Origin of the sequence: Streptomyces sp. NPDC020490, from assembly GCF_044335305.1 — a bacterium.
Classification (GTDB): Bacteria; Actinomycetota; Actinomycetes; order Streptomycetales; family Streptomycetaceae; genus Streptomyces.
Genome location: NZ_JBIRUY010000019.1, coordinates 109,456 through 156,998, shown reverse-complemented (window position 1 = coordinate 156,998; position 47,543 = coordinate 109,456). Strand labels below are relative to the sequence as shown.

The following is a 47,543-nucleotide window of genomic DNA, read 5'->3' as shown; positions in this document are numbered from 1 at the left end:
AGAGGGTGTTCAGATCTTGCGTCACAACATGATCTTGAACACCCTCTGTTCACGCCTGATCGTCAGCCCAGGACATAGGACTTACTCGTCTAGGGGTCGTCCTCCCCAGGGCGCGGGACCCGTCGGGCGCGCGGCGGAGGACCCCCTCGGGGTGCCCTGCCGCCTCCCGGCCCGCTCAGGGTGCACCCTGCCGCGACGTGAGGATCAAGTGGGAGAGTGTCCGGGGCACGACCGACGCAAGTGTCCGGGGCACAACGGACGCAGGGGAGGGAACCGGCGTGGGCGGGACGAGACCGGCGGCACGTACGGTGACACGGCGCACCACGACCGACCGGCGCGGGGCCGTCGTGGCCGCCCTGATGCTCGCGATGGCGCTGCCGGCGCTGGACTCCACCATCGTCTCGACGGCCGTCCCGCAGATCGTCGGCGACCTCGGCGGCTTCGCCGTCTTCTCCTGGCTGTTCTCGGGCTACCTGCTGGCCGTCACGGTGACCCTGCCGGTGTACGGAAAGCTGTCGGACACCTTCGGCCGGAAACCGGTGCTGGTCGCCGGCGCGGCGGTGTTCCTGCTGGGTTCGCTGCTGTGCGGCGCGGCCTGGAACATGGGCACGCTGATCGCCTTCCGGATCGTCCAGGGGCTCGGCGGCGGCGCCCTGCAGGGCACGGTGCAGACACTCGCCGCCGACCTGTACCCGCTCGAGGAACGCCCCAGGATCCAGGCCAGGCTCTCCACGGTCTGGGCGGTGTCCGCGGTCGCGGGCCCCGCCCTGGGCGGAGTGCTGGCCGCCTACGCGGACTGGCGCTGGATCTTCCTCGTCAACCTCCCGATCGGCGCGGTCGCGCTGTGGCTGATCGCCCACCACCTGCACGAACCGGAACGGGAACCGGCCGCCACGCGGGCCCGCGTCGACTGGGCGGGCGCGCTGGCGGTGTTCGCGTGCGGGGGCGTGCTGCTGACGGCGCTGGTGCAGGGCGGGGTGGCCTGGCCGTGGCTGTCGGCCCCGTCGTACGCCCTGTTCGCCGCGGGGCTCGCGCTGGCCGGGCTCGTGGTGTGGGTGGAGCGCCGGGCGGCCGAGCCGATCATCCCCGGCTGGGTGTGGCGCCGCCGCACGATCGCCGCGGTCAACCTCGCGCTGGGCGCGCTGGGACTGCTGATGGTGGCGCCGACGGTGTTCCTGCCGACGTACGCCCAGGCGGTCCTGGGGCTCGCCCCGGTGACCGCCGGTTTCGTGCTGTCGGTGTGGACGCTGAGCTGGCCGGTGTCGGCCGCCCTGAGCCAGCACGTGTACCGGCGCATCGGATTCCGCAACACCGCCATGCTCGGCATCGGGGCGGCGGCCGCCATCCTGTTCGCGTTCCCGTTCCTGCCCTATCCGGGCGCGGCCTGGCAGCCGACGCTGCTGATGCTGCTGCTCGGCGCCTCGCTCGGCCTGTTCCAGCTCCCGCTGCTCGTGGGCGTGCAGTCGACGGTGGTCTGGTCGGAGCGCGGCACCACGACGGCTTCGGTGCTGTTCTGCCGCCAGACCGGCCAGACCGTCGGCGCGTCCGTCTTCGGCGCGGTGGCCAACGGGGTGCTGGCCTCCCGCCTGGGCAGCGCGGGCGACCTGGACACGGTGACACGGGCCCTCGACACCGGGGCCGCGCCGGAGGCCACGCGCCGGGCGGTCGCCGACGCGGTGCACGCGGTGTACCTCGGCGCGTCCTGCGCCGCCGCCGTGGCCTTCCTGGTCCTGCTCCTGCTGGCCCCGCGCCGCTTCCCGGTCCTGAAGGACTGAAGGGCGGGGTTCGCGGTGGGCGGGGTTCGCGGTGGGCGGGGTTCGCGGTGGGCGGCCTTCGGGGGGCGCGCGATGCGTGGACAGCGCCCCCGGTTCGCCGCTCACACCCCGGCACGCGCACCGGTCACACCCCGGCACCCGCACCGGTCGCTCCCCCGGCGTGCACGGGTCACTCTCCCGGCGCCGACCCCGTGAGCGCCGTGAGACTGGCCCGCACGTGGTCCATCTGCGCCCGCACATCGTCCCACCGCTCCCCGTGCTCGCGCAGCACCCGCTCCGTCTCCAGGGCGATCCGCTCCTCGTGCACGCGCGCCTCGGCGATGATCTCGGCGGCACGCGCGTGTGCCTCCTCCTGGCAGCGGCCTGCGGTCTCCTCCGCGCCCGCGAGCGCCTGCTCCGCCTCGGACAGCACCGCCTGCGCCGCCGCCATCCGCTCGGCCTCCCGCGCCTCCAGGGCGGCCACCCGTCCGGCCTCCTCCCGCTCGGCACGGACCAGGCGTTCGGCGTTCTCCTTCGCCTGTTCGGCGAGCATCGCAGAGGTACGCCGGCCCATCTCACGCAGCGCGGCCAGCGCCTCGCCACGGCCGGCCTTCACCTCGCGCCGGGCGGCGACCCGGATCTCGTCGGCCTCGGCGCGCGCCGCGTGGAGACACTGCCGGGCGCATTCCTCGGCGTCGGCGCGCACGGCGTCGGCGTGCGCCTGCGCGGCGTCCCGCACTCCGTCCGCGTGCGCCTGCGCCTCCTCCACCAGGCGCTGCGCCTCCCGTCGCGCGTCCTCCCGCACGGCGGTGGCCTCCTCCTGCCCGAGCTCGAACAGGCGCCGCGCGCGCTCCCCGAGCGCCTCGTACGTCTGCGGCGCGAGCTGTGCCACCGTCTCCCGCAGCCGCGCCGCCTCCGCCTCCATCTCCTTGGCGAGCACGGTCAGACGGGCGGCCCGCTCCCAGGCGGCGTCCCGGTCACGGGAAAGAGCGGCGGCGTACGCGTCGACCTGGTCGGGACGGTAGCCGCGCCCCCGTACGGCCACGAACCCGTGGAACGAGACCGGTGCGCTGCTCATCCTGCAACCCCTCTCCGCCGAACGGATGCGGCATGATGATTCGCGCACATCTTGATGTACCGGATGTAAGGGCTCATAACGCGACACTCCGCGCGCCGGTCCCGTCACGCGCCCGGGTTGCGGGCCCGCTCGCACGTACGGGACACGGGCACCCGCGCGAGCACGGGCACGGGCACGCACGCGAGCACGGGCACGGGCGCGCCGCGAACGGGGCGCGGTCACGTCCCTTCCAGTCACGGGCAGGCGCGCGGGGCGCGGGGCGCGGCTACAGGCGCGAGGCGCGGCCGCGGGCGCGGGTCCCGCCGGGCGCTGTCGGCCGGGGCGGTCGGCCGGGGCATGCGAAAGGGCCGGGACCGGTCTCCACGACCGGGCCCGGCCCCACAGGCAGGCGGAGGTTCAGCGCGTCACAGCAAGCCGTCCCACATCTGCTCCAGCAGCACCGACCACCAGCTCTCCGGCGACCCGAGCGCCGCCGGGTCGAGCGAGGCCAGCTGGGCCTGGAAGTCGACGGTCCAGCGGCCCGCCTGCTCCTGGTTCAGCCCGAACCGAAGCCGCCACATCCGTCCGAGCAGCGCCAGGCACCGCTGGAACTCGAGCAGCCCCGTGTTCACGAACTGCGGCGGCACCGGCGCCCCGCCGGGCCCCGCCTCCACCGGCACGGCCACGATGTTCGCCGTCCCGTACTGCACACAGATCGCCCTGCCGAAGTCGCTGCCCATCACCAGGTACGAGCCCGCGTCCGCGGCCGGCCGCACGCCGCGCTCCTGCGCCAGCTCGGCCAGCGTCGGCACCGGCCGCCCCGGCTGGGCCTGCGCCCAGAAGAACGGGTTCATGTCCATCGGCAGCCCCGCCACCACCAGCGAGTGCGCCACGACCGGCGGCACCCCCTGCCGGGACACGGCCGCCTGCTCGAACCGGAAGATCCCCGGCCCGAAGGCGCCGGCCAGCTCCTGCGCGACGCCCTCCGGAGGAATCGGCGGCACCGCCTGCACCGGCGGCAACGGCGCACGCACCGGCGCCGGCCGCGCCGGCCCGTCCGCCACCTGGTGCAACTCGCCCTGGTGCGCCAGCAACTGCCGCATGCCCTGCTGCCGGCTCGCGTGGTCCGTCCCGTACGGCGCGATGCTCGTGATCCGCGCCTGCGGCCACTGCTCCCGGATCATCCGCGCGCAGTACGCGCCCGGCAGCTCGCACGACTCCAGCTCCGTGTGCAGCTCCAGCACCTGGTCCGGCGGCACGTTCATCGCACGCAGCTCGTGGAAGATCTGCCACTCCGGGTGCGGCGTCCCCGGCGCCGACCGCCTGATCAGCTGCTGCTCGGAACCGTCCTGCGCGCGGTAGCGCAGCACGGCCTGATAACCGGGACCGACCGTCGGCTGAGCCTGCTGCTGCGGATAGCCGTAGGCGGGCGGCGACTGCTGCCCGGGCGGCGACATGGGCGACTGCGCCGGCATGGGCGACTGGGGCGACATGGGCGGCTGCACCGACATGGGCGACTGCGGCGACATGGGCGGCTGGGGAGCGCCCGACGCCATAACGGGCGCACCCGGCGCACCCGGAGCGCCAGGAACACCGGGTGCGCCGGGGGCGGACGGCGGCGGGGGCACGCCGGGGCCGCCCGCCGGGGGCGCGGCGAACATGGTCTGCGCCTGGTGAACGGAGCCCGGGGCGCCCGCAGGGGCGCCCGGCGGCTGCGGCGCGCCCGGGGCACCGGGCATACCGGGGGCGCTCGGGGCACCGGGTGCGCCGGGCGGGTTCTGCGTGCCCGGGGCGCCAGGAGCAGCGGGTGCGCCGGGGGCACCGGGCACACCCGGGGCGCCCGGCGGCTGCGGCGTGCCCAGGGCGCCGAGCTGACTCGGGTCGGCGAGCATCGTCGCGGCGTGGTGCACCCCGCCCGGAGGCGTACCGCCGGGCGCGTTCGGCGCACCGGGCGGACGGGGGGCGCCCGGCGGCTGCGGCGCGCCGGGGCCCTCGGGCCCCTCCGGGCCGAGCGCCGACATCAGCTGAGTCGGCACGTACCCGCCCGCGGGGCCGCCCGGCGCGCCGGGGGCCTGCGGCGGCGCAGGCGTGCCGCCCGGCCGCGCGCCGGGCGTGCCGGGAGCGCCGGGCACGCCCGGCGGAGGCGGCGGATTAGCGCCCCCGCGCGCACGACGCGGCGGCGGGGCCGCCTTGCTCGTGGCGGCCTCGGCGATGTCCCCGGCGTTCGACGCGAGCGGCCGGGCCGGCCCGGCCGGCGGCTGCGGCGCACCCGGGACACCGCCGGGCGGCGTCCCCTGCGGACCGCCCGGAGGAGACGGCGGAGGCGGAGGCGGCGGAGTACCCGGGGCCGCCGGAGCACCGGACGGTGCCTGCGGGTAGCCGTACGACGGCGCGGGCGGCGGTGTCGCGCCCGACGCTCCAGCGCCCGGAGGGGGCGTGCCCGGCACGGGCGGAGGCGGCGGCGTGCTGCCCGGCGCAGCCGGGAACGCGGGCGCCCCCGGCGCACCACCCTGCGGGCCACGCGCGCCTGGCACGCCGTGCCCTGCCGACGCGTTCGGATCACCGAGCGCCGGCGTCACCGCCGTCGGCGGCAACTGGCTGCCGCCCGAAATCATTGCCGTCCGGGCATTCGACGGCGTGTCGTCGGACAGCTCGCTCAGCTGCGGCGCGAACACCGTCGCGGGCAGCGGCACCGAGCGGTCCTCGCCCGCATCGGCGTTGGTGTCGGTCCCGGCCCAGGGAGTCGCCCCCTCGGGCACCTCCGGCGCGCCGGGAGCCCCGTGCGCCCCTGCGCGAGCCCCAGCGCCGGTCCGCGCCGCGCTGTCAGCGCTCGCCCCGGCCTCCGGCCACTCCGCACGCCCCCCGCCCGGAACCCCGGCCTGCGTCTCAGCGAGCCCCGCACCCGCCGAAGCACCATCAGCAGCCGCACCCGCACTCGCCGCGCCCGCCCCGGCATCAGCCCCGGCACCCGCGCCGGTCCGCCGATCCGGAATCCCCAGCTTGTCCGCCGCCTCCTGCAACCACTCCGGCGGACTCAGCAAGAACGACGTCTGATTCAGATCCACCCGCGCCGGAGCACCCGGCACCGGCGCATCGGCGACATCGGGACGGCCGTACTCCTCCTCGTACCGGCGGATCACCTCACCCACCGGCAGCGCGGGCCACAGCGTCGCCTCACCACTGTCCCGCGCGATGACCAGCCGCTGCCCGCCCCCGTCCGAACGCGGCCCCTCCGCACGGTCCTCGCCCCACACCACGAACCCGAGCTCGAACTCCCGCACCCGCACCTCACGATGCTGATACGAGGGCACATCGCCGTTGATCCACTCCTCGCCGCGCTCCTGCGCCTGCGCGAACGTCACCATGGCCCGAACCTCACTCCCCCACCGACGACACCGGCACCGCACGCGCGAAGCCGCCGTCCACCATCAGGTTCGCCACGGTCTCCAACTCCGGCGGAGAACCCGCCAGCCGCGACAGGAACACGTCGAAGTCCTCACCGCACGGCAGCAGCAACCGCTCCACCCGCTCCGCCGGCGACCACGACGGATCCACATCACGCACGTCGTCGTACGCGCAGAACCACACCGAACCGACCCGCTCGCCCTTCACCTTCACCGCGAGCAGACCACCCTGCACGAACCCGACGCTCAGATAGTCCTTCGTCAGATGATCACGCAGACACTTGTTGACGTACACCAGATCGTTGACCGCCGCCTCGTCCCGCACCGTGAAGAACGGCTGGTCGATCAGCAGCCCCAACTCCGCGTCCAGCGCCGTGCCCACCGGCGCGCACCCGCCCGCCGCCTTCAGGAACGACCGGTACGCACCCGGCAGCCGGTACCCGAGATCCTCCTCGACCCCCTGCACCTGCGACTCCGTCACCGCCACACCCGACTTCGGCAGCCCGAAGTGCGCCGGACGGGTCTCCTGCAACGGCCGCGTACCCCGCTTGTCCTGCTCGACGTTCGCCGTCGCGATCCCGCCGTGATGCCGCAGCAGCGCCTTCACCTCGACCGGCACCAGCTCCAGCCGCCGGCCACCCGCCACGTGATGCCACGTCCAGCCGTGCGGCGTCGCCACCGACGGCACCGTGTCCCACAGATCGTGCCCCGACGCCGCCAGCGCCGCGTTCGCCGACACATAGTCGGTCAGCCGCAACTCGTCGACACCGAAACCCTCCGGCGGCTCGGCGATCTCCGCCACCGCCCGCGCGTAGGGCGAGAAGTCGGGATAGCCACGCTCGTCCACCCGCACCCCTCTCGGATGACGGGCCGCCCGGACCGGATCCGGAAAGTGCACGACCTGCCCGGCATAGGCCGCGTTCGGCGGCGCGGCTTGCCCCCCGGCCTGGCGGCCGGGAGGTGCCCCCAGCCCGAGCCGACCTGTCGTCATCGCGGTTGCCCCCTGCGGCACTCTGTACGACCCGTAGTGACCCGCCTCGGCCCACTACGCCCCGTATCGACTGTCTCGTCCGTCCCGACTTCCGTCGCGACTCCCACCACGCATGTCACTGTCCGTCGACCGCGTGGAGAGCGGTGCCGACAGCCTATGCGGTACGCACGCACCGGTCACCGGGCACCGGCCGGTCACCCTCCGCTTCCGTGACCAGCCGTCACAGCGCCGTGACAGCCTGCCCAAGCACTGGCGTGTCGCACCGCCTCAGCTTCCGCACCCGCCACGCGATTTGGCACTCTGGGTCGTCCGGGGGGACGCTCGGGAGGGAATGACGATCATGAACGCCACACAGACGGGACCTCACTCGGCACCGCGCACGGGCACCTCGTCCGGCGACCCCCGCATCGGCTGGAGCGCCGCCGAGACCCCGCACGCCCCCGTCCTCCGCCACCGCCGCGACGGCATACTCCCCACCGTCGCCGCCGCCCTCTCCGTCCGCGGCGCCACCCTCACCGGCACCGCCGCCCGCGGCGACCAGCCACCACCCCTGCACCCCCTCGTACAGGACTTCCTCGACACCCTCACCAGCGCCCAGCGCGACCGCTTCACCGGCCGCTGCGCCGAAACGATCCTCATCTCCCGCCACATCACCGCCGCCGACGCCGCCCGCACCAAACGCGCCGCCCGCAAACCCATGACCAACGGCGAAGCCCGCAAAGCCCTCAAACAAGCCAAACTCACCACCCGCCGCATCCGCGAGGACGGCGACCCCCTGCACGGCAGCTTCGCCGCACCCTGCCGCGCCTGCACCGCCCTCAGCGCCCACTTCGGCGTCCGCATCGTCGACCCCACGACGACAGACCGCTGACCCCCGCACCCACCCCCGCACCCACCCCCGCACCCACCCCGACCCACCACCACCCAGCACTCCGGCAAGACGGCCCCCGGCCGGTCCCTGACCTCGACGAACGAAGGGCAGATGCACCCCGACCGCACCTCCTCCCCCCATCCCGGCTTCGCCCGACCCGGGGGATCCCCACCACGCTTCCCCGTACCCGTCGACGCCGCCCTGCGCGCCGCAGGCTGGCAACCCGGACGCTGGGACATAAAACAAGCCGAGATCTGGGCCGACACCCTGCGCGACCACACCTCACCCGCCGGACACCGCCACGCGGTCTTCCCGGCGGCCGTCGAAGCATGGGCCGAATTCGGCGGCCTGCACCTCACCCCCACCGGCCCCGGCCGCCAACTCGCCCCCGCCACCGTCCACCTCGACCCCCTGCACGGCCTCCACATGGCCCGCACCCTCGGCGACCTCGGCCGCGCCCTCGGCACCGACGTCAGCCCCCTCGGCGCCGAGACCGACACCACCGCCGTCCTCGCCATCGACGCCGCAGGCCGCGTCTACGCCCTCGACCACACCGGCGACTGGTACCTCGGCCCCGACATCGACCAAGCCCTCACCGGCCTCGTCGCAGGAATAGAACCAGTACGCCTCACCGCCGGCTGACCCCCGCACGAACAACAGGGCCGGACGCGAGCAACCGTGCCGCACCCCCGCACGACACCCCCGGCGCTACGACGCCGGAATCACCGCCGACACCCGGAACCCCCCGGCGTCCGTCGGCCCCGACACGAACACACCACCCAGCGCCACGACCCGCTCCTTCATCCCCACCAGCCCATTGCCCCCGGACGGCAGCCGCGCCGACGACGCCGACGCCGGCTCCGGGGGCGGCTCGTTCTCCACCTGCATCGCGATCTCCGCCGCCCGGTGCGCCAGCCGCACATGCGTCTTCGCCCCCGCCGCGTGCTTGTGCACGTTCGTCAACGCCTCCTGCACCACCCGGTACGCCGTCTGCTCGATCTCAGCCGCGTACGACCGCTTCTCCCCCTCCACCGACAGGTCGACCACCATCCCCGCCGCCGCCGACTGCCCCAGCAACTCGTCCAGCTCCGACAGACACGGCCCCTCCCCCTCCTCCGCGTCCGGCACAGCCGCCGCGGCCACCGCGCCCGACACCGCCCCCACCGCCGCCAACGGCACAGGCCGCTCACGCCCCCGCACCCCGTCCCCACTGCGCAGCACGCCGAGCATCTCCCGCAACTCCGTCAGCGCCTGCCGCCCCATGTCCCCCACCAGCACGGCGTTCCGGACCGCCTTCTCCGGATCCTTGCGGGCCACCGCCTGCAACGCGGCCGCGTGCACCACCATCAGACTCACCCGGTGCGCGACCACGTCGTGCATCTCACGCGCGATCCGCGTCCGCTCCTCGTTGCGGGCCCACTCGGCCCGCTCCTCCGCCCGCTCCGCCAGCAACTGCAGCTCCCGCTCCAGGCTGTCGGCCCGCTCCCGCAAGCTCTCCATCAACCGCCGCCGAGCCCCCACATACAGACCCAGCAGAAGCGGCGGCGCGGTCATCCCGACAGCCGTGGTGATCGACGCGAACGGCACGAACCAGTCACCGAGATCCAGATCACCGTGCGCCATGTCCTGCCGCACCCGCACGAACATCACGATCAGCATCCCGACCAGCGACATACCGGCCAGCGACCCGATGATCCGCCGCGGCAGCTCGGAGGCGGCGAGCGTGTACAGGCCGACAATGCCCATCAAATAGCCCATCTGGGCCGGCGTGATGGCGATCGACACCAGCACCACGGCGATCGGCCACTTCCGACGCACCAACAGCGCCGACCCGGCCAGCACCCCGAACACCACACCGGCCGCCGCCGGAATCCCCGCGTCCCGCGCGAACTCGATCCCCTCCGCCGCGCACTCCAGCGCGGACACCGACGCCAGACCGGCGTCCAGCGCCGCACTGCGCCACCTGGCCCACCACCACGGCCCTCCCGCGGCCGTCGCGTGGTCTTCCCCCGTCGTGGTCATGGCTCCAGCCTAGATGCGCCCGGGTGGGGTTTTCCGTCCAGTTTCCACGACTGGCCCACACCACAACGCGTAACCGAACGGGCGCGAAACCACCCGATATCGCTCGAACTGCTGAACCGCACACCGTTCGACCACGGAACGTCCCGTTCCGCCCGGACGGTATGCCCATGGCACCCCCACAGAGCAAGTACGCGGATTTCGAGAACCTGCGCGAGCAGGCAGTGGCACTGCGGCGCCAGGGCTACAGCCTCCGGCAGATCCGCGACGAGCTGAAGGTCTACAACAACGACATCCTCAACCAGCTGGTGAAGGGAGAACCGCCGCCGGAGTGGACGAAACGACCGCGCGCGAAGGACGACCTGCGGGCGAGGGCGCGCGAGCTGCGGCTCCAGGGCTGGACGTACGACCAGATCGAGGTGGAGCTGGGCTGCTCGAAGAGTTCGATCTCCCTGTGGGTGCGAGACCTGCCGAAGCCGGAGCCTCGCTACACACCGGAGGAGCAGCGGGCGCTCATGCAGGCCGGGCTGGCACGCCTTCGCAGCGCACAGGACGAGGAACGACAGCGAGTCAAGGAGAGCGCCGCCGAGGAGATCGGCGAACTGACCGACCGGGAGCTCTTCATGGCTGGCGTCGCGCTCTACTGGGCCGAAGGCCAGAAGAGCAAATCGTACAGCCGCCGCGAAGCCGTGTGTTCGTCAACAGCGATCCTCAAGTGATCCAGGTCCACCTGGCCTGGCTCGACCTGCTGGGTGTGAAGCGGGAGCGCCTGCGGTTCCGCGTGATGATCCACGAGACCGCCGACGTGGCAGGCTCCGAGCGATACTGGGCCGACCTCGTCGGTATCGCCCCCTCCGCCCTCCAGCCGTCGACCCTCAAGAAGCACAACCCCAAGACCGTCCGCGAGAACACCGGCGACGGCTATCACGGCTGCCTCGTCATCCGAGTTCTACAGGGAGCCGAGTTGTACCGTCGCATTGAGGGCTGGTGGTACGGCATAGTAGGAGCTGCCCTTCCGGGCGATCACTCGAACCGGACATAAGGGCATTCCCGGGTCGTCTAAGGGCAGGACAGCGTCTTTTGGTGTCGCTTATGGGGGTTCGAGTCCTCCCCCGGGAGCCCAACTGAGAATGGGCCCTGACCGCTGCCAGACAGCACCGTCAGGGCCCACTCTCATGTCCCCCGTGAAACGCCCCGGTATCCTGCGGATGTCCCCACCCGTCCACAGCCGAAGGGCAACTCCGTGAGCGCCATCCGCCCGGCAGCCGTCGTCGTTCTCGCAGCGGGTGAGGGCACCCGTATGAAATCGGCCACACCGAAAGTCCTGCACGAGATCTGCGGCCGTTCCCTGGTGGGTCATGTGCTCGCCGCCGCGCGGGAGTTGGAGCCCGAGAACCTGGTCGTCGTGGTCGGGCACGCGCGCGAGCAGGTCACCGCGCACCTCGCCGAGGTCGACCCGGGTGTGCGGACGGCCGTGCAGGCGGAGCAGAACGGCACCGGGCACGCCGTGCGCATCGCGCTGGAGGAGCTCGGCGGGTCGGTCGACGGGACGGTTGTGGTGGTCTGCGGTGACACCCCGCTGCTGACCGGCGGGACGCTGGGGCGGCTCGCGGCCACGCACTCCGCCGACGGCAACGCGGTCACCGTGCTGACCGCCGAGGTGCCCGACGCCACGGGTTACGGCCGGATCGTGCGGGACGACGCCGGGGCCGTGACCGAGATCGTCGAGCACAAGGACGCCTCGGAGGCGCAGCGGGAGATCCGGGAGATCAATTCCGGTGTGTTCGCCTTCGACGGGCAGTTGCTGGCGGACGCGTTGAAGAAGCTGCGTACGGACAACAGTCAGGGCGAGGAGTACCTGACGGACGTGCTGGGGATCCTGCGTGAGGCCGGTCACCGGGTGGGTGCTTCGGTCGCCGGTGACCACCGGGAGATCGCCGGGATCAACAACCGGGTGCAGTTGGCGCAGGCCCGGCGGATCCTGAACGACCGGCTGCTGACGGAGGCGATGCTGGCCGGCGTGAGCGTGATCGATCCGGCGACGACGTGGGTGGACGTGACGGTGACGTTCGAGCAGGACGCGGTCGTTCACCCGGGTACGCAGTTGCAGGGTGCGACGCATCTGGGTGAGGGCGCCGAGGTGGGGCCGAACAGCCGTCTGAGGGACACGCGGGTGGGTGCCGGTGCCCGGGTCGACAACACGGTGGCGAACGGTGCGGAGGTCGGTCCTGGGGCGAGTGTGGGGCCGTACGCGTATCTGCGGCCCGGTACGCGGCTGGGTGCCAAGGGGAAGATCGGTACGTACGTGGAGACGAAGAACGCCTCCATCGGGGAGGGTACGAAGATTCCTCACCTGTCCTACGTCGGTGACGCGACCATCGGTGAGTACAGCAACATCGGGGCGGCGAGCGTCTTCGTCAACTATGACGGACAGGACAAACACCACACGGTCGTCGGGTCGCATTGCCGTACGGGTTCGGACAACATGTTTGTGGCACCTGTCACGGTCGGGGACGGCGCGTACACCGCGGCGGGCTCGGTGATCACGAAGGATGTGCCGCCCGGTTCGTTGGCCGTAGCCCGCGGCCAGCAAAGGAATATCGAGGGTTGGGTGGCTCGTAAGCGTCCGGGGAGCGCGGCGGCGAAGGCGGCCGAGGCGGCTTCCCGGCTGCACGGTGACGAGGACTGACCGGAAACAGGTGCGTGAAACACGGCGTACCGTGATAAGTGCAACCCGCACCCCCACCAGCTGAGACGGCCCGTCGTGCCCAGCGGCGCGGCGTCGTCAGCCGGCTGACACCTCTGAGGAGACAGTGCTGTGACCGGGATCAAGACGACCGGCGAGAAGAAGTTGATGTTCTTCTCCGGCCGCGCCCACCCCGAGCTTGCCGAGGAGGTCGCCCAGCAGTTGGGGGTCGGGGTCGTCCCGACGAAGGCCTTCGACTTCGCGAACGGCGAGATCTACGTCCGCTACCAGGAGTCGGCGCGTGGTGCGGACTGCTTCCTGATCCAGAGCCACACGGCTCCGATCAACAAGTGGATCATGGAGCAGTTGATCATGATCGACGCGCTGAAGCGTGCGTCGGCGCGTTCGATCACGGTGATCGTGCCGTTCTACGGTTATGCGCGGCAGGACAAGAAGCACCGGGGCCGTGAGCCGATCTCGGCGCGGCTGATCGCGGATCTGATGAAGACGGCGGGTGCGGATCGCATCCTGACGGTGGATCTGCACACGGATCAGATCCAGGGGTTCTTCGACGGTCCGGTCGATCACCTCTTCGCGCTTCCGCTGCTCGCGGACTACGTGGGGGCGAAGGTCGACAAGAACAAGCTGACGGTGGTGTCGCCGGACGCCGGCCGGGTGCGGGTGGCGGACCGCTGGTGCGACCGGCTGGGTGCGCCGCTGGCGATCGTGCACAAGCGGCGTGACAAGGACGTGGCGAACCAGGTGACCGTCCACGAGGTCGTGGGTGAGGTCAAGGGCCGTGTCTGTGTGCTGGTCGACGACATGATCGACACGGGTGGCACGATCTGTGCGGCGGCGGACGCGTTGTTCGCGCATGGTGCGGAGGATGTCATCGTGACGGCTACGCATGGTGTGCTGTCGGGCCCCGCGAGCGACCGGTTGAAGAACTCGCGGGTGAGTGAGTTCGTGTTCACGAACACGCTGCCGACGCCGAGTGAGCTGAACCGGGAGCTGGACAAGATCACGGTGCTGTCGATCGCGCCGACGATCGCGTCGGCGGTGCGTGAGGTGTTCGAGGACGGTTCGGTGACGAGCCTGTTCGACGAGCAGTGAGCGGGCGGTGAGTGGGCGTTGAGCGGGTGGCGAGTGCTGCCGTAGCGCCTGCATGATCGATTTTTCGGCGGCCTCCCCGGCCGAGTAGACTGCTGCAGTTGCTCGGCGAGGGAGGCCGCACTCTTTGGGTGTGGTGGTCCGTTATCGACGCGCTCTTCGTAGCAGGCCGTTCGTGGCCGGGTGACCACGTCCGTTCCGTTTTCTACGAGGAGTGATGACATGTCCGAGGTGAAGCTCGCCGCCGAGACGCGCACCGAGTTCGGCAAGGGTGCCGCGCGCCGTATCCGCCGTGACAGCAAGGTTCCGGGTGTCCTGTACGGGCACGGTACGGAGCCGGTGCACCTGACGCTTCCGGGTCACGACCTGCTGCTGGCGCTGCGTACGCCGAACGTGCTGATCTCCCTCGACATCGACGGCAAGTCGACCGAGCTGGCGATCCCGAAGTCGGTGCAGCGTGACCCGCTGAAGGGCTTCCTGGAGCACGTCGACCTGCTGCTGGTCAAGCGTGGCGAGAAGGTCACGGTGGAGATCCCGGTGCACGCCGAGGGTGAGCTGGCTCCGGGCGGCAACCTGCTGGAGCACGTGCTCAACGCCCTGCCGGTCGAGGCCGAGGCGACGCACATCCCCGAGTCGGTCACGGTGTCGGTGGAGGGTCTGGAGGCCGGTGCCTCGGTGCTGGCCAAGGACATCCCGCTGCCGTCCGGCACGAAGCTGGCGGTGGAGGAGGACGCTGTCGTCCTGCAGGTGCTGGCCGCGCAGGCCGAGGAGGCCGGTGCGGGCGAGGAGGCCGGCGAAGAGGCTTCCGCCGAGGGCTGATCGTCGCCCCTCGTCGTTTCGTCAGCCGCTGTTCCCGCCGGGGGCAGCGGCTGGCGCGTATCCAAGGAGACATGGACGTGAGCACCCCCGCCAATGCCCCCTGGCTCGTCGTGGGGCTGGGCAATCCGGGACCGGAGTACGCGATGAACCGGCACAACGTCGGGTTCATGGTGGCCGATCTGCTGGCCGAGCGGATCGGGGGGAAGTTCAAGCGGGCCGGCAAGGCGCAGGCGCAGGTGGTGGAGGGGCGGATCGGGCCGCCGGGGCCGGGCAGTCGGCGGGTGGTCCTGGCGAAGCCGATGTCGTTCATGAACCTGTCGGGCGGTCCGGTCAACGCGCTGCGTGATTTCTACAAGGTGCCGGTCGCCAACATCGTCGCGGTTCATGACGAGCTGGACATCGACTACGGCACGCTCCGTCTCAAGCTCGGCGGTGGTGACAACGGGCACAACGGGCTGAAGTCGATGACGAAGGCGATGGGTCCGGATTATCACCGGGTGCGGTTCGGGATCGGCCGGCCGCCGGGGCGGATGCAGGTCGCGGACTTCGTGCTGAAGGATTTCTCGTCGGCGGAGCGCAAGGAGCTGGACTACTTCGTGGACCGGGCGGCGGATGCGGTGGAGTGTCTGGTGATCGACGGTCTGGAGCGGGCGCAGAGCACCTACAACTCCTGATGTGCCGTTTTCGCGTCCGGCCCGAGTTGACCGGGCGTGGGGGTATGGCCAATGATCCCGGCCATGCCGGCCACAGCCACCACATCTCGTCAGGCCCCGTTCGCCGTCGTCCGGTTCGGGCGGTTCGCGTTCATGGGGACGGTCGCCGTACTGATCCTGGTCGCGGGCGTGTGGGCGTCGTGGGGGAGCGCTCAGTACGTGATGCTCACCAAGGGGCGGGAGCGCGGGACGGTCGCGGTGACCCGGTGCGGGGCGGACACGTGCACGGGTCCGTACACGCCGCTGTCCGCGGGGTCGCAGGCGCGCGGCCGGGTGGTCATCGACAGGACGGTGGCGGTGCGCAAGGGCGGGCGGTACACGGTGGTGATCAAGCCCGGCGGGGGCGAGGTGGTGCGGTCCGGGACGGCGGGGGTGCTGTACGCGTGGGTGCCGTTCGCCGGGGCGCTGCTGCTGGCGTCGGTGGTGGTGGCCGGGGGGCTGCGCCGGACGCGGCCGGCGTGGGTGCTGGCGGGGTCGGGGCTGGCGCTGCTGACGGCGGCGTTCGTGACGATGTGATCTCCGGGGCGCCGTGCGGGTGCGCGGAGGGGCGCTGCGAGCGTTGCCGGTTCGTGCTTGACCCGGCGCGGGCCGCGGCCGGATGCTGAGCCACCCCCTCCACATCTTCCCGTTCAGTCACTCGAAGATGGATCTGCCTCATGCGTACCCTCTCTCGCGCCGGCGCCCTGTCCGCCGTCGCCGCGGCCGCGCTGCTGTGCTCGCCGGCCGCCGCCCACGCCGCCGTTCCGGGCGACAACGGAACCGTGAAGATCCACGACGCGAAGACCGGCGAGGAGCTTCCCCGCAACGAACCGCACGTCTGTTCCTTCTACCTGGACGCCTTCGGTTTCGACGGTGTCCAGGAGGTCGACTGGCACATCGACGCCTGGGCGCCGTCGGCCGGGGCCAAGGGCGAGACCGTGAAGTCCGGCGCCATCACGCTGGACGGCGAGGGTCACGGCCGTACGGACGACATGTCGCTGCCGGACGGGCACTACAAGCTGTTCTGGAACTTCGAGGGGGAGAAGGGCGCCGCGAAGCAGAAGGTGTTCTGGGCGGACTGCGAGGACTCCCAGGGCGGCGGCTCGACGCCGTCGGCTTCCGCTTCCGCGTCGGCGTCGGCGTCTTCGTCCGCCTCGGCGTCCGCGTCTTCGTCCGCCTCGGCGTCCGCGTCGGCCGGGTCCTCCGCGTCCCCGGGCCCGTCGGGCTCCGCGAGTGAGCCGGCGGCCCCGTCCGCCTCGTCGTCGCCGTCGGCGGCCGGGGGCGGTTCCGGGGATCTCGCCGAGACCGGCAACGGCGCTCCGGTCGGCCTGATGGCCGGTCTGGCGGCCGTGCTGCTGGTCGCGGGCGGCTGCCTGGTGTTCCGCCGGCGCCGGATCTGAGTCCGTACACGGGGGTGCCCCCGTGCTCCGTACGGTCCGTACGGGCGCGGGGGCACCCTTGTGTGTGCGGGCGGGGGTCAGCCGGTGTTGCGCAGGCCCGCGGCGACGCCGTTGACCGTCAGCAGCAGCGCGCGGGACAGCAGCGGGTCGGGCTGTTCGCCCGCGGCCGCGGCGTCGCGCTGACGCTTCAGGAGGGTCACCTGGAGGTAGGAGATGGGGTCCAGGTAGGCGTCGCGGATGGCGAAGGTCTGCTTGAGCACCGGGTTGGCGTCCAGCAGTTCCTGTTCGCCGGTCACCTTCAGCACTTCGGCGACGGTCAGTTCGTGTTCGGCGCGGATGGTGTCGAAGACGTGCCTGAGTTCTTCGGGGACGAGGGTCTCGACGTAGTGCGCGGCGATGCGCAGGTCGGTCTTGGCGAGGGTCATCTCGACGTTGGAGATGAAGTTGCGGAAGAAGTGCCAGCGTTCGTGCATCTCGTCGAGGACGGTGTCGAGGCCGGCCTCGCGCAGGGCCTTCAGGCCGGAGCCGACGCCGAACCAGCCGGGGACGATCTGCCGGGACTGGGTCCAGCCGAAGACCCACGGGATGGCGCGCAGTCCGTCGAGCGAGACCCCGGAGCCGGGGCGGCGGGAGGGCCGGGAGCCCAGGTGCAGGTCGGCGAGCTGGTCCACGGGCGTCGACGCGAGGAAGTACGTCGGCAGGTCCGGGTCCTCGACGAGGGCGCGGTAGGCGGCGTGGGCGGCGTCGGAGACGACGTCCATGGCGGCGTCCCAGCGGGCGAGGGCCTCGTCGGACTGGCGGGGGGCGGTGTGCAGGGCGGAGGCCTGGAGGGTGGCGGCGACCGTCAGTTCCAGGTTCTCCCGGGCCAGCGACGGGATGAGGTACTTGTCGGAGATGACCTCGCCCTGCTCGGTCACCTTGATCTCGCCCTCGAGGGTGCCCCAGGGCTGGGCGAGGATGGCGTCGTGGGAGGGGCCGCCGCCGCGGCCGACGGTGCCGCCGCGGCCGTGGAAGAGGCGCAGCCGGACGCCGTAGCGGTGGGCGACGTCGCGCAGGCGGCGCTGGGCGCGGTGGATCTCCCACTGGCTGGTGGTGATGCCGCCGAACTTGGAGGAGTCGGAGTAGCCGAGCATGACCTCCTGGACGTCCCCGCGCAGCGCGACCAGGCGCCGGTAGGAGGGGTCGGCGAGCATGTCCTCCAGGATGGTGTCGGCGGCCTTCAGTTCGTCGGTGGTCTCCAGCAGCGGGACGATGCCGATCTTCGCCCAGCCGGCGTGCAGGTCGATCAGGCCGGCTTCGCGGGCCAGTACGGCGGCCGCGAAGACGTCGTCGGCGCCCTGGCACATGGAGATGATGTACGACTCGATGACCTCGGGTCCGAAGACTTCCAGGGCGCGCTTGACGGTCTGGAAGACGCCGAGGGTCTTCTCGCCGGCCGCGTCGACGGGTGCCGGGGTGGGGGCGAGGGGCCGGCGGGAGCGGAGTTCCTTGGCGAGGAGCTTGGCCCGGTATTCGCGGGGCATGTCGGCGTAGCGCCAGGACTCCTCGCCGAGCCGGTCGAAGAGCTGGCCGAGGGCGTGGTGGTGGGCGTCGGCGTGCTCGCGTACGTCCATGGTGGCGAGCTGCAGGCCGAAGGCGGCGAGGGTGCGGATGGTGCGGTTGAGGCGGCCGGCGGCGAAGAGGTCGCCGCGGTGGGCGCGCAGGGAGTTCTGCACGATGGTGAGGTCCTGCAGCAGTTCGCCGGTGCCGAGGTAGTCGTGGCCCGGCTCGTGCGGGGTGCCCTTGGCCAGGCGCTGCTTGGTGTTCTCCAGCTTCTGCCGGATGCAGGTGGCCTTGAGCCGGTAGGGCTCCTCGGCGTTCAGGCGCTTGTAGCGGGGGCTGATCTCGGGCAGCCGGTCGAGGTCGTCCTGGAGGGAGGAGAGCAGTTCGTCGGTGGCGCCGGTGTAGCGGATGGAGTTGGACAGGAAGCTGCGCAGTTCGTCGATCATCTCCAGGGCGTCGTTGATGCCGTGTTCGTGCTGGAGGATGAGGACGTCCCAGGTGACCTGGGGGGTCACGTTGGGGTTGCCGTCGCGGTCGCCGCCGATCCAGGTGCCGAAGGTGAGGGGGCGGGTGTCGTCGGGGAGCTTGACGCCGACGCGTTCCAGTTCCGCGGTCAGGTCCTCGAGGACGTCGCCGACGGCGCCGGCGTGGAGTTCGTCGAGGTAGTAGATGGCGTTGCGGGCCTCGTCGGCGGGCTCGGGGCGTACCACGCGCAGTTCGTCGGTCTGCCAGACGAGGTCGATGTTCTCGGCCAGCCGGGTGTCGTGGCGGCGGCGGTCGGCCTCGATGACGGGGGTCTCCAGGAGCGCGGCGATGCGCCGGAGCTTGTTGAGGACCGACCGGCGGGCGGCCTCGGTGGGGTGGGCGGTGAAGACCGGGCGGACGTTGAGGTGTCTGACCGTCTGGCGCAGGTGCTCGGGGTCGGCGTCCTTGAGGCGGTCGGCGGTGCGGGCGAGCAGCCCGCCCTCGGCGGCCCGCCTGGCGCGCAGCTCGCGGCCGCGGTGGACCTGCTCGGTGACGTTGGCGAGGTGGAAGTAGGTGGAGAAGGCGCGGACCAGCTTGGCCGCGGTCTCCAGTTCGATGCCACGCAGCAGTTCGGCGGCGGCCTCGCCGTCCTCACGGGTGAGGCGGCGGACGTTCTCGACGAGTTCCAGCAGTTCGGGGCCCTCCTGCCTCACGAGGGTCTCGCCGAGGAGGTCGCCGAGCCGCCGGATGTCGGCGCGCAGCTCGCTGCTGGTCGTCGGGGTCTGGTCGTCGGCACTGCTCACAGGTGCGGCTCCTTGCAGTGTTGAAGCTCGTCTGGAGGGGAACCCGGCCGCCGGGCCGACGCGGCGCCCGCCGCTTACGGCCCGGACATCGGGGAAGAAAACAGAGCGGACCGCGCTGTCCGACCGACTCCAAGGATAGGTGTCCGCGCGGACGCGCAGACTGTCGGGCTCTTGCCGCCCGGCAAGGCACTGCCATACTTACGATGCCGTAGGTTACGGAACCGTAGGAAGCACGGCGCGGTTGCCGCGATCCGGCATCTGCCTTATTCCAAGACCCCACAGGGGACGCGCATGACCTCAAGCTCCGACGTGATCGAAGACTCGCAGAAGGCGACCGGTACCACTCCACCGTCGTCCGCCGATCTGGGCACCCTGGGTGGTGAGCAGAAGCGTTCGATCGAGCAGATCACGCTGCTGCTCTTCATCACCGTCCCGTTCCTCGCGCTGGTGGCCGCGGTGCCGCTGGCCTGGGGCTGGGGGGTGAGCTGGCTGGACCTCGGCCTGCTGGTCTTCTTCTACTTCCTGGGCTGCCACGGCATCACGATCGGGTTCCACCGCTACTTCACGCACGGTTCCTTCAAGGCCAGGCGGCCGCTGCGGATCGCGCTGGCGATCATGGGTTCGCTGGCCGTCGAGGGGCCGCTGGTGCGCTGGGTGGCCGACCACCGCAGACACCACAGGTTCTCGGACGCCGAGGGCGATCCGCACTCCCCGTGGCGTTTCGGGGAGACCGTCCCGGCGCTGCTCAAGGGCCTGTGGTGGGCCCACATCGGCTGGATGTTCGACGAGGAGCAGACGCCGCAGGACAAGTACGCGCCGGATCTGATCAAGGACCGGACGATCCGGGCGATCTCCCGTCAGTTCGTGCTGTGGACGGCGGTGTCGCTGCTGCTGCCGCCGCTGATCGGCGGTCTGGTGACGATGTCCTGGTGGGGCGCGTTCACGGCGTTCTTCTGGGGGTCCCTCGTCCGGGTGGCTCTGCTGCACCACGTGACCTGGTCGATCAACTCGATCTGCCATGCGGTGGGCAAGCGTCCGTTCAAGTCGCGCGACCGTTCGGGCAACGTGTGGTGGCTGGCGGTGCTGTCGTGCGGCGAGTCGTGGCACAACCTGCACCACGCCGACCCGACGTCGGCCCGCCACGGGGTGATGCGCGGCCAGGTGGACTCCTCGGCGCGTTTCATCCGTATCTTCGAGGCGTTCGGCTGGGCGTACGACGTGCGCTGGCCGTCACGCTCGCGTATCGATTCCCGCCGTAACGGCGGTGAAGGCGGCTCCCGGCACCGGGAGGAAGCTGCCGAGGCGGCATGATTGACGCCGTGGCGACCGACTCCAGCAGTACCCCGAGCCAGGACAAGCAGCGCCGAGTGCGCCGCACCCGCATGACCGGTGCGGAGCGCCGCCAGCAGCTGCTGGAGATCGGTCGCACCCTCTTCGCCGCGAAGGGCTTCGAGGGCACGTCGGTGGAGGAGATCGCGGCGAAGGCCGGGGTGTCCAAGCCGGTGGTGTACGAGCACTTCGGCGGCAAGGAGGGCCTGTACGCGGTGGTGGTGGACCGCGAGATGCGGCGGCTGCTGGACATGGTGACCAGTTCGCTGACCGCCGGGCACCCCCGCGAGCTGTGCGAGCAGGCGGCGTTCGCGCTGCTGGACTACATCGAGGAGTACACGGACGGTTTCCGCATCCTGGTGCGGGACTCGCCGATCCCGCAGTCGACGGGGTCGTTCGCGTCGCTGATCTCCGACATCGCCACCCAGGTGGAGGACATCCTGGGCCGCGAGTTCAAGAGCCGCGGCTTCGACCCCAAGCTGGCCCCGCTCTACGCGCAGGCGCTGGTGGGCATGGTCGCGCTGACCGGCCAGTGGTGGCTGGACGTGCGCCGCCCGAAGAAGGCGGAGGTCGCCGCCCATCTGGTGAACCTGGCCTGGCACGGGCTGGACGGGCTGGAGCCGAAGCCCCGGCTGATCGGGCACCGCAAGAGCTGATCCCGGGCCCTGCCCACCCCCGGCATCACCGGTACGCGCGCATGTGCGCGGGCGTGCGCGCACGCACTGCGCGGGTGCCGCCCAGTGCGTGCGCTCGGTCGTGGGTCGGGCGGTTGCGGGGTCGTCGGGTTCGCGGGTTCAGCCGCGTTCGTTCGTGGGTTGGGGTGCGGGGTCCGCCGCGCGGTAACGCGCGTGCGAGCCGCTCAGTGCTTGAAGACGTCCTTCGCCTTCTCCTTCGCCTGGCGGGCGTCGCCCTTCGACCGACCGCCCTTGCCCTCGGCGGTCAGGGCGTCGTCGCCGGTGGCGCGGCCCACGGCTTCCTTGGCCTTGCCCTTGGCCTGTTCGGCCTTTGCCTTCGCCTTCTGTTCCTTGGCCACGTTTCATCACTCCCCGTCGCATCCGACAGTGCTGTCAGCACGGCGGGTAACCGGCACGGCCAGGGGCAAACCCGGTCAGCGCTCCGGCTCCAGGAACTCCAGCCGGTTGCCGACGGGGTCCTCGGAGTAGAAGCGCCGGTGTCCGGGCAGGTCCTCGTCCCACCGCACCGGGGCTCCCCCGGCCTCCAGCCGGGCGGCGCAGGTCTCGATGTCGGTCACCCGCAGCCCCGGGTGCGCCTTCCTCGCGGGCCGGAAGTCCTCCTCGACGCCGAAATGGAGCCGTACCCGCCCCGCCTGGAACCAGCAGCCTCCGCGGGCTGCCAGGACGGGCGGCTTGGGGATCTCCGTCATCCCGAGGACGCCGGCGTAGTACGCGCGCAGCCGGTCCTCCGAGCCGGGCGGGGCGGCGAGCTGGACGTGGTCGACGGCGGTGAGCATCAGGCCTCCTTGTGGGCGACGGCGAAGACGCGGCGGAAGGGGAAGGGGGTGCCGTGGGCGGTGGCGGGGTAGGCGGCGCGCAGGGCGGCCCGGTACTCGTCGAGGAACGCCTGCCGGTCCCGCGGGTGGCCGGCCAGCGCGGTCAGGACCGGCCGCAGTCCCGTCCCCTGCACCCAGTCCAGTACGGGGTCGTCGCCGGTGAGCAGATGGAGGTACGTGGTCTCCCACACGTCGGCGGTGCAGCCGAGGCCGGTGAGGCGTTCCAGGTAGGCCCGGGGGGTGAGGACGGCGTCGGCGTGGCGCAGGGTGCCGGCGAGGCGGTCGGCGAAACGGGGTGAGCGGGCGAGTTCGCGCATCAGGCGGTGGCTGGGGGCGTCGAAGTTGCCGGGGACCTGGAAGGCGAGGGTGCCGCCGGGCCGCAGCCCGGAGATCCACTCCGCGAACCGCTCGGCGTGGCCCGGTACCCACTGCAGGGTGGCGTTGCTGATGATCAGGTCGTGCGGTTCGGCCGGTGTCCACGTCGCCACGTCGGCGTGGACGAAGTCGAGGCGGCCGCCGCCCGCGGTGGGGCCGGCGTGCTCGGCGCGGGCCCGGTCGAGCATCTCGGGTGAGTTGTCGTAGCCGGTGATGCGGGCGGCGGGCCAGCGTGCGGCGAGCAGGGCGGTGACGTTGCCGGGGCCGCAGCCGAGGTCGGCGATGCGGGGCGGCTCGGCGGACGGTCGCGCGTGCGGATCGGCGGGCGGTCGCGCGTGCGGCTCGGCGGACGGTCGCGCGTGCGGATCCGTATGCGGCTCCGCGGGCGGTGGCGCGGGCAGGCCGGGGACGCGGGCCAGGAGGTCGGCGAAGGGGCGGGCGCGGTGGCCGGCGTGGCGCAGGTACCGGTCGGGGTCCCAGACGGGGGCGGCGGGCATGGTCGGCCTCCTCGGCATACCGGACGGATCTCCAGCCTCACCCCCCATTTGCCTTGATGTCAAGAAGCTCGACATCAAGAGACTTCACGTCGACACAACCACTACACTGATCGTCATGGAGGACGAGGTCGATCGGCTGGTCGCAGCATGGCGCCGGGAGCGCCCGGACCTCGACGTGGAACCGCTCGAGGTGCTCAGCCGGGTGAGCAGGCTGGCCCGGCACCTGGACCGGGCGCGCCGGCTGGCGTTCGCCGAGCACAGTCTGGAGCCCTGGGAGTTCGACGTGCTCACGGCGCTCAGGCGCGCCGGGGCGCCGTACCAGCTCTCCCCCGGCCAGTTGCTGACGCAGACCCTGGTCACCTCGGGCACGATGACCAACCGCATCGACCGGCTGACCAAGAAGGGCCTGGTGGAGCGGCTGCCGGACCCGAGCGACCGCCGGGGGGTGCTGGTCCGGCTGACCGCCGAGGGCCGGGACCGCGCGGACCAGGCGCTGGCGGGCCTGCTGGAGCAGGAGCGCTCGATCCTCGCCGAGCTGTCCCGCGCCCAGCGCGGTGAACTGGCGGCCCTGCTACGCCAGCTGACCGCCCCGTTCGACAACATCCCCGGTTAGGGCCTGCCCCAGGTCGGCCGGGCCGACGCCGGCGCGGCGTGCGAGCGCGACCGCGGCGAGGGTGGAGTGGACGCCCAGTTTGCCGAGGACGTTCTGCATGTGGGTGCGGACCGTGTGCGGGGAGAGGAACAGCCGCTCGGCGACGGCCTTGCGGCCGAGCCCCGCGACCATGCAGCGCAGCACCTCCCGCTCCCGCGGGGTGAGTGACTCCACCAGCCGTTCGCTCTCGGTGCGGTGCTTGCGCGCGGCCGTCAGTTCCCGCAGGACGCCGGTGAGCAGGGCGGGCGGGAGGTGGGTCTCGTCGCGCAGCACGCCCCGGATGACGGTCAGCAGCCGGGAGAGGGAGCAGTCCTTGGCCACCCAGCCGGCGGCGCCGGCCTGCAGGGCGAGGGCGGCCCGCCGGGAATCGTCCTTCTCGGCGAGGACGACGATCCGCATGCCCGGCTGTGCGGTGCGCACCCCCGCGACCAGCGAGAGCCCGTCGACGTGTCCGTCCTCGCCCACCTCCTGCACGGGCACGGCGGGCCGGACGCCCGGCACGCCGCCCCCCAGGTCGGCGTCGACGAGCAGCACGTCGAACCGGCGGCCGTCGGCGGCCGCCCGATCCAGGCAGCGCAGCGCGGCGGGGCCGCTGCCGGCGGCGGAGACGTCGACGTCGGGCTCGGCGGCCAGTGCGGCGGCGAGCGACTCGGCGAAGATGCGGTGGTCGTCGACGACCAGGACTCGGATGCGAACCACGTAACCCCCTTCCCCAGGCTCCCGTGGAGCAGGGGATTCCCCATCGTCGGGAGGCGGCACGGGCGCGGGTACGCCGCCCGAAGCGCGATGGCTCCGCACGGCCGCCGCCATGCGGAGACTGCTACCCCCACTTCGGGTGTCGTACCCGGCTTTCTCGCCCCCCTGAGCGGCGCCGGCCCCCACCGGCGCTGTCCATCAGGGTACGGACGGGGGCCGGGAGCGGAAGGTTATTTGCAGAACTGGCCGTCCGGCGCGTTTATGGTGAGCCGCATGTTCCGTCTCGAGACAGAAGTCGACAAGGCCCGGCGTGATCTTCTGCGGGTGCGGTTGCGGGACACCAACACCGCGGCCTCCCCGGTGCTGCGGGCCCTGCGCGGAACCCCGGACGAGCGCGAACGTCCCCTGCACGTGTGGGCGTCGGACGAGGCGGGGGACCTGGCCGGGGGGCTGGTGGGGCACACCTGGGCGACCTGGCTGCACGTGACGTACCTGTGGGTGGACGAGCGGCACCGGGGCGCCGGGCTCGGCGGGCGGCTGCTGGCCGAGGCGGAGCGCGTCGCCGCGCGGGAGCGCGGCTGCCGGTCCGCGCGCGTGGAGACCTGGGACTTCCAGGCGCCGGGCTTCTACCGCAAGCAGGGCTACGAGGTGGTGTGCGTGATCCCCGGCTATCCGCCGGGGATCACCGAGTACACCCTGACCAAGCGGCTCGGCTGAGCCGGTGCGTCGCGGCCGGGCTCGGTTGAGCCTGCGCGCCCCGGCCGGGCTCAACTGAGGCGGTGCGCCCCCGCCGGGCTCAGCCGAGCCTGCGCGCCCCCGCCGGGCTCAGCCGAGCCTGCGCGCGCCGGCCGCGGGCACCGCTTCGAAGACGCGGGGCGCGGTGAAGGAGGCGGCGGCGAAGGCCTCCTCGACCGCCTTGGTGATCGTCTCCACGTCGGCGGCCTCCGCCAGCACGATCGCCGAGCCGCCGAAGCCGCCGCCGGTCATCCGGGCGCCCAGTGCGCCGGCGGCCAGGGCGGAGTCCACGGCGAGGTCCAGCTCCGGGCAGGAGATGCGGAAGTCGTCGCGCAGGGAGGCGTGGCCCTCGACGAGCACCGGACCGATCGCACGGGTGTCGCCGGACTCCAGCAGGGACACCACCCGCTCGACGCGCTCGTCCTCGGTGACGACGTGGCGGACCAGGCGGCGGACCTCCTCGTCGTCGATGCGGGCCAGCGCCGCGTCGAGGTCGGCGTACGGCACGTCCCGCAGGGCGTCGACGCCCAGCAGCGCGGCGCCCGTCTCGCAGCCGGCGCGGCGCTTGCCGTACTCGCCCTCGCTGTGGGAGTGCTTGACCCGGGTGTCGACCACCAGCAGGCGCATCCCCTCGGCCGCCAGGTCGAAGGGGATCTGCCGCTGGGAGAGGTCGCGGGTGTCGAGGAACAGCGCGTGGCCCTCCTCGCAGCACGCCGACGCGGTCTGGTCCATGATCCCGGTGGGGGCGCCGACGTAGACGTTCTCGGCGCGCTGGCACAGGCGGGCCAGCTGCCAGCGCTGCAGGCCGAGCCCGTACAGGTCGTTCAGGGCGAGTGCGACGACGACCTCCAGGGCCGCCGACGACGACAGGCCCGCGCCGACCGGGACGGCCGAGGCGAGGTGGATGTCGGCGCCGGTCACCGGGTGGCCGGCCTCCCGCAGGGCCCAGACGACGCCCGCCGGGTACGCGGTCCAGGCGCGGTCGGTGCCCGGCACGAGGTCGTCCGGCCGGAGCTCGGTGACGCCGCCCTCGACGTCCGCCGAGTGCAGGCGCAGGATGCCGTCGGTGCGGCGGGAGGCCGCCGCGACGGCGGTGTGCGGCAGCGCGAAGGGCATCACGAAGCCGTCGTTGTAGTCGGTGTGCTCACCGATCAGGTTGACCCGGCCCGGCGCCGACCAGATGCCCTCGGGCGCCGTCCCGTACAGCGCCGCGAACGCGTCGGCGACCTGCTGCTGTGCCCCCACTACTGCTCCCTTGCGATGTGCTGCGCGAACTCCCACGCGTCCGCGATGATCCCCGCGAGGTCCGCGCGGGACGGGTTCCAGCCCAGTTTCTCGCGGGCGGTCCGCGCCGAGGCCACCAGGACCGCCGGGTCGCCGCCGCGGCGCGGGGCCACGACCTCCGGGATCGGGTGGCCGGTGACCTGGCGGACGGCCTCGACGACCTCGCGGACGGAGAAGCCGTTGCCGTTGCCGAGGTTGCAGATGAGGTGCTCGCCGGGGGTGGCGGCCTTCAGCGCAAGCAGGTGGGCGTCCGCCAGGTCGGCGACGTGGATGTAGTCGCGGACGCAGGTGCCGTCCGGGGTGGGGTAGTCGTCGCCGTAGACGGAGATCGCCTCGCGCCTGCCCTGCGCGACCTGCAGCACCAGCGGGATGAGGTGCGACTCGGGGTCGTGCCGCTCGCCGTACTTCCCGTACGCGCCCGCGACGTTGAAGTAGCGCAGTGACACCGCGCCCAGGCCGTGGGCCGCCGCCTCACCGGTGATCATGTGGTCGACGGCGAGCTTGGTGGCGCCGTAGGGGTTGGTCGGCGAGGTGGGCGCCGACTCGGTGATCGGGACCTCTTCCGGCTCGCCGTAGGTGGCGGCCGTGGAGGAGAAGACGAGCGTGCGCACGTCCGCCTCGCGCATGGCGGCCAGCAGCGCCATGGTGCCGCCGACGTTGTTGGCCCAGTACTTCTCGGGCTTCGCCACCGACTCGCCGACCTGGGAGAACGCGGCGAAGTGCAGGACCGCGTCGAAGGAGGCGTCCAGCCATTTGGCGGCGTCGCGGATGTCGCCCTCGACGAAGGCGGCGCCGGCCGGCACGCCCTCGCGGAAGCCGGTCGAGAGGTTGTCGAGGACGACGACCTCGTGGCCCGCCTCCAGCAGATGCTGGGCGACCACGCTGCCCACGTACCCCGCACCGCCCGTGACCAGGTACTTGCCGCTCATGAACTCGCTACCTCCCGCAGTCGCTCGGCCGCGCGCTCCGGCGGCACGTCGTTGATGAACACGCTCATGCCGGACTCGGAACCCGCGAGGAACTTCAGCTTGCCGGACGTACGGCGGATGGTGAAAAGCTCGAGGTGCAGCGCGAAGTCGTCCCTGCTGACGCCGTCGAACTCGTCCAGCGTGCCGAACGGCGCCTGGTGCCAGGCGGCGATGTACGGCGTCGGAGGCTCGCCCTCGCCGAAGATCCGGTCGAAGCGCCTCAAGAGTTCCAGGTAGACCTTGGGGAACTCTGTGCGGGCCGCGTCGTCGAGGGCGAGCAGGTCGGGGACCCGGCGCCGGGGGTAGAGGTGGACCTCGTACGGCCAGTGCGCCACGTACGGCACGAAGGCCACCCAGTGTTCACTCTCGAGGACGACCCGCTCACCGGCGAGTTCACGCTCCAGGATGGCGTCGAACAGGTTCTCCCCGACGGTCGCCTCCTTGTGCGCGGCCACCTGGCCCAGCATCAGCGAGGTGCGCGGGGTGACGAACGGGTAGGCGTAGATCTGCCCGTGCGGGTGACCCAGGGTCACGCCGATCTCGGCACCCCGGTTCTCGAAGCAGAAGACCTGTCGGACGGAGGGCAGATGGGACAGCTCCGACGTCCGGTCGGTCCAGGCGTCGAGGACCAGCGCCGCCTGCTGTTCGGTCAGGTCGGCGAAGGACGCGTCGTGGTCGGACGTGAAGCAGACGACCTCGCAGCGGCCGGAGTCGCCGGCCAGCGACGGGAAGCGGTTCTCGAAGACCACGACGTCGTACGACGAGTCCGGGATCTCGCTGAGGCGCTCGCCCCGCGACGGGCACAGCGGGCACTCGTCGGCGGGCGGGTGGTAGGTGCGGCCCTGGCGGTGGGAGGCGACGGCGACCGAGTCGCCGAGCAGCGGGTCGCGGCGGATCTCGGAGGTCGTGACGGTCCGCTCCAGCGGGCGCCGGTCGACCGCGTCCCGCACGGTGTCGTCGCGCAGGTCGTAGTAGACGAGCTCCCGACCGTCGGCCAGCCGGGTCGAGGTCTTCTTCACTGCGACTCCACTCAATCTTCAAACAGAACCGAACACATCGAAACACAATGCACCAGCGGCGTCAACATCACAATCAAACAAAGTGCACCAACGGAAATGTTCAGACAGTGAACGCGGAGGCGTAGGTTCCGCACCGGATCAGTTCGCGCAACGAAGCGAGTTCTTATGCAAACCCCCACACATGCGGCCACCGACCTGGCCGCGGCGCTACGACTCCCGACGAACGCACTCGACTACACGATCCTCGGCATCTACTTCGCCGTCGTCCTGGGCATCGGCTTCGCCGCCCGCCAGTCGGTGAGGACGAGCCTCGACTTCTTCCTCTCCGGCCGCTCACTGCCCGCCTGGATCACCGGTCTGGCCTTCATCTCCGCCAACCTCGGCGCCACCGAGATCCTCGGCATGGCCGCCAACAGCGCGCAGTACGGCGCCTACACCGTGCACTGGTACTGGATCGGCGCCATCCCGGCCATGGTCTTCCTCGGCCTGGTGATGATGCCCTTCTACTACGGCTCCAAGGTGCGCTCGGTCCCCGAGTTCCTGCTGCTGCGCTTCGACAAGTGGGCGCACCTGCTGAGTTCGGCCCTGTTCGCCTTCGCCGCCGTGCTGATCGCCGGCGTGAACCTGTACTCACTGGCGATCATCGTGGAGGCCCTGCTCGGCTGGCCGCAGTGGGTGGCGATCGTGGTCGCCGGCTTCTTCGTGCTGGCGTACATCACCCTCGGCGGTCTGTCGTCCGCGATCTACAACGAGGTGCTGCAGTTCTTCGTCATCCTCGCCGCGCTCATCCCGATCGTCGCGCTGGGCCTGAAGAAGGTCGGCGGCTGGGGCGGCCTGACGGACAAGCTCACGGCGACCCACGGCGACAACTTCGTCACCGCCTGGGGCGGCACCGGCATCGGCGACTCCAACCCGCTGGGCGCCAACTGGCTGACCATCGTGCTCGGCCTCGGCTTCGTGCTCTCCTTCGGCTACTGGACGACCAACTTCGCCGAGGTGCAGCGCGCCCTGTCCGCGAAGAACCTCTCCGCGGCCCAGCGCACCCCGCTGATCGCCGCGTTCCCCAAGATCTTCATCGTGTTCCTGGTCATGATCCCGGGCCTGGTCGCCGCCGTGCTGCTGCCCGACATCGGCACCTCCGGCTCGGACTACCAGTACAACCACGCGATCCCGTACCTGATGAAGGAACTGCTGCCCAACGGTGTGCTCGGCATCGCGGTGACCGGCCTCGTCGCCGCCTTCATGGCGGGCATGGCGGCCAACGTGTCGTCCTTCAACACGGTGTTCACCAACGACATCTGGGGGCGGTACGTCATCCGGGGCCGCGAGGACGGCTACTACGTGAAGTTCGGCCGGCTCATCACCGCGATCGGCGTGCTGGCGTCGATCGGGACGGCGTTCCTGGCGTCGTCGTTCTCGAACATCATGAGCTACCTGCAGACGCTGTTCTCCTTCTTCAACGTGCCGATGTTCGTCGTCTTCGTCGTCGGCATGTTCTGGAAGCGCGCGTCCATGAAGTCCGGCTTCTGGGGTCTGCTGGCCGGCACGACGGCCGCGATGGTCAACTACTTCGTCCTGTACAAGCAGGACGTCATCAGCATCCCCACCGACCAGGGCGCCAACTTCGTCTCGGCGATCGCCGGCTTCGTCGCCGGCGCGGTGGTCATGGTCGCCGTGTCCCTGTTCACCGAGCCGAAGCCGCAGGAGGAGTTGCAGGGCCTGGTCTACGGCACCCGCTCCCCCGGCATGGCCGAGCCGCCCGCCGCCGGCGACGACGCCTGGTACCGCAAGCCGGCCCTGCTGGGCTGGGGCGCCGTGATCCTCGCCGCCGCCTGCTACATCCCGTTCTCGATCTGACGCGGGCCCGCCGACAAGGGAGTCTGAGACCATGAGCGAACAGTCCGGACCATCCGATCAGTCCGGTCAGCCCAATCACTCCGGCTACTCCGGTTCCTCCGGTTACTCCGAGAAGGACGTCCAGCGGGAGGTCTCCGACCTGGAGGCCAAGTCCGCCACCGCGGCCCGCATCTTCGACCTCCGCCGCATCATCGGCGGCCTCTTCGTGCTCTACGGCGTCATCGTCACGATCACCGGCCTGACGGACTCCGCCGCCGAGATCGACAAGGCGCAGGGCGTCAACATCAACCTGTGGACCGGGCTGGGGATGCTGCTGCTGGGCATCTTCTTCCTGGCCTGGCTGAAGCTGCGCCCGACGCCCCCGCCGACCCCGCCGACCCCGGAGACCGAGACCGCGCCGGGGCCGCGGGACGAGCCGGACGCACCGGCGCGCTGACGGCGGCGGGGCGGGGCGCGACGCCGGGGCGGGGTCCGCTGAGGGGCGTCCCGCTCAGGGCTGCCGGCCCCGCCACGCCCGGGCCGGTGGCCGGACCGGGGCCGGACAGGGGCCGGACGGGTGTCCCGTTGAAGCGCGCGGCGGCGGCCGGGACGGCTCTCCGCTGTCAGGAGTCCGACGGGCGCGGTTCGCGCGGGAGCGGGCCCGCCCTGTCCAGCAGCCCGGTCCGGGCCGCCAGGGCCGCCGCCTCCAGGCGGGAGCCGACGCCCAGTTTCATCAGGACGCGCTGCACGTGGGTGCGGGCGGTGGACGGGGCGATGCCCATACCGGCCGCGATCAGCCGGGTGTCCTCCCCGTCGGCGACCCTGACCAGGACCTCGACCTCCCTCGGGGTGAGCATCTGCAGCAGGCGCTGGCCCTCGTCGTCGGGCTGGGCCGCGGGGTTCAGCAGCTCGCTGAAGGCGTCCTGGAGCAACTGCGGGGCCACCGCCGCCTCACCCGCCCTGGCCTTCATGATCGCCCGCTCGACGCCCTCGATGCGCTCGTCGTGCCGTACGTAGCCGGAGGCGCCCGCGGCGAAGGCGGCCGCGATGCCGCGCGGGCTGGGCACCGGGCCCAGCACCAGCACGGCGACCTGCGGCCGCTCCCGCTTGATCTTCACCACCGGGTCGAAGACGCCCGGCTCGGCCGGAGTCGCCGTGCCCAGCAGGCACACCTCCGGCGCACGGCTGATCACCAGTTCCGCCGCGCCCGCGGCGGGCGCCGCCGCGGCGAGCACCCGGTGTCCCCGCAGCTTCAGCGCCGAGGCCAGCGCCTCGGCGAGCAGTCGGTGGTCGTCGACCACCATCAGCCGCACACCCATCGAGCAAACCCCCCAGTCCCCCCAGTGGTCCCCACCGACGCCCCACTATGGATGCCCACTGGTCCACTGGTCCGCACGGACAGAAGCCCCCTCCCGGCTCCCCCCGCTTCTCATGCCCCCGGAAGCTACACGCTTGTTCGACGTTGCGCTCCCCCTACCGGCGAGAAGTGCCCCGGATCAGCGGAATTTCTCGTTCTCCGGGTTTTCGCGGGTCCTGGACGGTAAGCGCGGCGGCCCCGCCCCCTCGGACAGGGATTCCCTGAACAGGGGCGGGGCCGACGGGGCGTGCGACGGGCCGGGCCGACGGGTCAGCCGCCGGTGCCGAAGGCGAGCGCGAGGTACTCCTTGTCCTCCGCGCTCGACGGCTTGTCCGCGTAGACGGCGGACATGTACAGGCGGCCCTGCGAGTAGATGATCTCGGAGTAGTCCGGGGACATGCTGGTCTCCGCGTCCCGCACCGACTCCGTCGCCGGGTTCTCCAGGAGCTTGGTCTCCTTGAGGGAGTCCCCGTCGATGCTGACGATCTGGCCGCCCTTGTCGTACGGCGGCCGCTTGTACGCGATCAGGTTGCTGCCGTCCATGCGCACCGGGGTGATGGTGTAGCCGTCGCCGGAGTCGGCCCGCCCGCCGGTCATCCTGCCGGTGGCCAGGTCGAAGGCGACGATCTCGTTGGCCCGGCCGTACGTCCCGGAGGTGTCGTCCTCCTCGGTCGGCACGTAGAGCCGGTCGGCGCCGACGGCGAGTCCGGTGCAGTACTCGATCTTCGTTATGCCGTCGCAGCGGGCCGCGTACTGGTCGCCCGGCGCCGAGATCCGGGTGCGCAGCTCGCCGGTCTTGTTGTCGATGGAGAAGAAGTCGGAGATTCCGCTGCCGTCGCCCGCGCTGTCGCCGACGTCGGCGGCCACGACCAGCGGGTCGGTCGACACGACGGCGGCGTACTCGATGCCGTCGCTCATCTTGTACTCCGAGATCACCTTCCCGGACTTCGGGTCGATGGTCTGGATGTGCAGCTGCCGCTGGTCGTACGAGCCGCATTTGCGCACCGCGACCAGCTTCGGCCCGCCGCCGTACCCGGCGTCGTAGCAGCTGTCGGTCGCCTTCGGGGCCCACAGCGTCTTGCCGTCGGAGATGTTGAACGCCGCACCGCCGCTGGTGCTGCCCACCGCGACCGTCTCCGCGCTGACCGTGACGTTGTCCAGGCTGATCAGGCGGTCACCGGACTTGACCGTCTTGGTCCACAGCTTTTTGCCCGTGTTCAGGTCGAGCGCCGCGACCTGGCTGCAGCCGTGCGACGGCTCCGCCTTGGTGGGCATCGCGGGCTCGTAGACGATCGCCGTCAGGCCGTTGTCGGTGGTGTGCGGGCTGGCCTGGCACACCGGGCCGGGCAGCTTGATCGTCCACAGCTTGGTGCCCTTGGCCGGGTCGTAGCCGTCGATCTCGGCGACGCCGCTCTTGACGTACGCCTTATCGGTGAGCCACGAGCCGGAGACGACGACGCTGCTGTCGCCCTTGACCTGGGGCGCCGGGATCTGGAAGAGGACCTGGGCGTTCGGGTCGGACGGCACCTTCTCCTCGCCGCCGGAGGCCGTGCCCCCGGTGTCGCCCTTGTCGTCCTTCCCGTCCTTGCCGCCGGTGCCGCCGCTGGAGCTGGCGGTGTCGTCCTTCTTGCCGTCGTCCTTGCCGGACGAGTACCAGATGCCGCCGCCGATGATCAGCGCGATCGCCGCGACGGCCGCGACGACGATCAGCACCTGCGGGTTGAGCTTCCGCCCGCCGGCCGGCGCTCCCACCTGCGGGTACATCGGCACGGTGGCCTGCGGATAGCCGTAGCCGGGCTGCTGACCGTAGGGATTCGGCTGCTGACCGTATGGGTTCGGCTGCTGACCGTACGGGTTCGGCTGCTGGCCCGGGTAGCCGTAGCCCGGCGGCGCCTGCGGGGTCGGGGTGGTGGGTGGCTGTGGGGGCTGGGACTGGGGCTGCTGGGGCGCTTGGGGCTGCTGCGGGTAGCCGTAGCCCGGCTGCGGGGGCTGCGGCTGGTCCTGGGGCGGGCCGAAGCCGCCCTGCTGCGGGGGCTGGTTGGGCGGCGGAGGCGGCGGCTGGGTCATGAAGGGGGTACCTCGGAAACGGGGGTGGCGGACGGCGGGCGGAGATGCGGCGGAAGGGTCACTTGCCGAAGGCGGTCACTTGCCGAAGGCGAGCATCAACTTCTCCTTCGCCTCGTCGTTGCCGGTCAGCCGGGTCGAGGAGAGGTAGAAGCGGCCGTCCACCCAGTCGAAGGCCTTCGAGTAGAAGCCGTTCTCGATCTCGGCGGTGCTCTGCGGGTTCTGCAGCAGCTTGACCGGCTTGTGGCCGGAACCGCTCGTCGGGATCGCCACGACCTGACCGCCCGCGTCGTAGGACGGCTCCACGTACGCGATGAGCTTGCCGCCCTCGACCTTCATCGGCAGCATCGACTCGTCCGCCGGGGACTTGACGCGCCACTTCTCCTTGCCGTTCGCGAGGTTTATCGCCACCACCTCGTTCGCCCCGGTGGTCGCCTCCGTGGGCAGGTACAGGGTGTTGCCGTCGACGGCCACGCCCTGGCAGCCCTGCAGGTCACGCTGGAGGATGGCCCAGCCGCACTCGGGGGCGAAGTCCTCGTCGAAGCCCACCTGCGAGCGGAACTTGCCGCTGGAGGTGAAGGCGGCGATGTTCCACGCCTTCTTGTCCTTGTTCGTGCTGTAGACGACCAGCGGGTCGAGGGAGTACGTGCGCGCGATCGTCCAGCCCTTGTCGAACTTCTGCGTCCACTTCGCCTTGCCCGTGGCCGGGTCGAGCTCCTGGATCTCGTCGTGCTCGTTCGACCCGGTGGCGTCGCAGGACGCGACGGAGATCAGCTTGCTGCCGCCGGCGAAGGCGGTCGGGAAGCAGGACTCGCCGTACTTCGTCTTCTCGTACAGCTTCTTGCCGGTCGCGAGGTCGTAGGCCACCCCGGACTGCGAGCGGCCCACCATCAGCGTGTTCCCGGTGATGGACATGCTGATGGTGATCGCGCTGTCGAACAGCGCGCCGTCGCCGATCTTGGTGCTCCAGCCCTTCTTGCCGGTGTTCAGGTCGAGTTGCTGGAGCTGGTTGCACTTGGCGCGGTCGCTGGTGCCGCTCTCGTACGCCACGACGATCTTGTCGTCGGCCGACTTCTGCGGGGTGACGGCGCAGACCTTCTGCGGGAGGGTGATCGGGTCCCAGGCGGGATTGCCGTCGCCGACGTTGTACGCGGTGACCTGCTTGTAGGCCGCCTTCACCGCCGCCTTGTCGGTGATCCACATGCCGGGGGCGTCGGCGCCGGAACCGGGCGCGTCCGGGGCCTCCTTGTACCAGAGCACCTTCGCCTCACCGGCCTGGCGGCCGGCGTTGAAGTTCTCCGGGTCCGCACCGCCGTCGCCGCTGCCGTCACCGGGGTTGACCGGGGCGGAGACGGACGCGGACGCCTTGGGATCGTCGCTCTTCTGCGCGACCGGCTTGCCGTCGCCGTCGTCGCCCCCGCTGGTGAGGGCGAAGACGGTGCCGCCGATCACGGCCAGCGCGGCCACCGCCGCGGCGACGACGAGGGCGGGCCTGCCCTTGAAGGGGTTGCCGGAGCCGGAGCCGGGCGGCGGGGTGCCGGGCGCGCCGGGGTACTGCGGCTGCGGGTAGCCGTATCCGGGCTGCTGGCCGTACGGCCCCGGCTGCTGCGGCTGACCGTACGGGCCGGACTGACCGGGCCGGCCGTACGGGCCCTGTGCGTACGGGCCCTGCGCGTACGGACCGGGCTGCGGCTGGCCGTAGGGGCCGGCGGCGGGCTGCTGGCCGTACGGGCCGGGCTGCTGCGGGGGTTGGGGGGCCTGGGGGGCCTGGGGGGCCTGGGGGTAGCCGTAGCCGGGCTGGGGCGGGCCGGACGGCGGGGTCTGCGGGGGCGGCGGGGTCTGCGGAGCCCCGAAGCCGCCCTGCGGCTGCTGCGGCGGCTGGTCCTGCGGTGCTCCGAAACCGCCGGGCTGCGGCGGCTGGTTGGGCGGCTGAGTCATCAGCGCCTCTCCCCCTCGTTCACTGATTTTTAGCCAGGCCCTGCGGCACGTGACGGACCCAGAGTCGTACTCAGACAGTTCTCAGACGGCCCTTTGTATCACCCTGCACCGACAGCGAAGGGGGCCGTGTCCTCCCCTGTTCCCAAGGGAGGACCGGCCCGTGATGCCCTCGTTACGCGCCTTCACGGCCCCTTCACTCGGCGCGCGCGGCGCCTTCGCGTGGGCCCGGTGCGGCGCGGATTCCTAAGCGTCTTCCGCCAGTTCCAGCCAGCGCAGCTCCAGCTCCTCGCGCTGGCCGGCCAGGTCCCGCAGTTCGGCGTCGAGTTCGGCGACCTTCCCGAAGTCGGTCGCGTGCTCGGCGATCTGGGCGTGCAGCTTGCTCTCGCGCTCGGAGACCTTGTCCAACTGCCGCTCGATCTTCTGCAGTTCCTTCTTCGCCGCCCGCTGGTCGGCGGCGCTCCGCTGGGGGGCTCCGGCGTCGTCGGCGGGCTTCTCGGTGACCGGCGCCGAGGCGGCCGCCGCTTCCTCCATGCGGTGGCGGCGCTCCAGGTACTCGTCGATGCCGCGCGGCAGCATCCGCAGCGTGGCGTCGCCGAGCAGCGCGAACACCCGGTCCGTGGTGCGCTCGATGAAGAACCGGTCGTGCGAGATGACGATCATCGAGCCGGGCCAGCCGTCGAGGACGTCCTCCAGCTGGTTGAGCGTCTCGATGTCGAGGTCGTTGGTGGGCTCGTCGAGGAAGAGCACGTTGGGCTCGTCCATGAGCAGGCGGAGCAGCTGCAGGCGGCGGCGTTCACCGCCGGACAGGTCGCCGACGGGCGTCCACTGCTTCTCCTTGTTGAAGCCGAACGTCTCGCACAGCTGCCCGGCCGTCATCTCCCGTCCCTTGCCGAGGTCGACGCGCTCGCGCACCCGCTGCACGGCCTCCAGCACGCGCAGGTTGGGGTCGAGTTCGCCCACCTCCTGCGAGAGGTAGGCCAGCTTGACGGTCTTGCCGACGGCGATCCGGCCGCCCGCGGGCTGCGCCTCGCCCTCCGTCCGCGCCGCTTCGGCCATCGCCCGCAGCAGGGAGGTCTTCCCGGCGCCGTTGACGCCGACCAGGCCGATGCGGTCGCCGGGTCCGAGCTGCCAGGTGACCTGCTTGAGCAGCACCTTCGGGCCGGCCTGCACGGTGACGTCCTCGAGGTCGAAGACCGTCTTGCCGAGCCGCGAGGAGGCGAACTTCATCAGCTCGCTGCTGTCGCGCGGCGGCGGTACGTCCTTGATGAGCTCGTTGGCCGCCTCGACCCGGAAGCGGGGCTTGGAGGTGCGGGCGGGCGCGCCGCGCCGCAGCCAGGCCAGCTCCTTGCGGACCAGGTTCTGCCGCTTGACCTCCTCGGTCGCGGCGATGCGCTCGCGCTCGGCGCGCGCGAAGACGTAGTCGGAGTAGCCGCCCTCGTACTCGTACACGGTCCCGCGCTGCACGTCCCACATGCGCGTGCAGACCTGGTCGAGGAACCAGCGGTCGTGGGTGACGCACACGAGGGCGGAACGCCGCTCGCGCAGGTGGCGCGCCAGCCAGGCGATGCCCTCGACGTCGAGGTGGTTCGTCGGCTCGTCCAGGACGATCAGGTCCTGCTCGTCGATGAGCAGCTTGGCGAGCGCGATACGGCGCCGCTCGCCGCCGGAGAGCGGGCCGATGACGGTGTCCAGTCCCTGCGGGAACCCCGGCAGGTCGAGGCCGCCGAACAGCCCCGTCAGCACATCCCGGATCTTCGCGTTCCCGGCCCACTCGTGGTCGGCCAGGTCCCGGATGACCTCGTGGCGGACGGTGGCGGCCGGGTCGAGGGAGTCGTGCTGGGTCAGCACGCCGAGCCGGAGCCCGCCGGAGTGCGTGACCCTTCCGGTGTCGGTCTCCTCCAGCTTGGCCAGCATCCGGATCAGGGTGGTCTTGCCGTCGCCGTTGCGGCCGACGACACCGATGCGGTCCCCTTCGGAGACGCCGAGGGAGACGCCGTCGAGGAGGGCACGGGTGCCGTACACCTTGCTGACGTTCTCGACATTGACCAGGTTGACGGCCATTTCTCTCCTGCCCGGGGGGATCGGTCAGCCTCCCAGCCTAATGTGCGCCGGCCGGTGGGCGGTCGCGGCGGTCACTGCACTGCCCTGGGCACCGTCCGGCGCACGACTTGACTTCAGGCCCGGCGCCTACGACTCCGCTTCACGCCCGGCGTGCGCTGCCTCGCCTCACGCCTGGCGGGCACCACTCCACCTCACACCCGGCGCGCACACTTCGTCCCGCGCCCAGCGCGCACCACTTCGCCTCGCGCTCGGCGCCCGGCACCCGGCACCCGGCACGCGGCACGCGGCGCACGCGACTCCGTGTCACGCCTGGGCGTGCTGCTCCGCTGCACGCCCAGGCGTGCGCTGCCGCGCCCCCGGCCCGGCGTGCACCACTCCGCGTCGCGCCCGGCGCGCACGCTTCGTCCCGCGCCCGGCGTCCGCTGCTTCGCTTCGCGCCAGGCCTGCGCCTGCACTCCCGCGCCGGGCGGGACGGCGTTCGTCACGCGCCGGCGTGCACGCTCTCGTCGCGCGCCGCGCCGAGCACCGTAGCGCCGGGCGCCGGTCCCGACGCCGTACGCACCGTTCGGCACGTGCCCGAGGCGTGCAGGGCCTGCGCCACCGCGGCCGCCGACCGGGGGTCGCGGGCGAGGAACGCCGTGGTCGGGCCCGAGCCCGAGACCAGCGCGGCCAGCGCGCCCGCGGCGCGGCCGGCGGCGAGGGTGGCGGCGAGTTCGGGGAAGAGCGAGAGGGCGGCGGGCTGCAGGTCGTTGGAGACGGCGGCGGCGAGCGCGTCGGGGTCGCCCGACGCGAGGGCGTCGAGCAGTTCCCGGGAGGCGACCGGGGCGGGGATCTCGACGCCCTCGCCCAGCCGGTCGAACTCGCGGAAGACGGCCGGCGTCGACAGCCCGCGCGCGGCCATCGCGAACACCCAGTGGAAGGTGCCGCCGACCTCGAGGAGCTCCAGTTTCTCGCCCCGCCCGGTGCCGAGCGCCGCCCCGCCGACCAGGCTGAACGGCACGTCGCTGCCCAGTTCGGCGCAGATGTCGAGGAGTTCCTCGCGCGAGGCGCCGGTGCCCCACAGCGCGTCGCACGCCGCCAGCGCGCCCGCGCCGTCCGCGCTGCCGCCCGCCATGCCGCCGGCCACCGGGATGTCCTTGGCGATGTGGATGTGCACGTCGGGACGGAGCCCGTACCGCGCAGCGAGAGCCTCGGCCGCGCGCGCCGCCAGGTTCGTGCGGTCGAGGGGGACCTGGTCGGCGTCCGGGCCGTCGCAGGTGACGCGGAGTTCCTCGGCCGGGGTGACCGTGACCTCGTCGTACAGGCCGACCGCGAGGAAGACGTTGGCCAGGTCGTGATACCCGTCGGGGCGGGCGGCGCCCACCGCGAGCTGGACGTTGACCTTGGCGGGCACGCGTACGGTGACGCTCACTGCTGACCGGGCTCCTTGTTCTCGGCGGACTGAGCTGGGCGGACTCGGCGGACTGGGCGAGCTGAGCCGAGCGGACTCGGCGGGCTGGGCCGGGCGGATCCGGCGGCCGGGGCCGAAGCCGGCCGGCGGGTCATGCGGGCCGGCGGTGCTCGGCGATGCGCGCGAACTCCTCGACGGCCAGGGCCTCTCCGCGCGCCTGCGGCGACACCCCGGCGGCGACCAGGGCCGCCTCGGCGGCGGCGGCCGATCCGGCCCACCCGGCGAGCGCGGCCCGCAGTGTCTTGCGCCGCTGCGCGAACGCGGCGTCGACGACGGCGAACACCTCGGCCTTCGAGGCGGTGGTCTTGACCGGCTCGGCCCGGCGGACGAGCGAGACCAGCCCGCTGTCGACGTTCGGAGCGGGCCAGAAGACGTTGCGGCCGATGGCACCGGCCCGCTTGACGTCGGCGTACCAGTTGGCCTTCACGGACGGGACGCCGTAGACCTTCGAGCCGGGGGCGGCGGCGAGGCGGTCGGCGACCTCCGCCTGGACCATGACGAGGGTGCGCTCGATGCTCGGGAAGGTGTCGAGCATGTGCAGCAGGACGGGCACGGCGACGTTGTACGGGAGGTTCGCGACCAGCGCGGTCGGCGGCGGGCCCGGCAGTTCGGTCACCTGCATCGCGTCGGAGTGGACCAGCGCGAAGCGGTCGGCGCGCTGCGGCATGCGGGCCACGACGGTGGCGGGCAGGGCGGCGGCCAGCACGTCGTCGATCTCGACGGCGATGACGCGGTCGGCGGCTTCCAGCAGCGCGAGGGTGAGGGAGCCGAGCCCCGGGCCGACCTCCACCACCACGTCGTCCGGGCGGACCTCGGCGGTGCGGACGATGCGGCGGACCGTGTTCGCGTCGATCACGAAGTTCTGGCCGCGCTGCTTGGTGGGGCGCACTCCGAGGGCGGCCGCCAGTTCGCGGACGTCGGCGGGGCCCAGGAGGGCGTCGGGGGTGGGGCTGCTCACGGCGACAAGGGTACGGGGCGCCGGAGCGGCCCCGCTCACCCGTGCGCCCGCGCCCGCCCGCGCCCCCTGGTGCGGCGCGGGCGCCCCGGCTACGCGGGGTCGCACACCGTGGGCGCGTACCCGAACGCGCGCGCGGTGTTCGCGGCGAGTGCCGTGGCCAGCGCGTCCTCGTCGATGCCGCGCACGGCGGCCATGGCGCGCACGGTGACCGGCACGAGATACGGGGCATTGGGCCGGCCGCGGTAGGGCGCCGGCGTCAGGAAGGGCGCGTCCGTCTCCACCAGCAGCAGTTCGAGGGGGGCCACCGCCAGGGCGTCCCGCAGGGCTTGGGCGTTCTTGAAGGTGACGTTGCCGGCGAAGGACATGAAGTACCCGGCGGCGGCGCACACCTCGGCCATCTCGGCGTCCCCGGAGTAGCAGTGGAACACCGTCCGCTCCGGCGCGCCCTCCTCCTTCAGCACGCGCAGCACGTCGGCGTGGGCGTCGCGGTCGTGGATGACGAGGGCCTTGCCGTGCCGCTTGGCGATCTCGATGTGGGCGCGGAAGGAGCGCTCCTGCGCCTCCTTGCCCTCGGGCCCGGTGCGGAAGTAGTCGAGCCCGGTCTCACCGACGCCCTTGACCTGCGGCAACGCGGCCAGCCGGTCGATCTCGGCGAGGGCCTCGTCGAGGCCGGCGTTCCCACCCGGCTCCCGCGCTCCCTGCCTGGACCAGCCGTCGGGGTCGCCGTGCACGATGCGCGGGGCCTCGTTGGGGTGCAGGGCGACGGCCGCGTGGACGGCGTCGTACGCGGCGGCCGTCTCGGCGGCCCACCGCGAGCCGCTTACGTCGCACCCCACCTGGACGACCGTCGTCACGCCCACCGAGGCGGCCTTCGCGAGGGCCTCCTCCACCGTGCCGGACTGCATGTCGAGATGGGTGTGGGAGTCGGCCACCGGCACCCGGAGGGGTTCCGGGAGCGGTGGCGCCGCGTGCTTGTCGCGGGAACCGGAGGCGTTCGAAGGCATGCCCCGATCCTACGGAAGGGGCATGCCGCCTCAGCGGGTGATCAGCTCGCCCTGCGGTGGAAGGGGTGCAGGAGATCGGACAGCTGCCAGTGACGACGTTCCCCGGCCCCCGCGCCCCCGGCGGCCGCCACGGCCTCGGCGGCCCTTGCCGCCGCCACGGATGCCTGCGCGGCCTGCGCGGCCTCCGCGACCGGCACCCGCGGCGCCTCCACCGGCCCGGCCTGCGGCACCGTACGGTGCCGGTGCACCGCGTCGCGCACCGAGGAGACCTGGCCGGCCCGCATGATCCGGACGACGTGGCTGTCGCAGTTGAAGCACGTCGGCCTGCTCAACGGCGACGGCACCACCTCGCCGTCGGCGACGTACATGACGAACTCCTGGCCGTCGGCGTCGGTGTGGTGCTCTATCTCGTACGACTGCTCCCAGCCCTGCCCGCAGCGCATGCAGGCGAAGGAATAGGCCTCGTGCACGACGGCGGTCGCCGCGCGGCGGAAACCGGTCTGCCCTGCGATCTCGCTCATGCCAGCTCCTCTGGTCCGCTGGACACAGGGACGGGTGCGTCCCTGCCACCAGTGGACGCTTCTACCGGCGCGAATGCATCAGGCCTGCCGAGTGTTGGATCCGATTTGGACACTGCTTGCCGAAACGGTCCCGCTCGCCCGGTCTGGCTTTCCCTCCACGATAGCCCTTTTGCCTGCCCGTGGGGCGCCCGCTCAGTAGAGATGCGCCCTGCTCAGAGGGGGTGCGGAAGGTCTCAGGGAGCACTCTGGGAAGCCGCGTTCTTCGCCGCCACAACGGCGTCGAAGACCTCCCGTTTGGGCAGCCCGGCCTCCGCCGCCACCGCCGCGATGGCCTCCTTGCGCCGTTCCCCCGCCTCCTCCCGCACCCGCACCCGGCGCACCAGCTCCGCGGCGTCGAGTTCCCCGGGCGCCTGCTCCGGAGCGCCCTCGACGACGACCGTGATCTCGCCCCGCACGCCCTCGGCAGCCCAGGCGGCGAGCTCCCCCAGACCGCCGCGCCTGACCTCCTCGTACGTCTTGGTCAGCTCCCGGCAGACGGCGGCCCGGCGCTCGGCGCCGAAGACCTCCGCCATGGCGGCGAGGGTGTCGTCGAGCCGGTGCGGGGCCTCGAAGTAGACGAGCGTGCGCCGCTCCCCGGCCGCCTCGCGCAGCCGCGTGAGCCGCTCGCCGGCCTTGCGCGGCAGGAACCCCTCGAAGCAGAACCGGTCGACGGGCAGCCCGGACAGGGCGAGCGCGGTGAGCACGGCGGACGGGCCGGGCACGGCGGTGACCCGGACGTCCTTCTCGACGGCCGCCGCGACCAGCCGGTAGCCGGGGTCGGACACCGACGGCATGCCGGCGTCGGTCACCAGCAGCACGCGCGCGCCGTTCACCAGTTCCTCGACCAGTTCGGGGGTGCGGGCGGACTCGTTGCCCTCGAAGTACGACACCACCCGCCCCCGGGGGGTGACGCCCAGCGCGTGCGTCAGCCGCCGCAGCCGCCGGGTGTCCTCGGCGGCGACGACGTCGGCCGCCGCCAGTTCCTGCGCGAGCCGGGGCGGCGCGTCCGCGACGTCGCCGATGGGGGTACCGGCCAAGACAAGGGTTCCAGTCACGCCACCATCCTCCCAGTGCCCCGCGGAACGGGACGCATCCGCACCGGTACCGGCCATGCACGGGACTCACACAGCGCGGTTCCCTACGATGGCGCGGTGACCAGTACCGCGTCCTCCACGGACACCCGGCAGGGCCAGTCCCCGCACGACCCGCGGCTGTCCTGGCAGCAGCGGCTGCGCCGCTTCGGCTACCGGGCGGGGCCCACAGGCGGCGACGTGCGCGAGCGCCTGGTGCCCCCGTACGCCGAGCCCGCCCCGCGTCTGTGGCAGGTCCTCGGTGTGCCCCCGACGCTCGCCGACCGGTTCACACGCTGGTCGGGATGGGGCGGCCCGCTGCTGGTCACGCTGTTCGCGGGCCTGATGCGCTTCTGGAACCTGGGCAGCCCGAAGGCGGTGATATTCGACGAGACGTACTACGCCAAGGACGCCTGGGCGCTCGTCCACCGCGGCTACGAGGTCAACTGGGACAAGCTGGGCAAGAACGCCAACGACCTGATCCTGGCGAAGAACGGGCACGTCACGATCCCGTCGGACGCGGCGTACGTGGTACATCCGCCGGTCGGCAAGTACGTCATCGGGCTGGGCGAGCTGATCTTCGGGTTCGACCCGTTCGGCTGGCGGTTCATGACCGCGCTGCTGGGCACGCTGTCGGTGCTGATGCTGTGCCGCATCGGGCGCCGGCTGTTCCGCTCCACCTTCCTCGGCTGCCTCGCGGGCGCGCTGATGGCCGTGGACGGGCTGCACTTCGTGATGAGCCGCACCTCGCTGCTCGACGGGGTGCTGATGTTCTTCGTGCTGGCCGCGTTCGGCTGCCTGCTGATCGACCGCGACAAGGCGCGCGCGAAACTCGCCGCCGCGCTCCCGGTGGGCCCCGACGGCCGGGTCCGCCCGGACGCGGACGTGGCGGGAGGCCTGAGCATGCTGTGGCGGCCGTGGCGCTGGCTGGCCGGCCTGATGCTGGGCCTGGCCATCGGCACCAAGTGGAACGGCCTGTACGTCATGGTGGCGTTCTGCGTGATGAGCGTGCTGTGGGACGTCGGCTCCCGCAGGGTGGCCGGCGCCCGCCACCCGCACACGGCGGTGCTCAAGCACGACGTGGGCCTGGCCTTCCTCGCCACGGTGCCGGTCGCGCTGGTGACGTACCTGGTCTCGTGGACCGGCTGGATCCTCTCCCCGACGGACGGCTCCGGCGGCTACTTCCGCAACTGGGCCGCGACCGACGGCAAGGGCGGCGACTGGACCTGGCTGTTCCCGGACTGGTGGCGCAGCCTGTGGCACTACGAGCACGAGGTCTACAAGTTCCACGTCGGCCTGTCCTCGCCGCACACCTACCAGTCCAACCCGTGGAGCTGGATCGTCGACGGCCGCCCGGTGTCGTACTTCTACGAGTCGCCCTCACCCGGCACGGACGGCTGCCCCGTCGACGCGGGCGAGAAGTGCGCGCGCGAGGTGCTGGCGCTCGGCACGCCGCTGCTGTGGTGGGCGGCCGCCTTCGCCGTCGTCTACGTCCTGTGGCGCTGGCTGCTGCGCCGCGACTGGCGGGCCGGCGCCATCGCCTGCGGCGTCGCGGCCGGCTACCTCCCCTGGTTCCTGTACCAGGAGCGGACGATCTTCTTCTTCTACGCCGTCGTCTTCGTGCCGTTCCTGTGCCTGGCGGTGGCGATGCTGCTCGGCGCGATCGTCGGACCGCCCGGAGCCGGCGACACCCGCCGGGTGGCCGGGGCCACCGGCGCGGGCGTGCTGGTGCTGCTGATCGCCTGGAACTTCATCTACTTCTGGCCCCTGTACACCGGCACCGCCATCCCGATCGACGACTGGCGGTCGCGGATGTGGCTGGATACCTGGGTGTAGCGGGCCCGGCCCGGCGGTCTTCGGACAACAAGGGAAACTCCCCTCACAGCCGCCTCTCACGCTGCTTACCCTGCGGGCATCCGACGGCTTCGCCCGCTCCTGCAACACGGCCTTCGTGAAGTACGCGGACGAGGTGGAGGCGGACTCCCTCACCGAGGAGGCCCAGAACCGGTTCGGGCTCGGCCGGGACGACTGGAAGACCGGCATCCCGTCCTTCGACGGCTCCGTCCCCGCCTCCGGCGGCCCGGACACCGCGGCGAACCTGATCGGCCAGGGCCAGGTGCAGATGAGCCCGCTGAACCTGGCGTCGGTGACGGCGACCGCGACGACGGGCGTCTTCCGGCAGCCCGTGATCGTCCCGCGCAGCCTCGACGACCGGGAACTGGCCACCGCGCGGGGGCTGCCGGCGAGTACCGTGCAGCAGCTGCGCGCCATGATGAACCGCACCGCGACCAGCGGCACCGCGGCCGGCGTGATGGCCGGTCTGAGCGGCAGCATCGGCGCCAAGACCGGCTCCGCCGAGGTCGACGGGCAGGCGAAATCCGACAGCTGGTTCACCGGATACCGCGACGACGTCGCCGCGGCGGCCATGACCCAGGACGGCGGTCACGGCATCGACGCCGCCGGTCCGATTGTCGCAGCTGTGCTACGGACCGGCGGCTGACGTCACTCCGTGCGGGCGGGACTTTAGGGTGGTGCAGTCGTTGGGACTGACGAGGGCAACGGGGACCCTGGGGAAACGCGGAGGAACGCAGGCTGTGGGCAAGAGAAGGCGCGTCGCCGAGCGACGGAAGACGGGGCCCGCCGTGGTCGGCGGGATGATCGCCGTGGTCGTCGGCGGCGCCGGCTTCGGCGTCTACGCGCTGTACGGCGGCGGTGCCGCGGCCGACGACCGGACGGCCCCGACGTCCGCCACCGCCGGGCACGCGAAGAAGACCGGCCCGCTGTCCGCCGCCGAGGTCACCTCCGCCGCCGAGCGGTTCCTCACCGCCTGGCAGAAGGGCAAGGCCACCGCCGCCGCGGCCGCCACGGACGCGGCCGACACGGACCACTCGGCGGCGGCCGCCGCCCTGCTGGCCGGTTACACCAAGGACGCGCACATCAAAGACGTCGCGCTCACCGCGGGTGCCCGCACCGGCGCCAAGGTCCCCTTCTCCGTCAAGGGCACGGTGTCGTACAAGGGCGCGAGCAAGCCGCTGGCCTACGACAGTTCGCTGACGGTGGTGCGGCGCGCCTCCGACGGCGAGCCGGTCGTCGACTGGCGGCCGTCCGTCGTCCACCCCGACCTGAAGGACGGCGACAGACTGGTCACCGGCGCCGCCGGCACGCCCCCGGTGAAGGCCTACGACCGTGCCGGCGGCGAGCTGACCACGGCCAAGTACCCGTCGCTGGGCCCGGTCCTGGACGGGCTGCGCGAGAAGTACGGCAAGACCGCCGGCGGCCGGGCGGGCGTGGAGCTGCGCGTGCTGCGCGGCAAGGCGTCGCAGAAGGCGAAGCTGTCCGACAAGACGCTGCTGGAGCTGAGCAAGGGCACGCCGGGTTCGGTGAAGACGACGCTGAGCCCGGCGCTGCAGGCGGTGGCCGAGCAGAAGGTGGCGGCACGCGCGCGTGCGTCGGTCGTGGTGCTGCGTCACTCGACGGGTGAGGTCCTCGCCGTGGCGAACTCCTCGCACGGCTTCAACGCGGCCTTCCAGGGCTCGCTGGCACCCGGCTCCACCATGAAGATCATCACGTCGTCGCTGCTGATCGAGAAGGGTCTGGCGTCGGCGGACAAGGTGCACCCCTGCCCGAAGACGGTGACCTACGGCGGCTGGAAGTTCCACAACGACGACGACTTCTCGATCAAGGGCGGCACGTTCAAGGCGAGCTTCGCCCGCTCCTGCAACACGGCCTTCATCAGCCAGGCCAAGAAGCTCGAGAACGACGACCTGACCAAGCAGGCCCAGCAGGTCTTCGGCCTGTCGATGAACAACTGGGCGATCGGCGTCCCGACCTTCGACGGCTCGGTGCCGGTGCAGTCGGCGGCGCCGATGGCGGCGTCGCTGATCGGGCAGGGCGGGGTGCGCATGAACCCGCTGAACATGGCGTCGGTGGCCGCGACGGTGAAGTCGGGCACGTTCCACCAGCCCTACCTGGTCTCCCCGGCGGTGGACCACCGCAAGACGGCGACCGCCTCGCGCACCCTGTCGGCGTCCACGCTCTCGCAGCTGCGCGAGCTGATGCGGTACACGGCCGCGTACGGCACGGCCGCCGAGGCCATGGCCGGGCTCGGCCCCGACTACGGCGCCAAGACCGGCTCCGCGGAGGTCGACGGGCAGAAGAAGCCGAACGGCTGGTTCACGGCGTACCGCGGCGACCTCGCGGCGGCGGGCGTGGTGCAGGCGGGCGGGCACGGCGGCGACACGGCGGGGCCGATCGTGGCGGCGCTGCTGAAGGCAGGCGGCTGACGGCCGTCGGCGTCGTCGTCGGCTGACGGCAGGCGGCGGCGTCGTCGGCTGACGGCAGGCGATCGCCGACTGACGGGCTCACGGCTGAAGGCAGGCAGCTGACCGCTGACGGCTGACCGCTGACGGCTGACGGCTGACGGCAGGGTCGAGGGCGGCGAGCAGGCCGCCCCGGTCGGTCGGGGGGGGGGGGGGGCGCCGGCCGCCCCCCCCCCCCCCCCCCCCCCGGGCGGCGGCGCCGCCGCCCACGAGCACCACACACAAAACAGCCACAACACCCCCCCACG

General features: G+C 72.1%; 38 protein-coding genes, 1 tRNA gene and 2 pseudogenes. 20 read left to right on the top strand and 21 right to left on the bottom strand.

The window, feature by feature from the left end; genetic code table 11:
• Positions 1 to 278: 278 nt before the first annotated feature.
• Entirely contained in the window at positions 279 to 1,775 is a 1,497-nt protein-coding gene (locus tag ACH4ZX_RS21210; protein ID WP_398274758.1) for an MFS transporter, read from the top strand.
• 169 nt (positions 1,776 to 1,944) lie between these two features.
• Here ACH4ZX_RS21210 and ACH4ZX_RS21205 read toward each other — a convergent pair whose 3' ends face one another.
• The 3 genes from ACH4ZX_RS21205 to ACH4ZX_RS21195 form a co-directional block, all read right to left on the bottom strand.
• Positions 1,945 to 2,832 (bottom strand): cellulose-binding protein, encoded by an 888-nt coding sequence (locus ACH4ZX_RS21205; RefSeq protein ID WP_398274755.1) that lies wholly within the window; start codon positions 2,830 to 2,832, stop codon positions 1,945 to 1,947.
• A gap of 404 nt (positions 2,833 to 3,236) precedes the next feature.
• On the bottom strand, positions 3,237 to 6,176 hold the full coding sequence (locus ACH4ZX_RS21200; RefSeq protein ID WP_398274752.1) for an SUKH-4 family immunity protein: 2,940 nt from the start codon (positions 6,174 to 6,176) through the stop codon (positions 3,237 to 3,239).
• A gap of 10 nt (positions 6,177 to 6,186) precedes the next feature.
• Positions 6,187 to 7,206 carry an SMI1/KNR4 family protein gene (locus tag ACH4ZX_RS21195; RefSeq protein ID WP_398274749.1) on the bottom strand — a complete coding sequence of 340 codons (1,020 nt, stop codon included), beginning with the start codon at positions 7,204 to 7,206 and terminating at the stop codon, positions 6,187 to 6,189.
• A gap of 331 nt (positions 7,207 to 7,537) precedes the next feature.
• Here ACH4ZX_RS21195 and ACH4ZX_RS21190 point away from each other — a divergent pair, with 331 nt between their 5' ends.
• A complete protein-coding gene (locus ACH4ZX_RS21190) occupies positions 7,538 to 8,077 on the top strand; it encodes a YwqJ-related putative deaminase (protein ID WP_398274746.1) in 540 nt (179 codons plus the stop codon).
• 111 nt (positions 8,078 to 8,188) lie between these two features.
• Positions 8,189 to 8,719 (top strand): SUKH-3 domain-containing protein, encoded by a 531-nt coding sequence (locus ACH4ZX_RS21185; protein WP_398274744.1) that lies wholly within the window; start codon positions 8,189 to 8,191, stop codon positions 8,717 to 8,719.
• A 66-nt stretch (positions 8,720 to 8,785) separates the two neighbouring features.
• On the opposite strand, the gene ACH4ZX_RS21180 is transcribed toward ACH4ZX_RS21185, so the two are convergent.
• A complete protein-coding gene (locus ACH4ZX_RS21180) occupies positions 8,786 to 10,099 on the bottom strand; it encodes a sensor histidine kinase (RefSeq protein WP_398274742.1) in 1,314 nt (437 codons plus the stop codon).
• A 167-nt stretch (positions 10,100 to 10,266) separates the two neighbouring features.
• On the opposite strand from ACH4ZX_RS21180, the pseudogene ACH4ZX_RS21175 reads away from it, so the two are divergent.
• From ACH4ZX_RS21175 to ACH4ZX_RS21140, 8 genes and pseudogenes are all read left to right on the top strand, one after another.
• Positions 10,267 to 11,138, top strand: a pseudogene (locus ACH4ZX_RS21175) (hypothetical protein).
• Positions 11,139 to 11,144: 6 nt separating this feature from the next.
• A tRNA-Gln gene (locus ACH4ZX_RS21170) sits at positions 11,145 to 11,215 on the top strand.
• 124 nt (positions 11,216 to 11,339) lie between these two features.
• Positions 11,340 to 12,785 (top strand): bifunctional UDP-N-acetylglucosamine diphosphorylase/glucosamine-1-phosphate N-acetyltransferase GlmU, encoded by a 1,446-nt coding sequence (gene glmU, locus ACH4ZX_RS21165; protein WP_398274740.1) that lies wholly within the window; start codon positions 11,340 to 11,342, stop codon positions 12,783 to 12,785.
• Positions 12,786 to 12,914: 129 nt separating this feature from the next.
• The gene (locus tag ACH4ZX_RS21160) at positions 12,915 to 13,895 is read left to right on the top strand and encodes a ribose-phosphate diphosphokinase (protein ID WP_360743696.1); all 981 of its coding nucleotides are present in this window, start codon (positions 12,915 to 12,917) and stop codon (positions 13,893 to 13,895) included.
• Between the two features lie 219 nt (positions 13,896 to 14,114).
• On the top strand, positions 14,115 to 14,711 hold the full coding sequence (locus ACH4ZX_RS21155; RefSeq protein WP_398274737.1) for a 50S ribosomal protein L25/general stress protein Ctc: 597 nt from the start codon (positions 14,115 to 14,117) through the stop codon (positions 14,709 to 14,711).
• Positions 14,712 to 14,782: 71 nt separating this feature from the next.
• Complete coding sequence (gene pth, locus ACH4ZX_RS21150; RefSeq protein WP_398274734.1) at positions 14,783 to 15,385, top strand: aminoacyl-tRNA hydrolase; 603 nt, start codon at positions 14,783 to 14,785, stop codon at positions 15,383 to 15,385.
• 51 nt (positions 15,386 to 15,436) lie between these two features.
• A complete protein-coding gene (locus tag ACH4ZX_RS21145) occupies positions 15,437 to 15,940 on the top strand; it encodes a hypothetical protein (protein WP_398274731.1) in 504 nt (167 codons plus the stop codon).
• 140 nt (positions 15,941 to 16,080) lie between these two features.
• Positions 16,081 to 16,803: an LPXTG cell wall anchor domain-containing protein gene (locus ACH4ZX_RS21140; protein WP_398274728.1), complete on the top strand. Its 723-nt coding sequence runs from the start codon at positions 16,081 to 16,083 to the stop codon at positions 16,801 to 16,803.
• A 77-nt stretch (positions 16,804 to 16,880) separates the two neighbouring features.
• Here the strand turns inward: ACH4ZX_RS21140 and ppc are convergent, their stop codons facing one another.
• Positions 16,881 to 19,613, bottom strand: a complete 2,733-nt coding sequence (ppc, locus tag ACH4ZX_RS21135; RefSeq protein ID WP_398274725.1) for a phosphoenolpyruvate carboxylase — start codon at positions 19,611 to 19,613, stop codon at positions 16,881 to 16,883.
• A gap of 291 nt (positions 19,614 to 19,904) precedes the next feature.
• On the opposite strand from ppc, the gene ACH4ZX_RS21130 reads away from it, so the two are divergent.
• A complete protein-coding gene (locus ACH4ZX_RS21130; RefSeq protein ID WP_398274722.1) occupies positions 19,905 to 20,924 on the top strand; it encodes an acyl-CoA desaturase in 1,020 nt (339 codons plus the stop codon).
• Entirely contained in the window at positions 20,921 to 21,598 is a 678-nt protein-coding gene (locus tag ACH4ZX_RS21125; protein WP_324783203.1) for a TetR/AcrR family transcriptional regulator, read from the top strand. Before ACH4ZX_RS21130 ends, ACH4ZX_RS21125 begins: the two co-directional genes overlap by 4 nt.
• 203 nt (positions 21,599 to 21,801) lie before the next feature.
• On the opposite strand, the gene ACH4ZX_RS21120 is transcribed toward ACH4ZX_RS21125, so the two are convergent.
• The 3 genes from ACH4ZX_RS21120 to ACH4ZX_RS21110 form a co-directional block, all read right to left on the bottom strand.
• On the bottom strand, positions 21,802 to 21,975 hold the full coding sequence (locus tag ACH4ZX_RS21120; protein ID WP_398274719.1) for a CsbD family protein: 174 nt from the start codon (positions 21,973 to 21,975) through the stop codon (positions 21,802 to 21,804).
• Positions 21,976 to 22,050: 75 nt separating this feature from the next.
• Positions 22,051 to 22,413, bottom strand: coding sequence for a VOC family protein (locus tag ACH4ZX_RS21115; RefSeq protein ID WP_398274716.1), 363 nt, complete (start codon positions 22,411 to 22,413; stop codon positions 22,051 to 22,053).
• Complete coding sequence (locus ACH4ZX_RS21110; protein ID WP_398274713.1) at positions 22,413 to 23,324, bottom strand: trans-aconitate 2-methyltransferase; 912 nt, start codon at positions 23,322 to 23,324, stop codon at positions 22,413 to 22,415. The genes ACH4ZX_RS21115 and ACH4ZX_RS21110 overlap by 1 nt, the downstream gene beginning before the upstream one ends.
• Positions 23,325 to 23,439: 115 nt before the next feature.
• On the opposite strand from ACH4ZX_RS21110, the gene ACH4ZX_RS21105 reads away from it, so the two are divergent.
• Positions 23,440 to 23,937 carry a MarR family transcriptional regulator gene (locus tag ACH4ZX_RS21105; RefSeq protein ID WP_324783207.1) on the top strand — a complete coding sequence of 166 codons (498 nt, stop codon included), beginning with the start codon at positions 23,440 to 23,442 and terminating at the stop codon, positions 23,935 to 23,937.
• Here the strand turns inward: ACH4ZX_RS21105 and ACH4ZX_RS21100 are convergent.
• Complete coding sequence (locus tag ACH4ZX_RS21100; RefSeq protein ID WP_398274709.1) at positions 23,896 to 24,675, bottom strand: LuxR C-terminal-related transcriptional regulator; 780 nt, start codon at positions 24,673 to 24,675, stop codon at positions 23,896 to 23,898. The two genes, ACH4ZX_RS21105 and ACH4ZX_RS21100, sit on opposite strands and share 42 nt — an antisense overlap.
• 258 nt (positions 24,676 to 24,933) lie before the next feature.
• Between ACH4ZX_RS21100 and ACH4ZX_RS21095 the strand changes: the two genes are divergently transcribed.
• Positions 24,934 to 25,389, top strand: a complete 456-nt coding sequence (locus ACH4ZX_RS21095) for a GNAT family N-acetyltransferase (RefSeq protein ID WP_398274706.1) — start codon at positions 24,934 to 24,936, stop codon at positions 25,387 to 25,389.
• Positions 25,390 to 25,497: 108 nt separating this feature from the next.
• On the opposite strand, the gene galK is transcribed toward ACH4ZX_RS21095, so the two are convergent.
• From galK to galT, 3 genes are read right to left on the bottom strand one after another with little or no spacing between them, the layout of a single operon-like run.
• Complete coding sequence (galK, locus tag ACH4ZX_RS21090; protein WP_398274703.1) at positions 25,498 to 26,652, bottom strand: galactokinase; 1,155 nt, start codon at positions 26,650 to 26,652, stop codon at positions 25,498 to 25,500.
• Positions 26,652 to 27,620, bottom strand: a complete 969-nt coding sequence (galE, locus tag ACH4ZX_RS21085; protein WP_398274700.1) for a UDP-glucose 4-epimerase GalE — start codon at positions 27,618 to 27,620, stop codon at positions 26,652 to 26,654. Before galE ends, galK begins: the two co-directional genes overlap by 1 nt.
• A complete protein-coding gene (galT, locus tag ACH4ZX_RS21080; RefSeq protein ID WP_398274697.1) occupies positions 27,617 to 28,678 on the bottom strand; it encodes a galactose-1-phosphate uridylyltransferase in 1,062 nt (353 codons plus the stop codon). The genes galE and galT overlap by 4 nt, the downstream gene beginning before the upstream one ends.
• A 165-nt stretch (positions 28,679 to 28,843) precedes the next feature.
• Between galT and ACH4ZX_RS21075 the strand changes: the two genes are divergently transcribed.
• The gene (locus tag ACH4ZX_RS21075) at positions 28,844 to 30,535 is read left to right on the top strand and encodes a sodium:solute symporter family protein (protein WP_398274694.1); all 1,692 of its coding nucleotides are present in this window, start codon (positions 28,844 to 28,846) and stop codon (positions 30,533 to 30,535) included.
• Between the two features lie 31 nt (positions 30,536 to 30,566).
• Positions 30,567 to 30,971 carry a hypothetical protein gene (locus ACH4ZX_RS21070; RefSeq protein ID WP_398274691.1) on the top strand — a complete coding sequence of 135 codons (405 nt, stop codon included), beginning with the start codon at positions 30,567 to 30,569 and terminating at the stop codon, positions 30,969 to 30,971.
• Positions 30,972 to 31,137: 166 nt separating this feature from the next.
• Here ACH4ZX_RS21070 and ACH4ZX_RS21065 read toward each other — a convergent pair whose 3' ends face one another.
• From ACH4ZX_RS21065 to rsmI, 9 genes are all read right to left on the bottom strand, one after another.
• Entirely contained in the window at positions 31,138 to 31,833 is a 696-nt protein-coding gene (locus ACH4ZX_RS21065; RefSeq protein WP_398274688.1) for a LuxR C-terminal-related transcriptional regulator, read from the bottom strand.
• A gap of 308 nt (positions 31,834 to 32,141) precedes the next feature.
• Positions 32,142 to 33,938, bottom strand: a complete 1,797-nt coding sequence (locus ACH4ZX_RS21060) for a PQQ-binding-like beta-propeller repeat protein (protein ID WP_398274685.1) — start codon at positions 33,936 to 33,938, stop codon at positions 32,142 to 32,144.
• A 75-nt stretch (positions 33,939 to 34,013) separates the two neighbouring features.
• Positions 34,014 to 35,873, bottom strand: a complete 1,860-nt coding sequence (locus tag ACH4ZX_RS21055; RefSeq protein WP_398274682.1) for a PQQ-binding-like beta-propeller repeat protein — start codon at positions 35,871 to 35,873, stop codon at positions 34,014 to 34,016.
• A 243-nt stretch (positions 35,874 to 36,116) separates the two neighbouring features.
• Positions 36,117 to 37,934 (bottom strand): ABC-F family ATP-binding cassette domain-containing protein, encoded by a 1,818-nt coding sequence (locus tag ACH4ZX_RS21050; protein ID WP_398274679.1) that lies wholly within the window; start codon positions 37,932 to 37,934, stop codon positions 36,117 to 36,119.
• A 481-nt stretch (positions 37,935 to 38,415) separates the two neighbouring features.
• On the bottom strand, positions 38,416 to 39,345 hold the full coding sequence (locus tag ACH4ZX_RS21045; RefSeq protein ID WP_398274676.1) for a 4-(cytidine 5'-diphospho)-2-C-methyl-D-erythritol kinase: 930 nt from the start codon (positions 39,343 to 39,345) through the stop codon (positions 38,416 to 38,418).
• Positions 39,346 to 39,475: 130 nt separating this feature from the next.
• The gene (rsmA, locus tag ACH4ZX_RS21040; protein WP_398274674.1) at positions 39,476 to 40,342 is read right to left on the bottom strand and encodes a 16S rRNA (adenine(1518)-N(6)/adenine(1519)-N(6))-dimethyltransferase RsmA; all 867 of its coding nucleotides are present in this window, start codon (positions 40,340 to 40,342) and stop codon (positions 39,476 to 39,478) included.
• Positions 40,343 to 40,431: 89 nt separating this feature from the next.
• Entirely contained in the window at positions 40,432 to 41,346 is a 915-nt protein-coding gene (locus ACH4ZX_RS21035) for a TatD family hydrolase (protein ID WP_398274671.1), read from the bottom strand.
• 41 nt (positions 41,347 to 41,387) lie between these two features.
• The gene (locus ACH4ZX_RS21030) at positions 41,388 to 41,867 is read right to left on the bottom strand and encodes a hypothetical protein (protein ID WP_398274668.1); all 480 of its coding nucleotides are present in this window, start codon (positions 41,865 to 41,867) and stop codon (positions 41,388 to 41,390) included.
• 233 nt (positions 41,868 to 42,100) lie between these two features.
• The gene (rsmI, locus tag ACH4ZX_RS21025; protein WP_398274665.1) at positions 42,101 to 42,961 is read right to left on the bottom strand and encodes a 16S rRNA (cytidine(1402)-2'-O)-methyltransferase; all 861 of its coding nucleotides are present in this window, start codon (positions 42,959 to 42,961) and stop codon (positions 42,101 to 42,103) included.
• A gap of 96 nt (positions 42,962 to 43,057) precedes the next feature.
• Between rsmI and ACH4ZX_RS21020 the strand changes: the two genes are divergently transcribed.
• The 3 genes and pseudogenes from ACH4ZX_RS21020 to ACH4ZX_RS21010 all read left to right on the top strand — a co-directional run bounded on the left by ACH4ZX_RS21020 (position 43,058) and on the right by ACH4ZX_RS21010 (position 47,259).
• Complete coding sequence (locus tag ACH4ZX_RS21020) at positions 43,058 to 44,812, top strand: dolichyl-phosphate-mannose--protein mannosyltransferase (RefSeq protein WP_398274662.1); 1,755 nt, start codon at positions 43,058 to 43,060, stop codon at positions 44,810 to 44,812.
• A 79-nt stretch (positions 44,813 to 44,891) separates the two neighbouring features.
• A pseudogene (locus ACH4ZX_RS21015) lies at positions 44,892 to 45,476 on the top strand (penicillin-binding transpeptidase domain-containing protein); the annotation flags it as partial.
• A gap of 94 nt (positions 45,477 to 45,570) precedes the next feature.
• Positions 45,571 to 47,259, top strand: coding sequence for a penicillin-binding transpeptidase domain-containing protein (locus tag ACH4ZX_RS21010; RefSeq protein WP_398274659.1), 1,689 nt, complete (start codon positions 45,571 to 45,573; stop codon positions 47,257 to 47,259).
• Positions 47,260 to 47,543 lie beyond the last annotated feature (284 nt).

Bases quoted from the DNA above. Each gene is read 5' to 3' on its own strand.
- ACH4ZX_RS21205 (WP_398274755.1), bottom strand. From the start codon at position 2,832: ATGAGCAGCGCACCGGTCTCGTTCCACGGGTTCGTGGCCGTACGGGGG.
- ACH4ZX_RS21200 (WP_398274752.1), bottom strand. From the start codon at position 6,176: ATGGTGACGTTCGCGCAGGCGCAGGAGCGCGGCGAGGAGTGGATCAAC.
- ACH4ZX_RS21195 (WP_398274749.1), bottom strand. From the start codon at position 7,206: ATGACGACAGGTCGGCTCGGGCTGGGGGCACCTCCCGGCCGCCAGGCC.
- ACH4ZX_RS21190 (WP_398274746.1), top strand. From the start codon at position 7,538: ATGACGATCATGAACGCCACACAGACGGGACCTCACTCGGCACCGCGC.
- ACH4ZX_RS21185 (WP_398274744.1), top strand. From the start codon at position 8,189: ATGCACCCCGACCGCACCTCCTCCCCCCATCCCGGCTTCGCCCGACCC.
- ACH4ZX_RS21180 (WP_398274742.1), bottom strand. From the start codon at position 10,099: ATGACCACGACGGGGGAAGACCACGCGACGGCCGCGGGAGGGCCGTGG.
- ACH4ZX_RS21155 (WP_398274737.1), top strand. From the start codon at position 14,115: ATGTCCGAGGTGAAGCTCGCCGCCGAGACGCGCACCGAGTTCGGCAAG.
- pth (WP_398274734.1), top strand. From the start codon at position 14,783: ATGGACGTGAGCACCCCCGCCAATGCCCCCTGGCTCGTCGTGGGGCTG.
- ACH4ZX_RS21145 (WP_398274731.1), top strand. From the start codon at position 15,437: ATGATCCCGGCCATGCCGGCCACAGCCACCACATCTCGTCAGGCCCCG.
- ACH4ZX_RS21140 (WP_398274728.1), top strand. From the start codon at position 16,081: ATGCGTACCCTCTCTCGCGCCGGCGCCCTGTCCGCCGTCGCCGCGGCC.
- ACH4ZX_RS21130 (WP_398274722.1), top strand. From the start codon at position 19,905: ATGACCTCAAGCTCCGACGTGATCGAAGACTCGCAGAAGGCGACCGGT.
- ACH4ZX_RS21125 (WP_324783203.1), top strand. From the start codon at position 20,921: ATGATTGACGCCGTGGCGACCGACTCCAGCAGTACCCCGAGCCAGGAC.
- ACH4ZX_RS21115 (WP_398274716.1), bottom strand. From the start codon at position 22,413: ATGCTCACCGCCGTCGACCACGTCCAGCTCGCCGCCCCGCCCGGCTCG.
- ACH4ZX_RS21110 (WP_398274713.1), bottom strand. From the start codon at position 23,324: ATGCCCGCCGCCCCCGTCTGGGACCCCGACCGGTACCTGCGCCACGCC.
- ACH4ZX_RS21105 (WP_324783207.1), top strand. From the start codon at position 23,440: ATGGAGGACGAGGTCGATCGGCTGGTCGCAGCATGGCGCCGGGAGCGC.
- ACH4ZX_RS21095 (WP_398274706.1), top strand. From the start codon at position 24,934: ATGGTGAGCCGCATGTTCCGTCTCGAGACAGAAGTCGACAAGGCCCGG.
- galE (WP_398274700.1), bottom strand. From the start codon at position 27,620: ATGAGCGGCAAGTACCTGGTCACGGGCGGTGCGGGGTACGTGGGCAGC.
- ACH4ZX_RS21075 (WP_398274694.1), top strand. From the start codon at position 28,844: ATGCAAACCCCCACACATGCGGCCACCGACCTGGCCGCGGCGCTACGA.
- ACH4ZX_RS21070 (WP_398274691.1), top strand. From the start codon at position 30,567: ATGAGCGAACAGTCCGGACCATCCGATCAGTCCGGTCAGCCCAATCAC.
- ACH4ZX_RS21065 (WP_398274688.1), bottom strand. From the start codon at position 31,833: ATGGGTGTGCGGCTGATGGTGGTCGACGACCACCGACTGCTCGCCGAG.
- ACH4ZX_RS21060 (WP_398274685.1), bottom strand. From the start codon at position 33,938: ATGACCCAGCCGCCGCCTCCGCCGCCCAACCAGCCCCCGCAGCAGGGC.
- ACH4ZX_RS21055 (WP_398274682.1), bottom strand. From the start codon at position 35,873: ATGACTCAGCCGCCCAACCAGCCGCCGCAGCCCGGCGGTTTCGGAGCA.
- ACH4ZX_RS21050 (WP_398274679.1), bottom strand. From the start codon at position 37,934: ATGGCCGTCAACCTGGTCAATGTCGAGAACGTCAGCAAGGTGTACGGC.
- ACH4ZX_RS21035 (WP_398274671.1), bottom strand. From the start codon at position 41,346: ATGCCTTCGAACGCCTCCGGTTCCCGCGACAAGCACGCGGCGCCACCG.
- ACH4ZX_RS21030 (WP_398274668.1), bottom strand. From the start codon at position 41,867: ATGAGCGAGATCGCAGGGCAGACCGGTTTCCGCCGCGCGGCGACCGCC.